Source organism: Pseudomonas sp. CBZ-4 (assembly GCF_000346755.1).
Lineage (GTDB): Bacteria > Pseudomonadota > Gammaproteobacteria > Pseudomonadales > Pseudomonadaceae > Aquipseudomonas.
In genome coordinates, this window is sequence record NZ_ANNV01000126.1 from 1 (window position 1) to 57,671 (window position 57,671).

Sequence of the window (57,671 nt, forward strand, 5' to 3'; positions counted from 1 at the left end):
TGCGCTCTTCAAAAGTGAGCCGCCGTAAGGGCGGAACCATAAGCCGCCGTTACCGCAGCAACGGATATGTACTCACTCCCACCAAAAGCCAAACCAGCGGAACTTTGCCAACAAATAACCGCCTGAATCCGGTACGCTCCCCCTTTTTACCCCAAGGAGATCCTCCCCATGGCCAAAGCCACCGCCCGTCACATCCTCGTTTCCACTGAAGACAAGTGCAACGAACTCAAAGCCCAAATCGAAGGCGGCGCTGATTTCGCAGAAATCGCCAAAGCCAACTCCAGCTGCCCATCCAGCCGCGACGGCGGCAACCTGGGCTCGTTCGGCCCAGGCCAGATGGTCAAGGAATTCGACACCGTCGTCTTCAGCGCCCCGGTCAACACCGTGCAAGGCCCGGTAAAAACCCAGTTCGGCTACCACCTGCTGGAAGTCACCAGCCGCCAGGACTGATCCAGTCTGCGCTGATGCTATAAACAACGGCCCGCCTCTTGGTGGGCCGTTGTGCATGTGACGACTGGCGACACGGATGCCGTTAGCGTACAAATCCCTATTCCTGTTCACCCGGCGCTCAAGGCTGATAATGCGATTGGCTTTTCTAAGACTGCTTGCTGCTTCCCTGCTATTGACCGGCACCGCCGTGCTCGCGGCGCCGCAACCGTACCTCACCGTGTACGGCGAACCGGCCAAGTACCCCGCCGGCTTCCACCACTTCGACTACGTCAACCCCAACGCCCCCAAGGGCGGCAGCCTGAAGCGCTCGGCCATCGAGATCGGGCGTTTTGACCATGTGCTGCCGTATATCGACAAAGGCATCGGCGTGTCCCAGGTCGACGGCTGGCTCTATTCGCCCCTGGCCCAGCGCTCCCTGGATGAGCCTTATACGGTCTACGGCCTGGTCGCCGAGAAGATGGAACGCGCCGAGGATGGCCTGTCGCTGCGCTTCTTCCTCAACCCCAAGGCGCGTTTCGCCGATGGCACGCCGATCACCGCCGAAGACGTGCGCTACAGCTACAACCTGCTGATGACCCAGGGCCGCCTGGGCTTTCGCACGCTGTTCGCCGACGTCAAGCACGTCGAAGTCGAGGGTGAGCGCCAAGTGCGCTTCGATTTCTCCAGCAATGAAACCCGTACCCTGCCCCTCGACCTCGCGACCCTGCCGGTGCTCCCCGAACACTGGTGGAAAACCCGCGACTTCGCCAATGGCGGCGGCTACGAGATACCGCTGGGCAGCGGCCCGTACAAGATCAGCAAGATCGACTCCGGCAGCACCATCACCTTTACCCGCGACCCCGCCTGGTGGGGCAAGGACCTGCCCGTCAGCCGTGGCCTGTACAACTTCGATCACCTGAGCCTGGAATACTTCGGCGATACCGAAGTGGCGCGCCAGGTCCTGCGCGGCGGCGCCTATGACTTCAACCGCGAGTTTTCCGCCACCGGCTATTCTATCGGCTACAACGGCCCGGCCCTCGACGATGGTCGCCTGCAACGTGCGCACCTGGCCAAAGAGGCGCCGCAACCGGCCCAGGGCTACGTGTTCAACGTGCAAAAACCAATGTTCAAGGACCGCCGCGTGCGCCAGGCGTTGGCGATGCTATGGGACTTCGAATGGGCCAATCGGCAGATGATGCGCAACATGTACATCCGCCAGCAGAGCTTCTTCTCCAACAGCCCGCTGGCCGCCAGCCAACCACCGACGCCAGAAGAACTGGCAATCCTCGAACCCTTGCGCGGGCAGGTTCCCGACGAGGTCTTCACGCAAGTATTCAAGGCCCCGGTCACCGACGGCAGCGGCATGATCCGCGACAAGCAGCTGCAAGCCCTGGCCCTGCTGGAAGCCGCCGGCTGGAAACCGGACGGCGACAGGCTGGTCAACGCCGAGGGCGAGCCACTGGAGTTCACCTTCCTCAACACCCAGAACGGCCTGGAACGCCTGTTGCTGCCGTACAAGCGCAACCTGGCGCAGATCGGCATCACCTTGAATATCCGCCGCATCGACCCCTCGCAATACGTCAACCGCATGATGGCGCGCGACTACGACATGATCGTGGTCGGCTTCCCGGTCACCACCTCGCCGGGGATGGAGCTGTACAACTACTTCGGCTCGGACGCTGCGTTCGACCCCGGCGCCAACAACTACATGGTGCTCAAGGACCCGGCCGTCGACACCTTGATCAAGGGCCTGGTCAAGGCCAACACCCAGGCGCAGATGCTCACCTACGCCCACGCCCTGGACCGGGTGCTGCAATGGAATTACCTGTGGATTCCCAACTACTACCCGCCCGGCACGTCCGCCGCGTGGTGGAACCGCTTCGGCCGCCCGGCCGTCGAGGCGAAGAACGATGAAGCCCTGGAAAGCTGGTGGGAAATCAGCCCCACGCCGCTGACAGACGAACAGATGAAACAACGCGGAGGCAGCCACTGATGTTTGCCTATATCGTGCGGCGCCTGCTGCTGATCATTCCCACGCTGGTGATCATCCTGCTGGTCAACTTCGTTATCGTCCAGGCCGCGCCCGGCGGGCCGGTGGAACAAGCCATCGCCCACCTGCAAGGCATCGGCGGCGGCGCGGTGGGCGGTTCGGGCGGCGACGGCATCAGCGGCGGCTCCCGCGCCAGCCGTGGCCTGGACCCCAAGCTGATCAAGGACATCGAAAAACAATACGGCTTCGACAAGCCCGCGCCGGAGCGCCTGTGGCTGATGCTCACCAGCTACGCCCAATTGGATTTCGGCAACAGCTTCTTTCGCGGCAAGACAGTGATCGACCTGATCCTGGAAAAGATGCCCGTCACCATCTCCCTCGGTTTGTGGGCCACGCTGATCACCTACCTGGTGTCGATCCCCCTGGGGATTCGCAAGGCGGTGCGCCACGGCAGCAGCTTTGACGTGTGGAGCAGCACCGCGATCGTCATCGGTTACGCGATGCCCGCGTTCCTGTTTGCGATGTTCCTGATCGTGGTCTTCGCCGGCGGCACCTCGCTGAACTGGTTCCCGGTGCGCGGGCTGGTTTCGGAAAATTTCGAAGAACTGAGCACCGTGGGCAAGATCGCCGACTACTTCTGGCACCTGGTGCTGCCGGTGACGTCGCTGGTGATCGGCGGGTTCGCCACCCTGACTATCCTCACGAAAAACTCGTTCCTCAATGAAATCACCCGTCAGTACGTGGTCACCGCCCGCGCCAAGGGCCTCAGCGAACGGCGCGTGTTGTACGGCCATGTGTTCCGCAACGCCATGCTGCTGGTGATCTCGGGGATTCCCCAGGCGTTTATCAGTGTGTTCTTTGCCGGCTCCCTGCTGATCGAGGTGATTTTCTCCCTCGATGGCCTGGGCCGCATGAGCTACGAAGCGGCGGTCTCGCGGGACTATCCGGTGGTGTTCGGTTCGCTGTTTATCTTCACCCTGTTCGGCCTCTTGATAAAACTCATCGGTGACCTCTGCTACACCCTGGTGGACCCGCGTATCGACTTCGCCGCGAGGAACGCCTGATGCTTAATTTGTCTCCCGTGGCCCGTCGGCGTTTCGAGCGGTTCAAGAAGAACCGGCGCGGCTGGTGGTCGCTTTGGCTGTTTATCGGCCTGTTTATCCTCACCCTCGGCGGCGAGTTGATCGCCAATGACAAGCCGCTGGTGCTGAGCTTCAAGAACGAGCTGTATTTCCCGGTGTTCAAGCGCTACACCGAGCAGCAGTTCGGCGGCCAGTTGCCGTTTCAGGCCGACTACCGCAGTGACTATGTGCAAAAGCTGATCAAACATGACGGCGGCTGGATGCTGTTCCCGCCGATCCCGTTCAGCGACGACACGCCCAACTACGAACTGACCCGCCCTGCCCCCAGCCCGCCCTCGGCGGTGAACTGGCTGGGCACCGACGATCAGTCGCGGGACGTGTTGGCGCGGGTGATCTTTGGCGCGCGGGTGTCGATCCTGTTCGCCCTGGCGCTCACCGCGATCAGCGCGGCCATCGGCATCGCCGCCGGGGCGTTGCAGGGCTATTACGGCGGCTGGGTGGATTTGATCGGCCAGCGCGTGCTGGAAGTGTGGTCCGGGCTGCCGGTGCTGTACCTGCTGATCATCCTGTCGGGTTTTGTCGAGCCGAATTTCTGGTGGCTGCTGGGGATCATGGCGCTGTTTTCCTGGCTGGCCCTGGTGGACGTGGTGCGCGCCGAGTTCCTGCGCGGGCGCAACCTGGAATACGTCAAGGCCGCACGGGCCCTGGGCTTGGGCGACGCGAAGATCATCCGCCGGCATATCCTGCCGAACGCGATGACCGCCACCTTGAGCTACCTGCCGTTTATCTTGACCGGGGCGATTTCCACCTTGAGCGCCCTGGATTTTCTCGGCTTCGGCATGCCCGCCGGCAGCGCGTCGCTGGGCGAGTTGATCGCCCAGGGCAAGCAGAACCTGCAAGCGCCGTGGCTGGGCCTGACGGCGTTTTTCACCCTGGCGCTGATCCTGTCGCTGCTGGTCTTTATTGGCGAGGCGCTGCGTGACGCCTTCGACCCCCGCTCATGAGTGATTGCATATGAACCTGATCGAGATCCGCGACCTCAGCATCGCCTTCAACGGCCAGACCGTGGTGAACACGCTGTGCCTGGACGTGCGCCCCGGCGAGTGCCTGGCGCTGGTGGGCGAGTCGGGCTCGGGCAAGTCGGTGACGGCCCATTCGGTCCTGCAATTGCTGCCCGAGGCCGGCACGCAGACCACGGGCTCCATCAAGTACCGCGGCCAGGAGCTGATCGGCGCGTCGGCCGCAACCTTGCAAAAGCTGCGCGGCAACCGCATCGCGATGATCTTCCAGGAGCCGATGACCTCCCTCAACCCGTTGCACAGCATCGAAAAGCAGATCGGCGAAACCCTGCTGCTGCACAAGGGCCTGGGCGGCAAGGCGGCGCAGGCGCGCATCCTTGAACTGCTCGACCTGGTGGGCATCCAGAAACCCCAGGAACGCCTCAAGGCCTACCCCCATCAACTCTCCGGCGGCCAACGGCAACGGGTGATGATCGCCATGGCCCTGGCCTGCGAGCCCGAGTTGCTGATCGCCGACGAACCCACCACCGCGCTGGACGTCACGGTGCAGCGCAAGATCCTGCTGCTGCTCAAGTCCCTGCAACAGCGCCTGGGCATGTCGCTGCTGCTGATCAGCCACGACCTCAACCTGGTGCGCAGCATTGCCCAGCGCGTGTGTGTGATGCATGCCGGTGAGATCGTCGAACAGGCCGCCTGCCAGACCTTGTTCACCGCGCCGCAGCATCCTTACAGCCGCCTGCTGCTGGACGCCGAGCCCTCGGGCGACGTGCTGTGCAGCGATGCCCGTGAAACGGTGTTGCAGGTGGACGACCTGAGCGTGAAGTTCCCCCTCGGCGGCGGGTTGTTCCGGCGCAAAACCTATTTGCACGCGGTGGACGGCATCAGCCTCAGCGTGCAACGCGGCAAGACCCTGGGGATTGTCGGCGAGTCCGGCTCGGGCAAGTCCACCCTGGGCCAGGCGATCCTGCGCCTGCTGGACTCCACCGGCAGCATCCGCTTCCAGGGCACCGCCCTCGACCCGCTCAACCACCAGCAGATGCGCCCGTGGCGCAAGCAAATGCAGGTGGTGTTCCAGGACCCTTATGGCAGCCTCAGCCCGCGCATGTCGGTGCAGCAGATCATCAGCGAAGGCCTGGAAGTGCACGCGCCATGCAGCCTGGAGGACCGTGATGCACAAGTGATCCAGGTGCTCAAGGACGTCGGCCTCGACCCCGCCAGCCGCCACCGCTACCCCCACGAATTCTCCGGCGGCCAGCGCCAACGCATCGCCATCGCCCGCGCCCTGGTGCTCAAGCCGGCGCTGATGCTGCTGGACGAACCGACCTCGGCCCTCGACCGCACGGTGCAGAAGCAGGTGGTGGCGCTGTTGCGTGAGCTGCAGGAGAAGTACGGCCTGACCTATCTGTTTATCAGCCATGACCTCGCGGTGGTGCGGGCCATGGCCCATGACATGATCGTGATCAAGGATGGCAAGGTGGTGGAGGCCGGGGCGAGTCATCAGGTATTCGAAGCGCCGCAGCACGCCTACACCCAAGAGCTGCTGGCCGCCGCCAATATCCCCCTGTAAACACGGTCCCCTGTGGGAGCCGGCTTGGCTGCGATAGCGATGTATCAGTCAATATATTCGGTACTGACAGACCGCCATCGCAGGCAAGCCAGCTCCCACAGGACCGCACTCCCACTCCTATTTTGTGTTGGCGGCAAAAGCATGAACACCAGCGAAAGCCTCAAGGACTACCAACAGGTGCGCGGCCTGGCCATCCAGTCGCTGTTCGAGATCATCGAGCAGTCCAGCGAAGGCACGGTGATTGTCGATCGCGACGCCAATATCGTCTGGATGAACGAGCGCTACGCCAAGCGCTTCGGCCTGAAAAGCGCCGATGAAGCCATCGGCCAACCGTGCGAAAAGGTGATTTCCAACAGCCTGTTGCGCCAGGTGGTGCGCACCGACCTGCCGATCCTGCTGGACATCCAGGACACGCCCAAAGGCCCGTTGGTGGTGATGCGCCTGCCGATCCACAACGATGCCGGCGCGGTGATCGGCGCGATTGGTTTTGCGCTGTTTGATGAGCTGCGCAACCTGTCGCCGCTGATCGAGCGCTACCTGAGCATGCAGCAGGAACTGGCCTCGACCCGATCGTTGCTGCGTTCGCGGCAGAGCAAATACACCTTCGCGCATTTTATCGGCACCAGCGCCGCCAGCCTCGAAGTCAAACGCCGCGCACGGCGCAGTGCCAGCGCCGAGTCGCCGGTGCTGCTGCTGGGGGAAACCGGCACCGGCAAGGAATTGCTGGCCCAGGCGATCCACGGTGCATCACCACGGGCGCACAAGGCATTCGTCAGCGTCAACAGCGCGGCGATTCCCGCCGACCTGCTGGAAGCCGAATTCTTCGGCACCGCGCCGGGCGCGTTTACCGGCGCCGACCGCAAGGGCCGTCCCGGCAAATTCCAGATCGCCCAGGGCGGCACGCTGTTCCTCGATGAAATCGGCGATATGCCCCTGCCGCTGCAAAGCAAACTGCTGCGGGTATTGCAGGAAAAGGAATTCGAACCGGTGGGTTCCAACGAAATGCTGCACAGCGATGTGCGGGTGATCGCGGCGACGTCCATGGACCTGGAAGCGGCGATCAAGCGCGGGGAGTTTCGTGCAGACCTGTATTACCGCCTGAACGTGCTGCCGATCCAGGTGCCGCCGCTGCGCGAGCGCCTGGAAGACATCCCCGCGCTGAGCGAGGCGATCCTTGAGGAATTGCGCAGCCAGCACGAACTCGACCGTGAAGCCCTGGCGCTGCTGGCGCAACACGCATGGCCGGGGAATATCCGCGAGCTGCGCAATGTGCTGGAACGGGCGGCGTTGTTGAGTGATGACCTGGTGTTGAATGCCGGGGAGATTCGTGCGGCTATCGGCACCTTTACTCCGGTCGCGCGCAGTGCGGTGGCGGCGGTAGAGGGAGAGAGTTTCAGTGCGGCGCGGGAGCGGTTTGATCGGCAGATCATTGCGGCGGCGTTGGCGGCTTGCGAGGGGAATGTGGTGGAGGCGGCCAAGCGGTTGGGGCTGGGGCGGTCGACGTTGTACAAGAAGATGGTGGCGTTGGGCATCGCCTAGTCTCCATATCGAGACACACATCTCAAATCAAAGACAATCAACTGTGGGAGGTGGCTTGCCTGCGATAGCGGTACATCAGTGACAGATGTGCAAGCTGATAGACCGCTATCGCAGGCAAGCCAGCTCCCACAGGGGCTCTTCATTTGTCTCTAAATCGAGACAGAATTCACGGCGCTCACTCAGAACTAGATATTTATCCTTATATTTCAATTACTTATATTTTTGGCACGCATCTCGCTATAGCCCCTTCCTACAGCAACACCCCACAAAAATAACAATTCGATCTGGAGACACTCCATGAGTGTAATCATCGCCCTGGCAGCCCTCGCGCTGCTGATGCTGGCTGCCTACCGTGGCTATAGCGTTATCCTGTTTGCCCCCATCGCCGCCCTCGGCGCTGTCCTGCTCACCGATCCGTCCGCCGTTGCGCCTGCCTTTACCGGGGTGTTCATGGAGAAGATGGTCGGGTTTATCAAACTGTATTTCCCCGTGTTCCTGCTCGGTGCGGTATTCGGCAAGCTGATCGAGCTGTCGGGCTTTTCCCGTTCGATTGTGGCCGCGGCGATCCGTTTGCTCGGCACCCGCCAGGCGATGCTGGTGATCGTGCTGGTCTGCGCCCTGCTCACCTACGGCGGCGTGTCGCTGTTTGTGGTGGTGTTTGCGGTGTACCCGTTTGCGGCGGAGATGTTTCGCCAGAGCAATATCCCCAAGCGCCTGATCCCGGCGACCATCGCCCTCGGTGCGTTTTCGTTCACCATGGACGCCCTGCCCGGCACGCCGCAGATCCAGAACATCATCCCCAGCACGTTTTTCAACACCACCGCCTGGGCCGCGCCGTGGCTGGGCGTGATCGGCACGATCTTTGTGTTCTGCGCCGGCATGCTCTACCTGGCGCGCCAGCGCAACAAGGCCCAACGCGCCGGCGAAGGCTATGGCACCGAGCTGCGTAACGAGCCGGAAACCGCCGAAAACCTCAGCTTGCCCAACCCATGGATCGCCCTGTCGCCGCTGATCCTGGTGGGCGTGATGAACCTGCTGTTTACCCACTGGATTCCGCAGTGGTACGGCAAGACCCACAGCCTCGCCCTGCCGGGCATGAGCGCGCCGGTGACCACTGAAATCGCCAAGCTCACCGCGATCTGGGCGGTGCAGGCGGCGCTGCTGGTGGGCATCTTGATGGTGCTGGTGTTCGGCTGGTCGGCGATCAAAAGCAAGCTCGCCGAAGGCAGCAAAAGTGCGGTCAGCGGCGCGTTGCTGGCGGCGATGAACACCGCGTCGGAATACGGCTTTGGTGCGGTGATCGCCTCGCTGCCGGGCTTTCTGGTGCTGGCGGACTGGCTCAAGGGCATCCCCAACCCGCTGGTCAACGAAGCGATTACCGTGACCTTGCTGGCCGGTATCACCGGTTCCGCCTCGGGCGGCATGAGCATTGCGCTGGCGGCCATGTCCGAGAGCTTTATTTCGGCGGCCCATGCGGCCAATATCCCCCTTGAAGTGCTGCACCGCGTGGCGGCCATGGCCAGCGGCGGCATGGACACCCTGCCCCACAACGGCGCGGTGATCACGCTGCTGGCGGTCACCGGGCTGACCCACCGCGAAGCCTACAAGGACATTTTCGGCATCACCATCATCAAGACCCTTGCGGTGTTCGTGGTGATCGGGACTTTCTACGCCACCGGCATTGTGTGAGGTTTTCATGACGACTTTAAACGGCAAGACCGCCCTGGTTACCGGTTCCACCAGCGGCATCGGCCTGGGGATAGCGCTGAGCCTGGCCAAGGCCGGCGCCGACCTGATCCTCAACGGCTTCGGCGACGCCAGCGCGGTGATCGCCCAGGTGCAGGCGTTTGGCGGCAAGGTCGGCCATCACCCGGCCGACGTCAGCGACCCGGCGCAGATCGCCGACATGCTCGCCTACGCCGAGCGTGAATTCGGCGGCGTCGACATCCTGGTGAACAACGCCGGCATCCAGCACGTGGCGGCGGTGGAAGACTTCCCCGCCGAGCGCTGGGATTCGATCATCGCCATCAACCTGTCGTCGGTGTTCCACAGCACGCGCTTGAGCCTGCCGGGGATGAAGGCCAAGGGCTGGGGGCGCATCGTCAACATCGCCTCGGTGCACGGCCAGGTCGGTTCGGTGGGCAAGGCGGCGTATGTGGCGGCCAAGCACGGGGTGATCGGCTTGACCAAGGTGGTGGGCCTGGAGACGGCCACCAGCAATGTGACCTGCAACGCCATCTGCCCGGGCTGGGTGCTGACGCCGCTGGTGCAGAAGCAGATCGATGATCGCATCGCCACCGGCGTGGACCCGCAGCAGGCGCAGCATGATCTGCTGGCGGAGAAGCAGCCGTCGCTGGAATTTGTCACGCCGCCGCAACTGGGCGAGCTGGTGCTGTTCCTGTGCAGCGAAGCCGGTAGCCAAGTGCGTGGCGCCGCGTGGAACATCGATGGCGGCTGGCTGGCCCAATAGACCAGACGCCGCGATTAAAAATGTGGGAGCTGGCTTGCCTGCGATAGCGGTGTATCAGTCGATACCGCTATCGCAGGCAAGCCAGCTCCCACACAAGCCAGCTCCCACAGTTTGATCTGCGTTTGTTCAAGAATAAGAGGCAGCTTTATGTCCGACATCCTCTGGCAACCCTCCCCGGAACACATCGCCGCCACGCGCATGGACCAGTTCCGCCGCTACATCAACGACCGCTACACCCTGCAACTCGCCGACTACCCCGCCCTGCACCAATGGAGCATCGACCAGCGCCCCGACTTCTGGCAGGCCATCGTCACGTTCTTCGACGTGCAATTTCGCAGTCCACCCAGCACGGTGCTGATCGAAGGCACTGAAATGCCCAGCGCCCAGTGGTTCCCCGGCGCGACCCTGAACTTTGCCGAACACCTGCTGCGCCGCCGTGACAATCACCCCGCCGTAGTCGCCATCAGCGAAGACGGCCAGCGCGAACACCTGACCTACGCCGAACTGGCCGCCCACGTCGCCGGCCTGCAACAGAGCCTGCGGGCCATCGGCGTGACCCAGGGCGACCGCGTGGGCGCGTGCATGCCCAACACCTGGCAAACCCTGGTGGGCATGCTTGCCACCACCAGCCTCGGGGCGATCTGGTCGTGCTCCTCGCCCGACTTCGGCACCCAGGGCGTGATCGACCGTTTCGGCCAGATCGAACCCAAGGTGCTGATCACCTGCGCCGGTTATCGCTACGCCGGCAAAACCATCGACCAGAGCGCCAAGCTCAATGAAATCCTCGAACGCCTGCCGTCCCTGGAACAACTGATCGTCGTGCCGTACGCACGGCCCCAGGCGCAGGTCGAGGACTATCAAACGGCGGCCAGCGTGAGCCTGTGGGGCGATTTCTACCAACCCGGCGGCGAGCCTGAATTCGTCGCCGTGCCCTTCGATCACCCGCTGTACATCCTCTATTCCAGCGGCACCACCGGCGTGCCCAAGTGCATCATCCACGGCACCGGCGGCGTGTTGCTCACGCACCTGAAGGAACACGGCCTGCATGCCGACCTGAACCGCGAGGACTGCCTGTTCTACTACACCACCTGCGGCTGGATGATGTGGAACTGGCTGGTCTCGGTGCTGGCCATCGGCGCCACGGCGGTGCTGTATGACGGCTCGCCGTTTCATCCGGGGCCCGAGCGTTTGATTGACTTGATCGATGCCGAACGGATCAGCGTGTTCGGCACCAGCCCCAAGTTCCTCGCCACCCTGGAAAAGGCCGGCCTGCAACCGCGCCTGAGCCACGATCTAAGCAGCCTCAAAGGCGTGATCTCCACCGGCTCGCCGCTGTCGCCGCAGAGCTACGACTACGTGTACCGCGAGATCAAGGCTGAGCTGTGCCTGTCATCCATGTCCGGTGGCACCGATATCGTGTCGTGCTTTGTGATCGGCAACCCGGTGCTGCCGGTGCGCCAGGGCGAGATGCAGTGCAAGAGCCTGGCGATGGCGATCGAGGTCTGGGATGACCAGGGCCGCGCGCTGATCGGCGAAAAAGGCGAGCTGGTCTGCACCCGCCACTTCCCGGCGATGCCCATCGGTTTGTGGAACGATCCCGAACAAAAGAAGCTGCGCGCCTCGTATTTCAGCCAGTTCCCCGGCGTATGGGCCCAGGGCGACTACGCCGAGCAACGCCCCAACGGCAGCCTGTTGATCCACGGTCGCTCCGACGCGGTGCTCAACCCCGGCGGCGTGCGCATCGGCACGGCGGAGATTTATCGGCAGGTGGAAAAAGTCCCGCAGGTGCTGGAAAGCCTGGCCATTGGTCAGCGCTGGCAGGACGATGTGCGGGTGGTGCTGTTTGTGCGCCTCAACGATGGTGTCGTGCTGGATGACGCCCTGGAGCAGCAGATCCGCCAGGTGATCCGCGCCAACACCACGCCACGTCATGTGCCGGCAAAAATCCTCGCTGTCACGGATATCCCCCGCACCATCAGCGGCAAGATCGTCGAATTGGCGGTGCGCAACGTGGTGCATGGCGAACCGGTGAAAAATACCGACGCCCTCGCCAACCCACAGGCCCTCGAGGAGTTTCGCGACCGCCCCGAACTGGCGTGAAAGATGAAAGGTTTCAGCCCTGACACACTCATTTGAAGACAAAACCCCAATGCATGCTATTTTTCGAGGGGTAGTCAGCCGTTCCCGACTCACGGGATAATCGGCGTTTGTCATATTTCAAAGCGTTACGCTCAGGGCTTTTTCATGAATGGAACACCCACCGTCAGCGCAGCCGCCGCCTTGATCGCGCAGCTGGACTGGGCGCAAAGCCCCCTCGGTGAGATCAACCAGTGGCCACAAAGCCTGCGCACTGCCGTGGATATTGTCGTCCACTCGCCGATGCCGATGCTCCTGCTGTGGGGCAGCCAACTGACCCAGCTCTACAACGACGGCTTCGCCCTGCTGGCCGGCAACAAGCACCCCGACGCCCTCGGCCAGCCGGCACACCAGGCCTGGCCAGAGCTGCAAAGCTTCACCACGCCGATCTACAACGCCGTGCTCGAAGGCCAGGTGCGCACCTTCACCGAGCAGCGCTTTATCCTGCAACGCAATCACCGTGATACCGAGATCTGGCTGGACCTGACCTACAGCCCGGTGCGCGATGAAAGCGGCAGCGTCGCCGGGATCCTGGTCACCGCCATCGAGACCAACGAACGCCGCAAGGCCCAGCACAACACCGAGCAACGCCTGCAACTGGCGCTGGCCGCCACCGACGCGGTGGGCACCTGGGATTGGGATATCGGCGAAGACCGCTTTATCGCCGACGCCCACTTCGCCTACCTGCACGGCGTGGCCCCCGACCACGCCAGCCTGCTGCCCATCAGCGCCTACCTGCAAGGCGTGCACCCTGAAGACCGCGGCATGGTGGCGCGCAGCATCAAGCATTGCATCACCTTTGGCACCGAATACGCCGAGGAATACCGCCTGCAACAAGCCGACGGCACGGTGCGCTGGGTGTTTGCCCGGGGGCGTTGCTACAAGGACCATCAGGGCCGCCCCGCGCGTTTTCTCGGCGCGGCGCTGGACCTCACCGAGCGCAAGCACACCGAACAAGCCTTGCGCCAAAGCCAGACCGAGTTGCAGCTGATCATCAACGCCATGCCGGTGCTGATCGGTTATGTGGATCACGAACAACGCTTTCGCCTGAACAACAGCGCGTACCTGGAGTGGTACGGCATGACGCCCCAGGAGCTGTACGGCAAGAGCATCCGCGAAGTGCTCGGCGACGAGGTGTATGCCGGCCGCGAGGACCAGATCAACGCGGCGCTCAAGGGCAAGGCGTGCAGCTTCCAGACCATCACCCCGCACCGCGATGGGCGCCCGCGTCACGCGCTGATGAAGTACCTGCCGCGTTTCAGCAATGACGGTTCGGTGAATGGTTTCTACATCTTTGTCATCGATGAAACCGAACGCAAACTCACCGAAGAAGCCCTGCGCAACCTCAACGAGAACCTCGAAGAACGCGTGGCCCAGCGCACTCAGGCGCTGGCTGAAGCCAACCAGCGCCTGCAAAACGAGATGTTTGAGCGCGAACGCGCCGAAGACGCCCTGCGTCATGCGCAGAAGATGGAAGCCGTGGGCCAGCTGACCGGTGGCATCGCCCACGACTTCAACAATATGCTCACCGGGATCATCGGCAGCCTGGACCTGATGCAACGCTACATCGCCGCCGGGCGCAGCGACGAAATCGGCCGGTTTACCGACGCCGCCGTGTCCTCCGCCCACCGTGCCGCCGCCCTCACCCATCGCCTGCTGGCGTTTTCCCGGCGCCAGTCCCTGGACCGCCGCCCGCTGGATCCGAACCAGCTTGTGGCGTCCCTGGAAGACCTGTTCCGCCGCACCAAGGGCGCGCATATCGCGCTCAAGGTGCAACTGGGCCACGACATCTGGCCGGTGAACACCGACGCCAGCCAACTGGAAAACGCCCTGCTCAACCTGGTGATCAACGCGCGCGACGCCATGCCCGACGGCGGTGAACTGCTGATCGAAACGGCCAACAGCTACCTGGATGGCAGCGACATCACCACTTTGGAACCGGTGAAAGCCGGCGACTACGTGATGCTCGGCGTGTGCGACAACGGCGCGGGCATGGCGCCGAAGATCCTCGCCAAGGCGTTCGACCCGTTCTTTACCACCAAGCCCATCGGCCAAGGCACGGGCCTCGGGCTGTCGATGATCTACGGCTTTGCCCAGCAGTCCGGCGGGCACGTGACCATCCACAGCGCACCGGGCCAGGGCACCTGCGTGCGCCTGTACCTGCCGCGGCTGCACGGCACCGCGCTGGAAAGCAGCCTGCCGGCCAGCCTGACTGAAGCGCCGGTGGCCCTGGCCGGTGAAGCCGTGGTGGTGGTCGAAGACGACCCGGCCGTGCGCATGCTGGTGGTCAACGTGCTCGACGAGTTGGGCTACACCGCCCACCAGGCGGCGGATGCCCGCACCGCGCTGCCGCTGCTGGAATCGGATTTGCGCGTGGACCTGCTGGTCACCGACGTCGGCCTGCCGGGCATGAACGGCCGGCAACTGGCAGAGATCGCCCGCCAGCATCGGCCGGGCCTGCGCGTGTTGTTCATGACCGGTTACGCAGAGAAGGCCGCCGAGCGCCAGGGTTTCCTGGAGGACGGCATGGACATGGTGGCCAAGCCGTTTTCCATCGACCTGCTGGCCACGAAAATCCGCAGCATGATCAGCGTGGTCGAATGAGTTCAGGCATAATCGCCCGCCGTTGCAGGTACCTGGTAGAGATCAATGAAAGCCCAAGCCCGTCATATCCTGGTGAAAACCAGCGAAGAAGCCGAACAACTCAAGCAGCGCATTGCCAAGGGCGAAGCCTTTGACGTGCTGGCGAAGAAGTACTCCACCTGCCCGTCAGGCAAGCGCGGCGGTGATCTGGGGGAGATTCGGCCGGGGCAGATGGTGGGGGTGATTGATGCGGTGATTTTCAAGAAGCCGCTGCGGGTGGTGCATGGGCCGATCAAGAGCAAGTTTGGGTATCACCTGGTGCAGGTGTTTTACCGCGACTGAGGGGTTGGCTTGAAGCCGCTATCGCAGGCAAGCCAGCTCCCACAGTTGACCGAGTTCCTTCAAACAAAACTCGATCAACTGTGGGAGCCGGGCTTGCCCGCGATCCGCCGCAGGCGGCCATTCATCGGGGTATCAGCGCCCCCGGCAACTGAATCACCCGACTCGCCAACCGATGCCCCGCCACCGCCGCCTCTTGCGGCGAGCCACCCTTCAACCGGCTGGCCAGATACGCCGCACTGAACGAATCCCCCGCCGCCGTCGTATCCACCACCTTCTCGACTTTCACCGCCGGCACGCCAAAGCGCTCGCCCTTGAAACGGATCAGGCATTCCTCCGCCCCACGCTTGAGTACCACTTCCGCAATCGCCGGATACGCCGCAAACACCTGCTCACTGCTGGCATACCCAAACAACGCGCGCTCGTCATCCTCGGTCAGCAAGGCCATGTCAACCTCGGCCAAGACCTTGCGATACGCCTCACGTGCCGCCTCGACACTGGCCCACAAACGCGGGCGGTAGTTGTTGTCGAACACCACCTTGCCGCCGCGCCGGCGGGTTTCGACCAAGGTGTGCAGCAAGCGCTCACGGCCGATTTCACCCAGCACTGCCAGGGTGATGCCGCTGAAATACACCACGTCGTAATCCGGCAGCGCCGCCAGGATCGGTTCGGCGGCAGGCGTGGTGAAGCAGTCGCGCACCGCGGCTTCGTTGCGCCAGTAGAGGAATTTGCGTTCGCCATTGGCGTCGGTCTGGATGCAGTACAAACCCGGCAAGCGCCCGGGCAGGCGCTGGACCATGCCGAGGCCAAGACCTTCGTCAGCCCATTGCTGGCACATGGCGTCGCTGAACCTGTCATCGCCTAGCGCCGTCACATAGTCGACATGGCCGCTATCGCCCAGCTCGCGGCGCAGGTAAACCGCCGTGTTCAGGGTGTCGCCGCCGAAGCTTTGGTGCAGGCTGCCGTCGGCGCGGTGTTGCAGTTCGATCATGCATTCGCCGATGAGGGCGATGTGGGGGTGGGTGGTCATGGCGGTTTTCTCGGGTGTTTTTCAGGGCCCCATCGCAGGCAAGCCAGCTCCCACATTTGAAAGTGTTCACAAATCAAAATGTGGGAGCTGGCTTGCCTGCGATGGCCGCGACTCGGTCTAGAAGCAGGTATGCAGACTCTCAACCACCTGCAACTGCTCATCCACCAGGCACCCCACCTGCCACTTGTCAAAGGTCAGGCACGGGTGCGAAGTACCAAAGGAAATGATGTCGCCAATGCGCAGTTCAACCCCAGCCGCAACAGTCATGAACGCATGCTGGTCCATCACGGCCGTGACCTTGCACGCGCTCACATCATCCCCTTCGGCGCCCACAACACCCGCCTTGTAACGCTTGAGCGGCACTGGCAAACCGGCGTCGTAGGCCACGTCGCGCTTGCCCAGGGCGATCACCGCAAAACCCGGCTCGGGCATCGATTGCACATGAGCCCAGACTTCCAGGGCCGGGCGCAGACCTTCGCTGAGGTCGCTGCGACGGTCGAGCACGCAGCATTGCGCTTCTTTGTAGATGCCATGGTCATGGGCCACGTAGCTGCCGGGGCGCAACACGCTGAGGAAACGGCCGGCAGCGTTTTGCGCCTCGAAAGACTCGGCGATCAAGTCGTACCAGGCCGAACCCGAAGCGGTGACGATGGGCTTGGGCAGGTCGAATGAACCGTTGTTCTGCAGATCCACCGCCAGGCGCACCAGGCTCGCGGCGAAGTCGCGGATACCGCTGATGGCGTGCTCGCCGTGGATCACGCCTTCGTAGCCTTCGATCCCGGTGAGGGCCAGGGCCGGCTGGGCCTTGATCGCCTTGGCCAGGTCGCGCACTTCCTGCTCGCTGCGGCAACCGCAACGGCCGCCGACCACGCCGTATTCGATCATCACGTTGAGGCGCAGGCCACGGGCGGCGAAAAACAGGCCGAGGTCGGCGACGTTGTCCGGGTGATCGACCATGCAGTGGAAATCAAAATCCTTGTCCGCCAGCAGATCGGCGATCAACGCCATGTTGGGCGCGCCCACCAGTTGGTTGGCCATCAGCACGCGGCGCACGCCACCGGCATAGGCGGCGCGGGTCTGCACTGCGCTGGCCAGGGTGATGCCCCAGGCGCCCGCGGCAATCTGCCGCTGGAACAGCGCCGGCATCATGCTGGTCTTGCCGTGGGGCGCCAGCTCGGCGCCGCTGTTGCTGACGAAGGCTTGCATCCAGCGGATGTTGTGTTCCAGGGCCTCGCGGTGCAGCACCAGGGCGGGCAGGCTGACGTCACGGACCAGGTGGGCACCGACGGCGGCGGCGCCCTTTGCAACGGCATTGATGGCAGACATGAAATGCTCCTATTCGTTGATGCGACGGGCCAGGTTGTTGGCGCTGTCGATCAACACCCGGCGATAGTCGTTGTAGTTTTTCAGTGCATCGGCCCGTGGGGCGACGATGCACAGGGTCGCAATGCTGATGCCTTGCGCGTCCCGTACCGGGGCGGCAAAGCAATGGGTAAAGGTGTCGGCCACACTGTCGAAGGAAAAGAACCCATCGAGGGTGGCCTGACGGATTTGTGCGAGGAAGGTGTCCAGCGGCAGGCGCTGGCCATCCGGCAGGATAAAGTCGTCTTGGTCGATCAGGTCGATGATCTGCTTGTCGCTCAAATGCCCGAGCAACAGGCGCCCGGACGCGGTCCAGGGGATCGGCGCGTTTTCGCCGATATCCGAGGAAATGCGAAAATGCCGCTCGCCCTCGCGCATCAGCGCCACCGTGTATTTGCGCCCGTTGAGCAGGCACATCTGCGCGGTTTCGTGGGTCTGGCTGACGATCTCCTGCAAGGCGTGGTCGGCCTCGCGGGTCAGGTCGAAGTGCCGCAAATGCGCCTGGCCGAGGAAGTACAGCTGGCGGCCGAGGTAGACGTGACCGTCCTTGCCCACGGTTTCGAGGATGCGCCGCTCCAGCAGCGAAGCGACCAATTCATAGACCGTGGACTTGGGGCTGCCGATGCCGCTGGCAATATCATTCGGGCGCAGGGGCTGGCCGATCTCCTTGAGAAAATCGAGGATATCGAACGCCCGGTCCAGGCCTTTGGCGCGGCGTTTGATGGTGTCTTCGGTCATGGCAGTTTTGGTCCGGTCATAGTAGTAATACTGCACAGTGAACCCCTGTGGGAGCGGGCTTGCCCGCGATGTCGGTGGCTCAGTCAGGCATGGGTTGCCTGACACTCCGTCATCGCAGGCAAGCCAGCTCCCACATTGGCGCAGCGGTGGGCTTCAGATCGCTGCATTTAGCCCTTTTTCTTGTAGGCCACGCAATCGATCTCCACCTTGCAATCCACCATCATGTTGGCCTGTACACAGGCCCGCGCCGGGGCGTGTTCAGGGGTGAAGTATTCGCCGAAGACCTTGTTGAAACTCCAGAAGTCGCGCGGGTCTTCCAGCCACACGCCAACCCGCACCACGTCTTTCAACTCGTAGCCGGCTTCTTCCAGAATCGCCACCACATTGCGCAGGGTCTGCCGGGTTTGCTCGACGATGCCGCCGCTGATGATTTCACCGTCCACCGCTGGCACTTGGCCCGAGACGTAGAGCCAGCCGTCCGCTTCCACCGCGCGGGCGAAAGGACGGGGCTGGCCGCCGCCGGCGGTGCTGCCGGTGCCGTAACGAGTAATGCTCATAAAAATAGCCTCCTGATTAAAAACGAATGTTCTTGAGAAATTCCGCCAGGCGCGGCGATTGCGGGCGCTCGAAGATGTCCTTCGACGAGCCCTGCTCTTCAATGCGGCCCTGGTTCATGAAAACGATCTTGTCAGACACTTCGTAGGCAAAGCGCATCTCGTGGGTGACCAGCAACATGGTCATGCCCTCTTCCGCCAGGCCCTTGATCACGCTGAGCACTTCGCCCACCAACTCGGGGTCGAGGGCCGAGGTGACTTCGTCGAACAGCATCAGGCTCGGGTTCATCGCAATGGCGCGGGCAATCGCCACGCGCTGTTGCTGGCCGCCGGAGAGCTGGCCGGGGAAGTGGTTGCGCCGTTCCAGAAGCCCTACACGGTCGAGCCATTTTTCCGCGAGTGCCACGGCCTCGTCCTTACCCATCTTCTTGACCTTGAGCAGGCCGAGGGTGACGTTCTGCAACGCCGTCAAATGCGGGAACAGGTTGAACTGCTGGAACGCCATGCCGGTCATGGCGCGGTGCTGGGAAATCACCCGCTCGGGGTGGCGCACGCGCTTGCCGCCGATGTCGCTGTAGCCGATGGACTCACCGTCGAGGGTGATCTGCCCGCCCTGGAACTCTTCCAGCAGGTTGACGCAGCGCAACAGCGTGGTCTTGCCCGAGCCGCTGGAGCCGATCAACGTGACCACGTTACCGCGCTGCAGGGTCAGGTCGACGCCCTTGAGCACTTCCACCTCGCCGTACTGTTTGCGCAGGCCGCGGATATTGAGCAACGGTTGCTCGATGTGAGGTTGGTTCATGGCAAGGCCACCCGCTTTTCAATGTAGCGCCCGAATAATTCGATGGCGTAGTTGATGACAAAGAACAGAAACCCGGCGAACAGGTAGAACTCCAGGGTCATGAACGTGCGCGCAATCACTTGCTGGGTACTCAGCAGCAATTCCGCCACGCCGATCACCGACAGCAGCGTCGAGGCCTTGACGATTTCCGTGGAGGAATTGACCCAGGTCGGCAGGATCTGCCGCAGCGCCTGGGGCAACAGCACGTAGGCCAGGGACTGCTGGAACGTCAGGCCAATCGCCTTGCCCGCTTCCAGTTGCCCACGGGGAATGGCTTGCAGTGCACCACGCACGATCTCCGACACGTGGGAGCCGCAAAACAGTGTCAAGCCGACCGCACCGGCCTGGAACGCGCTGATCTGCCAACCGAGGGCCGGCAACATGTAGAAACACGCGAGCACCAGCACAAACACCGGCGTGCCACGGATCAGGTCGACATACAGACGAAACGGCGCACGCATCCAGAACTTGCCGTAGGTCAGGATCAACCCGGCGACAATGCCGATCAGGGTGCCGAAGATAATCGCCAGCGCCGACACATACACACTGGCTTGAAAGCCCGCCCACAGGGTATCCCGGGCGATCCACAACTCATGCAGCCAGCTGGGGGACTCGTACATGGGAACCCTCCTTAACGACGGATCGCCAGACGCTGTTCCAGGTAACGGAGCAGCATGGCGATGAGGTAACAGGCAGCCACGTAGAGCGCGGTCGTGACCAGCCAGGTTTCAATCACCCGGTAGCTTTCGACGTTGATCTTGCGGGCGTAGTAGGTCAGCTCCGGCACGGCAATCGCGGCGGCCAGCGAGGTGTCCTTGAACAGCGAGATAAAGTTGTTCGACAGTGCCGGCAGCACGTTGCGCAGCATCACCGGCACGGTGATGTAGGCCCGGATGCGCCATTCGCCCAGGCCGATGGCCAGGCCGGCTTCACGCAGGCCCTTGGGAATATTCAACAGCCCGGCGCGGAAGACTTCGGTCAGGTAGGCACCGGCGTACAACGACAGGGTGATGATGAACGAGGGGATCTTGTCGAGGCGAATCCCCAGGGACGGCAGGGCAAAGTAGATCAACAGGATCAGCACCAGAATCGGCGTATTGCGCACCACCGTCACATACACCGAGGCGAAGATGCGCAACGCACGGTGCCTGGACAGCATGGCAAAGGCCATCAGCAGGCCGATCACGCAGCCGATGGCGATCGACAGCAATGCCAGTTGCAGGCCCAGACCGAGCCCCGCCAGCAAGGTGTCGAAATCGCGCCACACGGCGGCAAAGTTCAACTGATAGTTCATGGTCAGCAATACCTAATAGGGGCGCCGTCGGCGGCGCCCCGGTTGTCACGAATCACTTGAACTCGACAGGAAAACCAATCGCCGGCTCGGGCAGGTCGACGCCAAACCACTGCTTGAACGAAGCCTTGTAGGTGGGGAATTCCACACCGGTCATGGCTTCGTGCAGGGCGGTGTTGACGAAGTTCAGCCAGTCCTGGTCGCCACGCTTGACCGCGCACGCGTAGGTTTGCGGGCTCCAGGCGTAAACCGGGCTGCGGTAGCGGCCGGGGTTCTGCACCATGAGGTATTTGACCGAAGACTGGTCGGTGGCGGCGGCATCGGCGCGGCCGGAGTTTACGGCCTGGTACATCAGGTCGACGCTGTCGTACTGGTCGACCTTGGCCTTGGGCAGCGCCTGGTGCACCAGCTCTTCGGCGTACACGTTTTGCAGCACGGCCACGGTCACGCCATCGCCGGCGGCTTGCAGGTCTTCGATTTCCTTGTATTTGCTGTTGTTCGGCAGCAGCAGACCCACGCCTTCGCGGTAGTACGGCAGGGTAAACGCGACCTGCTGCGCACGGCTGGCGGTGACGGTAATGAACTGGCAACTCATGTCGACCTTGTCGGTCAGCAGGTTGGGAATGCGTGCGTCGGACGACTGCACCACAAACTCGACTTTGCTCGGGTCGTTGAACAATCCCTTGGCCACGATGCGGCCGATGTCGATATCAAACCCTTGCAACTTGCCATCCGCTCCCTGGAAGTGCCACGGCGCATTGGTACTGCCTGTACCCACGATCAGATGCCCACGTTTGAGCACGTTGTCGAGCTTGCTGTCCGCCGCCTGCACGATGCTTGCGAGGGAAGCCGATGCGGCGAAGAGAAAAACACACGCTTTGAACACGGAAGGTCGGTGATGCATGACAAGCACTCCAGGGATTGTGTATTCCGCTATACCGGAACTTGGTATGTAACAACGGAATAGACAGCAGAAAGTGTGCCACACGCCGTAACAGAAAAACACGCTGGGAATTAATTCATTAAAAATCAGCAACATAAGCCTTTGCGTACGATGCGGCGTTACGCCGGCAGCTGAGGCCAACCTGCTACCCCAGGCCCCACGTTGCGGTGACAGGCCCCAATGCTGTGCGCCATTACGGCGTTACCGCGCACCGTTGCAGTGCGCATACCCCATGGAAAAATCCCCACGCTGGACTAGCCTTTGCACATCCCCGCCGACAAGGATCGCGCCCCGATGAAGCTCAGCCTCACCCTGGTTTTATGCTCCTTTCTGGTCGCCACCAGCGCCTGGGCCAGCAACGACCGTCGCGACTGCAAGATCGAACTGCGCAAGCTCAACGAAGCCTTGAGCACCAACTACACCAGCCAGAACCACCACGGCTACCGCCAGGCCAAGGCCTCGCGGGACAACCTGGAATACAAGAAATGCGCGAACCAGGCCCGCAAGGCGCGGGAACGCCTGGAGCGTGATGCGAACCTGTGAAGGTTGACAGTAGACGGTCGTGAATCCTCGATTTAGCGTTGGCACTCAATTGACGCCATGCAGGAGCGCCACCGTCATGGGACTTGCCACCGCAACGATTGCCAATACCGAGGATTACCAACGAGTGCTGAGTACGTCACGCCCGGTGTTTCTGCTGTTTGTTTCAACCCACTGTCCTGCGTGTGCCGAAGCCGTGCCGCTGTTTGAAAAGGTTGCCGCCAAGTACCCCAGCGTCGTGAGCATGGTGCTTGACTGCGCACAAACCCCAAGACACCCCGAGGTCACGGGCACCCCGACCGGGCTGATCTATCTCGACGGGCAACTGCAAGAGAAACTCCAAGGCTTCGGCCCCTTGGAAGATCAGGCGCAAGTCGTGGAGGACACCTTCGCCCGTTACGCCAGTTAACCCTTGCACGGCCCTGACAGACGTCTACGCTGCTCGAAGCAGTCTCCGCCGAGCCAGGGTCAGCAATGTTCAAGACCATTGAAGCCGAAGTCCTCAAGAAACTCCCCTCACCTGCCCTGCAACTTGAGTTCGCCCAGCATGATTTCGAGCGGCTCAAGCCCTTCTGCCTGTTGATCTACCTCGCCAGCATCAGCATCTGGCTGGTGTTCAACCTGATCGTCAGCTTTCGCGGCGGCCAAGGCTTTACGTTCTACTCGGTGATATTTCTCAGCGCACTGTTGATCACCACGCTGGTCCTGGCCTTCAACACCCGGGTGCGCCACTTCCAGTGGATCAACCTGATCTTCGTCAGCATCATCGCCATCGGCATCCGCCTGGTGATCGAAGGCCTGCCCATGGACCTGCATCCCGGCTGGCTGATCCTTGGCGCGTCGACCATCCTCTACAGCGCATCCGTGCTGCCGCTCAGCCGCTGGGCATTCGCCGCCACGCTGGTCATCACTTGGGTGGTGCTCAACCCGTTCTACCTCACGGAAACCTCGGTGCTGGAAGTCAAAGGCACCACGGTGTTCTTTTATTCCAGCTTTCTCAGCCTGCTGACCCTCTACAGCTTCCTGAAACTGCGCCAGGTCAAGCTGAGCAACTACATCATGGCCAAGCTGCTGCTGGACCAGGCCTACGTGGACACCCTGACCGACATCCCCAACCGCCGCGCGTTCATGGCCAGCGCCGGGCAGAAGCTCGCCCACCAACCACGCACGCACGACCATTACCTGGCGATGATCGACATCGACAACTTCAAGAAAGTGAATGACCGGTTTGGCCACGATGTTGGCGACGATGTACTCAAGCGTGTCGCCCATGACATCCGCGCCGTGATGAACGACTACGACTACGCCCGCCTTGGCGGCGAAGAATTTGCCATCTACCTGGCAGGGGTACGCCGCGAAGACGCGGCGCAGTTGGCAGACCAGTTGTGCGCCCAGGTGCGCGCTGACGCCAGCCAGCACCCGGTGACCATCAGCATCGGCCTGGCCCGGGTGGAGGATGGCGAAACCCTGAACCAGGTGCTGATCAAGGCGGACCAGGCGTTGTATGTGTCAAAACATGCGGGCAAGGACCGCTTTACGTTTCACGCCCCATAGCCACCTGGGTCACCCGCCGCTCCTCGACGGCCGCCACGGTCAGGCGCCAGCCCTCGTACACCAGGCTGTCGCCCACCACCGGCAGACGGTCCAGCAGGCTCATCACCAGGCCGGCGAGGGTCTGGTAGTCCTCGGTCGCCGTGGCGTTGAAGCCGGTGCGCTGGCGAATCTGGTTGAGGTTGAGCGCACCATTCACGCGAAAACCTGCCCCATCCTCGACAATGTCCGGCCCCTCGATTTCACTGGCGTCGGGCAGTTCACCGGCGATGGATTCAAGAATGTCGGTCATGCTCAGCACGCCCATGAAGTCACCGAATTCGTTGATCACAAAGGCGATGTGCGTGGATTCCTGGCGCATCTGCTCCAGGGCGTTGAGCACCGAGAAACTCTCCAGCAGGTTGATCGCCCGGCGTGCCAGGTGCTCCAGGTTGGGCTCGTTGCCGGCCAGGTACTCCTTGAGCAACTCCTTCTTGTGCACAAAACCCAGGGGCTCATCCACCGCGCCATTACGGATCAACGGCAGGCGCGAGTAGGACGAATGCATCAGTTTCAGGCGAATCGTCTCGGCATCGTCCGCCAAGTCGATGCAGTCAACCTTGGCCCGTGGCGTCATCAACGTCCGGATCGGCCGCTCGGCCAATTGCAGCACGCCGCTGATCATCACGCGCTCGCGGCGGTCAAACAGCGGGCCTTGCGCGGTATCCGGCTCGCCCAGCAGGTCGGCCACCTCTTCACCCACCTCTTCCACCGCGAGGCTACGGCCGCCGAGCAAGCGCATCACCGCATGGGCGGTGCGCTCACGTACCGGCAACACGCCTTGCGCCGACTTCTTGCGCCGGGCACGGGCAATCTGGTTGAACACTTCGATCAGGATCGAGAAACCGATGGCCGCATACAGGTAGCCCTTCGGAATATGGAAGCCCAGGCCTTCGGCGGTCAGGGCGAAACCGATCATCATCAAGAAGCCCAGGCAGAGCATGATCACCGTCGGGTGCGCGTTGACGAAGCGGGTCAACGGCTTGCTCGCGACGATCATCACGCCGATGGACACGATCACCGCGATCATCATCACCGCCAGTTCATCCACCATGCCCACGGCAGTAATCACCGCATCGAGGGAGAACACCGCGTCGAGCACCACGATCTGCGCCACGATCGGCCAGAACATCGCATAGGCCGCATTGCCGCTGCGTTGGGCGACGTGGCCTTCGAGGCGTTCGTGCAATTCCATGGTGGCCTTGAACAACAGGAACACACCACCAAACAGCATGATCAGGTCGCGGCCGGAGAAGCTCTTGTCGAACACCTCGAACAGCGGCTGGGTGAGGGTCACCAACCACGAAATACTCGCCAGCAGGCCCAGGCGCATCAGCAACGCCAGGGACAAGCCGATCAAGCGCGCACGGTCACGCTGCTCGGGCGGCAGTTTGTCCGCGAGGATCGCGATAAACACCAGGTTGTCGATACCCAGCACCAGTTCCAGCACAATCAAGGTCAACAGGCCGAGCCAGGCCGTTGGATCCGCTAACCATTCCATTTATAGAGTCTCTTTAATTCGAAGTTCAGAATGCCGGGCACAGCAATGCGCGGTCAGTGGACCGGGACAAGGTTAGCAGTCGAAATACGGGATGCTTCAGCGGGAACGGCAGCAGCGGATGTCTTGGGGAAAGACGACTGGGGGGCTCCGAGAGGGTGTTCATGCAAATCCTGCGATAAAAAAGGACTTGAATCGTACAGCCGAAAGGTAAATTTCCTACAACGCAAAACTATTACAAGATCTGTAATCGTGTTCAGCGAGGCGTTTTTACCTGCTGGATAAACCGCGCGACCGCCGGTGCTTTTTCAAACCGGCGGTGAATCAGCGACAGCCACGACGATGCGTCACTGCCTTGAATGGGCCGGTACAGCACATTCGGCAGCGTCACATGCCCCACCACCGACGCCGGCACCACCGCGACGCCCTGCCCCAGCGAGACCAGCGCCAGCACCGCGACCAAGCCACCCGGCTGCGGCCCCAGGCGCGGCGCATAACCGCCCTGGGCGGCCACATGCAGCGTGCCGCTGATCTGCTCCGGCAGGATAAAGGTCTCGTTTTGCAGGTGTTCGCAGCCGATGGCTTTCAATCCCAGCAGCCAGGAACCTTGCGCCACGGCCAGGACAAACCCTTCGCTGTCCAGGCGTACCGCTTCCACGCCATCGGGCAGGGTCATGGGCGAGCGGACGTAACCAATGTCATTCCGCCCATCCGCCACCGCGCCGGGCAATGCGGCCATCGCGCATTCGCGCACATTCACGCTCACATCGGGAAACGCCTGGCTGAACGCCTGCATCTGCCGCTGCAACACGCCGCCATATACCGCTGATGCCACATAACCCAGTTCGATATGCCCGATGTCGCCGCGCCCGGCCCGTTGGGCATGGCGCTGGGCGCATTCGAATTGGCGCACGGTGGCCTCGGCTTCCTGCACCAGGGCCGCGCCCGCTTCGGTCAGGCTGACTTCGCGCTGCTGGCGGATAAACAAGCGCGTGCCCAGGGTGGTTTCCATGTCCTGGATCTGCCGGCTCAAGGTCGGCGGCGCGATGCCCAGTTGCTCGGCGGCGCGGGTGAAGTTGCGTTGCCAGGCCACGGCCAGGAAGTAGCGGAAGTGACGAATTTCCATCGCAGGATTAGCTCAAAGGTAATGAAGTTCTTATTGCCACCTAACAAAGGCAACGTTGGACGACGATAAGCTGGGCCTATCCTAACAGCCAGAGAGCCTTTGCGATGCCTTGCGATTTCACACCCACCATTGCCTGCCGGGTAATCTGCCCATGAAGCCCGTCAGCCCACGCTTGACGTTGCTCACCGCCTCCGGCGTCTGCTCGCTGATTGTGCTCGACACCAATATCGTCGCGGTCACCCTGCCAAGCATCGCCCGCGACCTGGGGGCCAATTTCGCCGATATCGAGTGGGTCGTCAGCGCCTATATGCTGGCCTTCGCCGCGCTGCTGTTGCCCGCCGGCAGCCTTGCCGACCGCTTCGGGCGCAAGAAAACCCTGGTCTGGGGCTTGAGTATTTTCATCCTCGCGTCCCTGGGTTGCGGCGCTGCGCCCAGCGCGTTGTGGCTGGACATCGCCCGCGCCGTCAAAGGCGTCGGTGCAGCGCTGTTGCTGACCTCGGCCCTGGCGTCCATCGGCCACACCTTCCACGATGAGGTGGAGCGCGCCAAAGCCTGGGCCTTCTGGGGCGCGTGCATGGGCGTGGCGATGACCGCCGCGCCGACCCTCGGCGGTCTGATTACCGAGTACCTGGGCTGGCGCTGGATTTTCTACCTCAACCTGCCCGTGGGCCTGGCACTGATGGCGCTGGTACTGCGGGCCATCCCGGAATCCCGCGATACCCAGTCCGCCCGCCTTGATCCCTGGGGCAGCCTGGCGTTCAGCGCCAGCCTGCTGTGCCTGATCTGGGGGCTGATCGAGGCCAACCGCATCGGCTGGGACAACCCGCTGACCTATGCGCGCCTGCTAGGTGGCGCGGCGCTGTTGGCCGTATTTGTGCTGGTCGAACGCGTGCAGCAACGGCCTATGGTGGACCTGCAACTGTTTCGCCACCCGCGTTTTATCGGCGCCTTGCTCGGGATGTTTGCCTACGCCGGGTGCGCGCAAGTGATGATGACGCTGCTGCCCTTCTACCTGCAGAACGGCCTGAGGTTCTCCGCCATCGCGTCGGGCCTGGGCATGTTGCCGTTCGCCCTGACCATGCTGGTATGCCCCCGCATCGGCGCACGCCTGGCGGGGCGTTTTACCCCGGCGACGATGATGGCCGCCGGCTTGACCCTGGTGGGCTGCGGCAACTTGCTCAGCGCGTGGGCGGTGAATGCGGGCGGTTACCTGCCCTTCGCCTTGGCGATTGCGATCACGGGGGCCGGCGCGGGCTTGCTCAATGGCGATACGCAGAAAAACATCATGGCCTGCGTGCCGCGCGACCGTGTCGGGATGGCCTCGGGGATGAGTACCACCATGCGTTTCAGCGCAATCATGCTGGCCATTGGCGTGTATGGGGCGTTGTTAAGCAGCCACAGCGAGCAATTGTTGGCGGCGAGTATCGATGCGCAGTGGCAGGGCCAGGTGGCCGGGATCGCGTCGCGGGTGGTGGCCGGTGACATGCCAGCGGCGATGGGGTTGTTGCCGGCGTCGGCAAGGGCCGGTGTGCAACCGCTGGCACAGCAGGCGTTTGTCGGTGGTTTCGGTGGGGTGTTGTGGGTGGCGGGATGGTTGGGGTTGCTGGGGGCGTTGGTGGTGGGGCTGCTGATGCGCTACCCGATCAATGTGGGAGCGGGCTTGCCCGCGATTACAGGGCGTCAGTCGATACATGAGTGACTGATCCACCGCATTCGCGGGCAAGCCCGCTCCCACAAGGGACTGCTAACATCCGAGAGGTCGGATTACCAAAAGCGCTGCTGGGTCAACCGGCTCCACCAGGTCAGCAGCACGCGGTCCACTGAACCGCTGGCCGCCAGGCCCACACGTTCCTGCAAGCTTTTGCGCTCGGCATAGTGCAGGTGGAACACCTCGGCGGTCTTGGCCTTGGTCGCCAGGTATTCGTCGCTGGTTTGCAGTTCGTCCACCAGTTGTTTGTCGAGCGCGGCAACACCCAGCCACACTTCCCCAGTCGCCACCTCATCGATCGCCAACTGCGGGCGATAGCGCGAGACGAAGTTCTTGAACAACTGATGGGTGATATCCAGGTCTTCCTGGAACTTCTCCCGGCCCTTCTCGGTATTTTCGCCAAACACCGTGAGGGTGCGTTTGTACTCACCGGCGGTCAGCACTTCAAAGTCGATGTCGTGCTTTTTCAGCAAGCGGTTGACGTTGGGCAGCTGCGCGACCACGCCAATCGAACCGAGGATGGCGAACGGGGCGCTGATAATTTTCTCGCCGATGCACGCCATCATGTAGCCGCCGCTGGCCGCGACCTTGTCGATGCACACGGTCAGCGGCACGCCCGCCTGGCGGATACGCGCCAGTTGCGACGACGCCAGGCCGTAGCTATGGACCATGCCGCCACCGCTTTCCAGGCGCAGCACCACTTCGTCCTTGGGTGTGGCAAGGCTGAGCAGCGCAGTGATTTCATGGCGCAGGCTTTCGGTGGCCGAGGCCTTGATGTCGCCATTGAAATCCAGCACAAACACCCGTGGCTTGGCCTCGGGCTTTTTCTTGCTGTTCTTCTTTTCGGCTTTGCTTTCGGACTTGCGCAAGGCCTTGAGCTGGTCCTTGTCGAGCAGGGTGGATTCCAGGCGCTCGCGCAGGCCCTTGTAGAAATCATTGAGTTTGCTGACCTGCAATTGGCCAGCGGATTTGCGACGACCTTTGCTGCGCAAGGCGGCGAAGCTGATCAGTACCACCAGAATAGCGACCACCAGGGTGACGGTCTTCGCTAAGAAGCTCGCGTATTCGGCCAGAAAATCCATGTTGCTCCTTACAAGTGCAGTGCGCCAGGCGCGGATTGCCCCAGCATACCGGCGGCACCGCGTTCGGGCCAGTGATCAAACCGCCAGCAAGCGGGCCTCCAACGGGCTTTTAAAACAAGCGTATGTTTTTCCATTGACAGCTCGCAGGCATCCCCATAACCTCGCCAGACTTTCAACGTACCGGGAAAACGGACGTGGGCAGCATCTATCTGATTCGACATGGCCAAGCCTCCTTCGGTGCAGACGACTATGACGTCCTGTCGCCCGTCGGCGTGGAACAAGCGCAAGTGCTCGGGCGCCACCTGGCCGATCTGGGCGTGACGTTCGACCGCTGCCTCGCCGGCGACCTGCGCCGCCAGCAGCACACCGCCAGCGCCGCCTTCGAGCAGTACAGCGCCCGCGGCCTGCCGGTACCGGCAGTCGAGGTGGACAGCGCCTTCAACGAGTTCGACGCCGATGCAATCATCCGCGCCCTGCTCCCCGACCTGCTCACCAGCGAACCCGAAGCCCTGGAGATCCTGCGCAATGCCGCGCAGAACCGCAGCGAGTTCCAGCGCATCTTCGCCCTGATTATCGAACGCTGGCTGGCCGGCACCTATGACCCACCGGGGCTGGAGAGCTGGCTGGGGTTTGTCGAACGGGTCCAGGGTGGCCTGCAACGCATTCTCGAAGCGGCGGACAACGCGCAGAAAATCGCCGTGTTTACTTCCGGCGGCACCATCACTGCCCTGCTCCACCTGATTACCCGGATGCCTGCCGCCCAGGCCTTCGAACTGAACTGGCAAATTGTTAACACCTCGCTCAACCAGCTGAAATTCCGCGGTCGCGAGGTGGCCCTGGCTTCCTTCAACAGCCACACCCACTTGCAACTGTTGAAGGCGCCGCAGCTCATCACCTTCCGATGAGCTGCGGCCAACCGTGACCCCAAGGTCACTGGACTCACCATAAAAGGATCGAAACCATGACTGACGTAGCCAAAGCTGTAGAAGCAATGAAAGCCAAATTCAACCCAGGCGCCGCTGACGGCCTGGACCTGGTATTCGGTTTCCGCATCGACGACACCAAGAACTTCTCCCTGATCGTCAAGGACAAGACCTGCGAATTGCAGGAAGGCGAAAACCCAGACGCCCAAGTGACGCTGGTCATGGACAGCGAAACCCTGGAAGGCATCGTTGACGGTTCCACCGACGGCATGCAGGCCTTCATGGGCGGCAAACTGCGCACCGAAGGCGACATGATGCTGGCGATGAAGCTGAGCGAGCTGTTCCCTTCCTGATTCAAGGTCCAGCCTGAATCCCTGTGGGAGCGGGCTTGTGTGGGAGCGGGCTTGCCCGCGATTGCGGCGTATCAGTCAATACATTCAGTGACTGACGCACCGCATTCGCGGGCAAGCCCGCTCCCACATTTTGATCTGCTGTGATGCTCAGTTTTTTGGCTGCAGCAACAACGCTACCAACGCACTCCACCCGGTCTGATGCGACGCCCCCAACCCGCGCCCGGTTTCGCCATGGAAATACTCATGGAACAGCACCAGGTCACGGCTCGCCGGGTCCGCTTCCAACTGCGCATACCCCGCCATCGATGGCCGCAGCCCATCCTCGTCCCTTAGAAACAACCCCGTCAGCCGCGCGCTGAGGCTGTCAGCCACTTCCTCCAGCGATGCCAGATAACCACTGCCCGTCGGGTACTCCACCGAAAAGTTGTCGGCGTAGTAGCGGTGAAATTCCCGCAGCGATTCGATCAGCATATAGTTCACCGGCATCCACAACGGCCCGCGCCAATTGGAGTTGCCACCATACAAACGCGAGTCGGATTCGCCGGGCTGGTAGCTTGCACATAACGTATTGCCGTTCATCTTCAACGCCAGCGGCTGCTCGGCAAACGCCTTGGACAATGAGCGCACACCAAACGCCGACAAGAACTCGGCGTCATCGAGCATGCGCCGCAGCAGGTCCTTGGTGCGCTCACCGCGCAGCAGCGCCAGCAACAGGCGATTGCCCTGGCCCGGTTCGTTCCAGCGCGACACCAGCTTGGCCAAGTCGGGCCTGTGCTTCATGAACCCCAGCAAACGCTCGCGCAACCCTTCCAGGCCTTCATGCTCGTGCTGTTCCAGCACCAGCACGGCAAACAGGGGCATCAGCCCGACCATGGAGCGCAGGCGTACCGGTTCGTTACTGCCGTCGGGGCGGTGCAGGACGTCGTAGAAAAACTGGTCCTGTTCATCCCACAAGCCTTCGGCGCTGTCATCCACGCGGTTGATAGCCCCGGCGATGTACAAGAAGTGCTCGAAAAACTTCACGCCGATGTCCACGTACACGGCATTGCGCTTGGCCAACTCCAGGGCGATGCGCATCAAGTCCAGCGCATACGCGGCGACCCACGCCGTACCGTCGGCCTGATCCAGCTGATAACCCGGCGGCAGCGCGGCCGAGCGGTCGAACAAGGCAATATTGTCCAGCCCCAGGAACCCGCCCTGGAACAGATTGCGCCCCTCGGCATCCTTGCGGTTGACCCACCAGGAAAAATTCAGCAGCAGCTTGTGGAATATCCTTTCCAGGAAGTCCATATCGCCTACGCCGGTCAGCGCCTTGTCCTGCTGATACACGCGCCAACTGGCCCAGGCGTGCACCGGCGGGGTGGCGTCGTCGAAGCGCCATTCATACGCCGGCAACTGGCCGTTGGGGTGCATGAAACGATCCTTGACCAGCAGCAACAGCTGTTGCTTGGCGTACGCCGGATCGATCAGCGCCATGGCCACGGCCTGGAAGCCCTGGTCCCAGGAGGCGTACCACGGGTATTCCCAGGTATCGGGCATGGAGAGGATGTCGACGTTGGACAGGTGCCGCCAATGGGTATTGCGGATATGCAAGCGTTCAGGCGGTGGCGCGGGCTGGGCCGGGTCGCCATCGAGCCATTGGTTCACATCGAAATAGTACAGCTGCTTGGACCACAGCAAACCGGCCAGCGCCTGACGCTGTACGTTGCGGGCGTCCTCAGACGCCATGCCCTGCTGCAAGGCCGCGTAGAAATCGTCGGCTTCCTGGCGGCGCTGTTCAAACAGCTTGCGTGCGTTGACCTGGGGAGCGTCCACGGGGGCAAACCGCAGGTAGATCATTTTGCGTTCCAGGCCCGCCAGCTCGAGGATAAACCGCGCCGCGACTTTGGTGCCGCGGTCATGGCGAATCGCCGACTGGACGCCGCTGACCACGTAGTCGTTGACGCCATCCTTGAACGGCCCCGGCGCCGGTTGCCCATTCAGCCGTGGATAGTTGCTTTCGTTTTCACAGAACAACCACTCGGCCCCCTCTTGCCCCCACGCACTAAGGTGGCGGTCAGGCAATTCATGATGGCGTGCCAGTACATGGTCGCCGTCCTGGGTCAGCTGTGGTTTGGGCGCGCCCTCGGTCCAGCTCCAATCATTGCGCGCCCACAACTGCGGCAACACCTGTAACCGCGTCGGCTGATCCGAACGGTTATGCACGGTGATGCGCATGAAAATATCATCGGGTTGATGCTTGGCGTATTCAACACTGACGTCGCAGTAGCGGTTGTCTTCGAATACTCCGGTATCGAGGATTTCGTACTCGGCGTCAGCCAGCCCACGGCGGGCGTTCTCGGCGATCAGGTCTGCGTACGGAAAGGCAGCATGGGGGTATTTGTAGAGCATGCGCATGTAGGCATGGCTCGGTACGCCATCGACGAAAAAGTACAGTTCCTTGACGTCTTCACCGTGGTTGCCCTCGGCGTTGTTCAGGCCGAACAGGCGCTCCTTGATGATTCCATCGCGCTCGTTCCACAGGGCCAGGCCCAGGCACCAGCGTTGCGCCTTGTCACTGAAGCCCGCCAGGCCGTCCTCGCCCCAACGGTAGGAGCGGCTGCGTGCATGGTCATGGGGGAAGTAGGCCCAGGCGTCGCCATCGGCGCTGTAGTCTTCGCGCACCGTGCCCCATTGGCGTTCGCTCAGGTAGGGGCCCCACTCGCGCCAGCGCTCGGCGTCGCTGGTTGCCAGGCGTTGGCCTTCGATCGTGTCAGAAATCCGCGTTACGGGCGTGGCCGTCATGGGTCCTCCTGCGCCTACAAGGTGAGGTGCAGTGTAGGACCCATCCACGCCCGTGTGCACATGAAGGTTTAGAAGATCGCGTAGGTGTAGTTGAAGATCAGGCGGGTTTGATCCTGATCGGCAGTGCCGGTGTTCTTGCCGTGGTAGGTACCGGTACGGAAGGTGGTACCGAAGCCTTTCAGAGGACCGGCCTGCACTACGTAGTCCAGGCGGAAGTCGGCCTCGTTTTCTTTCTGGTCAGGCCCACCGGCCACCTTCGCCTTGATATCCCGGCCATCCAGGTACGCCACGGACGCCTTCAAGCCAGGTACGTAGGCCTTGAAGTCATACGAATACTGACCAAAGTTGACCTGCTCGCCCGCACGGGAGAACTGGCCGACCACGGCGTCGGTGAACAGGTAGAAGTCGCTGCCACCGGCACCTTGTGCGTGCGGATCAGCCAGGCTGCCCTGGTTCACCCAGACAAAGCCGCCGTCGTCACCCACGCCAATATGGCCAAGCATCAGGCTGCTGCCGCCCAGTTGGTAGGTGAAGGCCGCACTGTAGGTTTTGTTGTCGACTTCGTTGGCGTGCCGGGCATAGCCGCCGTTGTTGTTGAACTGGTAGCCGCTCTGGCCGTTCTTGCCGTCGCTGCTGCTGTCGAAGTAGCGCAGGTCAGTCTTGAACGATTGGTCATTGCCCAGCGGCAGTACGTGGACCAGGCCGAAGTAGTTCTGTTTGTAGAAGTCTTGCAGTTGGGCGTAGTAGTACTGCAACGTCAGGTTTTTCGCGATGACGTTGTCGGAAGAACCAAACGGCTTGTAGTCCACCCCCCCGAACTTGAAGCTGTCGCTGTCGCGCTGACCACCCGCCACACTCAAACCGGTGGAGTTGCTGGAGGCACGGCCTTCGGCGCGGTTCAGTTCACCGCCGGTGAAGGTCACGTTGGGAATATCGCTCGACGTCAGGATGCCGCCATCAAAGGTTTGCGGGGCCACGCGGCTGTCGTTGGACACCAGGATCGGCAACACCGGCGCCAAGCCACCACCGACGTGCAACTCGGTCTGGGAAATACGGAACTTCACGTTGCCCGCGGCACGACCAAAAGAGTCGGCCGGTTCAGTGCCGTTGTTCTTCGTCGGGAAGAAGCTGTTGCCGTTACCCGCCAGACCCGCGCCTGCGGTGTGGCCATCGCCGCCATCCAGGCGCAGGGCGCCGAACGCCATCAGGTCAAAACCGACGCCCACGGTGCCTTGGGTGAAGCCGGACTTGTAGTCAAACCGCAGCGCGGTGGCGGTTTCGCGCAGGTCGTTGTTGGTGCCCGAGCGGTTGTCAGCGCTGTAGTACATGGTCCGCGAGCTCACGGAGGCATGGCTGTCTTCCAGGAAACCGCTGTGACCGGTGCCCGTGCCCAGGGAGCCGAGCCCGAAATCATCAGCTAACGCGTGTTGTGCAAGAACGGCGGCGGTGATCGACAACGCCAGTGTAGAAATTTTCATTAACGACGGCCCCTAAACATTTTTTTATGTGTGTGATGTGTAAAACGGCGTTTTCATCCTTGCGAACGTGACGATTCTTTCATGCCGGGTGGGGGCGACTGCGTGAAGAATTAGTTAGGAAAAACAGCGGAAAATGAAATTTTCAGCCGGACGATTTTTGTCATATTCACGTCATCTCATTCATCCAAGGAATGAAGTCCAGAGGATTCTTCGTTTGCAAGTGTCGCGGGCGCTCAACAAAATCCAGAAAAAGGCCACGTTCATCGCCACCGTCATCAGGAATTTTTCTATGCCTACCACTGCACATGTCAGCCCCGACGAGATCCGCAAGGGCTTTTCCAAGGCGATGTCCGACATGTACCGAGATGAAGTCCCACTGTATGGCGCGCTGATGGCGCTGGTGGCCGAGACCAACACCCGTGTGCTCGACGCCCAGCCAGCGCTGGCGCAACAGCTGCAACGTACCGGCGAGATCCAGCGCCTGGACATGGAACGCCACGGCGCCATCCGCCTGGGCACCGCCTTCGAACTGGCCACCATCGGCCGCCTGTTTGCGGTGATGGGCATGCAACCGGTGGGCTACTACGACCTGACCCCGGCCGGCGTACCGGTGCATTCCACCGCGTTTCGTGCGGTGCATGAGCAGGCGCTGCAAACCAGCCCGTTTCGCGTGTTCACCTCGCTGCTGCGCCTGGAGCTGATCGAAAACCCCGAACTGCGCGCCTTTGCCGAAACCGTCCTGGCCAAACGCAACATCTTCACCGACCGCGCCCTGGCGCTGATCGAACAGGCGGAAAAGGCTGACGGTCTCAACGCGGTGGACGCCGAGGAATTTATCCGCGAGGCCCTGGAAACTTTCCGCTGGCACCACACCGCCACCGTGACCCGCGCCCACTACCAGCAACTCAGCGACCAGCACCGCCTGATCGCCGACGTGGTGGCCTTCAAGGGCCCGCACATCAACCACCTGACGCCGCGCACCCTGGACATCGACCAGGTCCAGGCCGCCATGCCCGGCAAAGGCATCACCCCCAAGGCCGTGATCGAAGGTCCGCCACGCCGCCAGTGCCCGATCCTGCTGCGCCAGACCAGCTTCAAGGCCCTCGACGAAGCCATCGCCTTCACCGACGCCCAGGGCAGCCACAGTGCCCGTTTCGGCGAGATCGAGCAGCGCGGCGTGGCACTCACCCCCAAAGGCCGCACCCTGTATGACCAATTGTTGAATGCCGCACGCGACGAGCTGGGCGCGTTCCCCACTGAGGGCAACGCCGCGCGTTATGTGCAATTGATCGAACAGCACTTCCAGGCCTTCCCCGACAACCACGCGCAGATGCGCGAGCAGGGCCTGGCGTACTTCCGCTACTTCGCCACCGCACCAGGCCTGGCGGCACGCGGCCAAGCCGATCAACCGCGCACACTGGACGCGCTGATCGCAGCAGGTCATGTGGCGGTGGAACCGTTGGTGTACGAAGATTTCCTGCCGGTGAGTGCGGCGGGGATTTTTCAGTCAAACCTGGGGGATGCGGCGCAAAGTCACTACGCGGCCAATTCGAACCGGGCCGAGTTTGAGCAGGCGCTGGGGCGGCGGACGATTGATGAGTTGAAGCTGTATGAGCAGACGCAGCAGCGCTCGATAGAGGCCTGCACTCAAGCGCTGCATGGGTGAAACAAGATACCCACCCGGCTCATCGGCGTAATCCTTACACCGTAAAAGCCCCCAAGAGCCGGATGGGCGGTGGGCATCATAGGGACTGCGCCGGGCACTGTCCTCCAGACAATTCTGAACAAATATGACCTAATGCTGTAGGAACATCAGTTAACCCAACTGCTCCACAATCTTGTCCTTGATCAACAGCCGCTTCTTCTTCAGCTTCTCCACATCCTCATCGCTGGCACTGGCCGATTCGGCCTTCAGCACCTCCTTGTCGGCGTCGTCGTATTGAGTGAGCAGCGAATCCAGACGCTTGTCGCCCGCCCTGCGTTCGTGAATGACGTCCTTGCTCAACCCCAAGTCCTGATACAGGTCGTGTTTCACTGGCATGGCGTACCTCCGCAAGTTGATCAATGGCTTACGCCCTTGAAGCTAGACCATTGCGCGGGGTCTTGTCATGTTTGAGGTCAAGACACTGCTCTAAATGTGGACGAGGGCCCCTGTGGGAGCGGGCTTGCCCGCGATTACGGTAGTCCATCCAAACTATCGGTGACTGACACTCCGCCATCGCGGGCAAGCCCGCTCCCACAGGGGCCCGTTCCCACAGGTTGATCGGTGGTGCCTGTCAGGGTAGCTCTCGGGCCAAAAATGGCGCAGTGCGGCTGGTTTTGTTTTTGGCCACGGTGTGTGGCGCTCCCTGAGCAACCACCTTCCCGCCCAAGTCCCCCGCCCCCGGCCCGATGTCGATCACCCAGTCACTCTGCGCCACCACACGCATCTCATGCTCCACCACAACCACGGTGTGCCCGGCGTCCACCAGGTGGTTGAGCTGGCTGAGCAAGCGGTCCACATCCCGGGGATGCAGGCCGGTGGTCGGTTCATCGAGGACGTACAACGTGGCGCCCCGCGCATTGCGTTGCAGCTCCGTCGCCAGTTTGATTCGCTGCGCCTCGCCGCCGGACAGCTCGGTGGCCGGCTGGCCCAGGCGCAGGTAGCCCAGGCCGATGTCGCGCAGCACCTGCAACGAGCGCAGCACGCTGGGTTGTTCGGCAAACACTTCGACGGCCTGCGCCACCGTCAGCCCCAGCACCTGGGCGATGCTCAAGCCTTGCCATTGGATGGCCAATGTCTCGGGGTTGTAGCGCGCGCCATGGCAGGTCGGGCACGGTGCGTAGACGCTGGGCATAAACAGCAATTCCACGCTGACAAAGCCTTCACCCTCGCAGTTCGGGCAGCGGCCCTTGGCGACGTTGAAGGAAAATTGCCCGGCATCGTAACCGCGCTTTTTCGCCGCCGGCGTCGCGGCAAACAGTTTGCGCACGTGGTCGAACAGCCCGGTATAGGTCGCGAGGTTGGAACGTGGTGTGCGGCCAATGGGTTTCTGGTCCACCTGCACCAGCCGCCGGATCTGCTCCAGGCCGGCGCTGATACGCCCACCGCTGGTTTGCGGGGCGTCGTCTTCCAGGCTCGGCTCTTCATCGTTTTCGACCACGCGACCCAGGCCGCTGCCCACCAGTTCCAGCAGCGCCTGACTGACCAGGCTGGACTTGCCCGAGCCGGAAATCCCGGTGACCGCCGTAAAGCAGCCCAAGGGGAAGTCCACGTGCATGTCCTTGAGATTGTTACGCGTCACGCCTTCGAGCTTCAGCCAACCGCGAGGCTCGCGACACGTCCGAGGCAAGCTGCTTTTTTCGGCAAACAAATACTCACGGGTCTGTGACGCGTCAATCTGCGCCAGTCCCGCCGGTGGCCCGCTGTACAAGACTTGCCCGCCCTGCTCGCCCGCCGCTGGCCCCACGTCGATCAGCCAGTCGGCGCGGCGCATGGTTTCCAGGTCATGCTCCACCACAAACAACGAATTGCCCGCTGCTTTCAAGCGTTCCAACGCGGTGAACAACGCCTCGCCATCGGCCGGATGCAGCCCCGCCGACGGTTCATCCAGCACATAGATCACGCCAAACAGCTGGGAACCCAATTGCGTCGCCAGGCGCAAGCGTTGCAGTTCGCCGGACGACAACGTCGGCGTGCTGCGCTCCAGGGACAAATAACCCAGGCCCAGCTCGGTCAAGGTGCTGACCCGCTCCAGCAGATCCTGGGCGATGCGTTGCGCGGCCAGGCGCTTTTCCACCGACAGGTGCATCTTGTCCTCCCCCGCCGCCACCGGTCGCAACAGTTCGGCCAGTTGGGTCAACGACAACTGCGACAACTCGCCAATGTCCACCCCGGCAAACTTCACCGACAGCGCCGCCTTGTTCAACCGCTTGCCCTCGCACAACGGGCAGGCGCTGCCCTGCATGAACTGTGACACGCGCTTTTTCATCAGCGCGCTTTGGCTATGGGTGAAGGTATGCAGGACGTAGCGCCGCGCACCGCTGAAAGTGCCCTGGTAGCTCGGCTCCAGCTTGCGCTTGAGCGCGTCGCGGGTTTGCTGCGGGGTAAAGCCGGCGTACACCGGCACGGTCGGGGTTTCTTCAGTGAACAGAATCCAGTCGCGCTGCTTTTTCGGCAGGTCACGCCAGGGAATGTCCACGTCATAACCCAGGGTCACGAGGATGTCCCGCTGGTTCTGGCCCTGCCACGCCAACGGCCAGGAAGCGACGGCGCGCTGGCGAATCGTCAGCGAAGGGTCCGGCACCATCAGCGCTTCGGTCACTTCATACACCCGGCCCAGGCCGTGGCATTGCGGGCACGCGCCTTGGGGCAGGTTGGGCGAAAAATCCTCGGCATACAGCATCGCCTGCCCCGGCGGGTAGCTGCCGGCGCGGGAATAGAGCATGCGGATCAGGCTCGACAAGGTGGTGACGCTGCCTACCGATGAGCGCGCACTCGGCGTGCCGCGTTGTTGTTGCAGGGCCACGGCGGGTGGCAGGCCTTCGATGCTGTCCACATCCGGCACGCCGACCTGGTCGATCAGCCGCCGCGCATACGGCGCCACCGATTCGAAATACCGCCGCTGTGCCTCGGCATACACCGTGGAAAACGCCAGGGACGACTTGCCCGAACCCGACACCCCGGTAAACACCACCAGGGCATCCCGTGGAATATCCACATCGACGTTACGCAGGTTGTGCTCACGGGCGCCGCGCACCCGCACGAAACCGTGGAATTGAGGGATGTTGCGCTGTGAAGTCATGGTCAACCTTATCGCGCGGTGAGCACGCTGCGGACCCGTTGCGTCAGGGCTTCGGGGCTGTAGGGTTTGCTCAGCAGATGAATGTCGGGGCTCAGCAGATGATTGCTGGAAAGAATGTCGCGGGTGTGGCCCGAGGTGAACAGTACCCCCACGGGCGGGCTCTGTGCACGGGCCCAGTCGGCCAGGTCGGTGCTTTTGACGCGGCCTGGCATGACCACGTCGGTAAAAATCAGGTCCGGCAGCAAGCCGCCTTGCAACGCCTGCATGGCGCGGTCGCCGTCTTCGGCGGTGAGCACGGTGTAGCCCGATTGTTGCAGCAGTTCGACCACGGTCAGGCGCACGCCTTCATTGTCTTCCACCACCAGGATGGTTTCCTGGCCGCCGGCAGGCAGCACCTGGTCGATGTGCACATCGAGGCTTTCCGGTTCCAGGCTGTGGGGGAAATACATCTGCACCACCGTGCCCTTGCCCTCCTCGCTCCACATCTCCACATGCCCGCCGCTTTGGCGCACAAAGCCAAACACCATGCTCAGGCCGAGGCCGGTGCCGTGGCCCTCGCGCTTGGTGGTGAAGAACGGCTCGAACGCACGCTTGAGGGTGACCGGCGACATGCCAACCCCCGTATCGGTGACCGCCAGGCGTACGTACTCGCCAGGCTTGATGCTTTTACCTGCACAATCGGCGGGGTTGAGGATGATGTTTTCCCCGGTGATGCGGATCACGCCCTCGCCTTTCATCGCGTCGCGGGCGTTGATTGCCAGGTTGAGCAGCGCATTTTCCAGTTGGTTGCGATCGACATTGATAAACCAGGCATCCTGGGGCATCTGCACGTCGATATGGATGGTTTCCCCCAGCGCCCGCTGCAGCAACTCCCCCAAGCCCGCATAGATGCGCTGCGGGTTGTACACCGCGGGCGACAACGGTTGGCGCCGGGCAAACGCGAGCAGTTGCGCCGACAGCTTGGCCCCGCGCTCCACCGCCGCAATCGCCGCCGCCACGCGACGCTGCACCTGTACGTTGTCCGGCTCGTGGCGCGCCAGCAGGTGCAGGTTGCCGGCGATCACTTGCAGCAGGTTATTGAAGTCGTGGGCCACGCCGCCGGTGAGACCGCCGATGGCTTCCAGTTTCTGCGACTGGCGCAACTGCTCCTCGGCGGCGGAGCGCGCCTGCACTTCGTCGGCCACGCGCTGTTCAAGATTATGGGTGAGTTCCTGGCGCAGGCGCTCGGAATGCACGTGTTCGGTGGTTTCGACCACAATCGCCAACACCCCGGCCGGCTGCTGTTGATCGCCGGCGACCGGGCTGTAGTAGAGGTCCAGCCACACGGTTTCCGGCTGGCCGTTGCGCAGCAATACCAGGTCCTTGTTGTTGAACGACAAGGTGCCGCCCGCCAGGCAGGTGTCCACCACATGCCGGTTGAAGTCGGCGACTTCCGGCCAGCCCAGCTCCACCGGCGTGCCCAGCAGGTACGGGTGGCGGCCGCCGGCAAAGCGCGAATAACTGTCGTTGTAGATCATGTAGCCCAGCCGCCCCCACAGCATCACCATGGGCACGGGGGACGCCAGCAACATCTGCACGTTGCAGGCCAGGCTGGTGGACCAGCGGTCAATCGGCCCCAGGTCGGTGGCCGACCAGTCGAACGCGCGAATGCGCTCGGCCATTTCACCGGCCCAGCCTTCGCAGCCGTGGGGGTTGGATAAAAACTGCATCGGTTGGCTCTGTGCGCAAAGAAGACATCGTCAAGTTTTTGGAGCGCTGCAAACGCAGATGGTTTCACCGCATCTACGTTAGGCGCTAAACCGCACAGGCACCACCGCCCTCAGTGAAAATCCCGGCTGCGCACAGGAATCCCGTCCAGCAGCGGCGTAAGGTCGGTCAAGCGCCCGGCGATCAGGTGCCGCACCTCGCCCACCGCTTCCCAGCGCCCGTCCACTTTCAGCAGGCGCGAGCCCACCAGCGCCTGGCGTTGGCGCTCGGCGAGGTCGCGCCAGACCACCACATTGAGGTTGCCGAACTCGTCCTCCAGGGTGACAAAGGTCACCCCGCTCGCCGTGCCGGGGCGCTGACGACCGGTGACCAACCCCGCCACGCTGACAGTGCGCCCATGCTCCACCGCCATCAGCTCCTCGGAACTGCGACAGCGCCGCTTGCGCAGTTCGGCGCGCAGCAATGCCAGCGGATGCGGGCCCAGGGTGGTGCCGACCGTCGCGTAGTCGGCCTGCACGTCCTCGCCCACCGTCGGCACTGGCAGTTCCACCACTGCCTCGTCGGGACTTGGCAAACCCGCAAACAGCCCGAGCTGCTTGTGCACCCCGGCCACCTCCCAACGCGCCGCATGCCGGTTGCCCGCCAAGGCACGCAAGGCGCCGGCATCGGCCAGCAAGGCCTGGGCCCGGGCATCCAACCCGGCACGTTCGTCGAGATCGGCAATGTCACTGAACAGGCGACGTTGGCGCACCGCCTCGATGCGCCGCCCATCCTCCTCGCGAAACCCCGCGATCATGCGCAAGCCCATGCGAATCGCCGGTTGCGCGCCGTCGATGGGTTCCAGGCTGCAATCCCAGTCACTGGCCAGCACATCCACCGGGCGGATCTGCAAGTGATGGCGCCGCGCGTCTTGCAGGATCTGGTCCGGGCTGTAGAAGCCCATGGGCCAGCTGTTGATCAGCGCACAGGCGAAGGCCGCCGGTTCGTGGCACTTGAGCCAGCAACTGGCGTAGGTCAGCAAGGCGAAACTGGCCGCGTGGGATTCGGGAAAGCCATAACTGCCAAAGCCCTTGATCTGCTCGAAGATCTGCGCGGCGAAGGCTTCGCTGTAGCCGTTTTTCAGCATGCCCGTGCGCAGGCGCGCCTGATGCGGTTCCAGGCCGCCGTGACGTTTCCACGCGGCCATGGAACGGCGCAACTGGTCCGCCTCGCCGGGGCCGTAATCGGCGGCAACCATGGCGATCTGCATGACCTGCTCCTGGAACAGTGGAATGCCCAGGGTGCGTTCCAGCACCGCTTTCAACTCCGGTGAGGGATAGGTGGTTTCTTCCTCTTTATTCCGCCGCCGCAGGTACGGGTGCACCATGCCGCCCTGGATCGGCCCCGGGCGCACAATTGCCACTTCAATCACCAGGTCGTAGAACGTCTGCGGTTTCAGGCGCGGCAACATCGACATCTGCGCCCGCGACTCGATCTGGAATACGCCGATGGTGTCGGCCTTGCTGATCATCGCGTAGGTGGCCGGGCATTCCTTGGGAATGCTCGCCAACGCCAGGTCCAGATGACGATGGCGGCGCAACAGGTCGAAGCAGCGGCGGATCGCACTGAGCATGCCGAGGGCAAGGATATCCACCTTGAGCAGGCCGACGGCGTCGAGGTCGTCCTTGTCCCACTGGATGATGGTGCGCTCGGCCATGGCCGCGTTTTCCACCGGCACCAACGTGTCCAGCGGGTATTCGGAAATCACGAAGCCGCCGGGGTGCTGGGACAGGTGCCGGGGGAAACCGATCAATTGCTGGGTCAGCGTCAGCACGCGGCGCAGGATCGGGCTGTCCGGGTCAAAGCCGCCCTCGCGCAGACGCTCCAGGGGCGGCGCTTCGTCGCTCCAGCGCCCGCAGCACTCGGCCAGGGCGTTGACCTGATCCGGCGGCAAGCCCAGGGCCTTGGCCACGTCGCGCACCGCGCCGGCGCCGTGGTAACTGCTGACCACCGCCGTCAGCGCCGCGCGCGTGCGGCCGTAGCGCTGGAACACGTATTGCAGCACTTCTTCGCGGCGCTCGTGTTCGAAGTCCACGTCAATGTCCGGCGGCTCGTTGCGTTCGCGCGACAGGAAGCGCTCGAACAGCATGCTCGTCAGGCTCGGGTTGATCTCGGTGATCCCCAGGGCAAAACACACCGCCGAGTTGGCCGCCGAGCCCCGGCCCTGGCACAGGATCGAACGGCTGCGGGCGAAGCGCACGATGTCGTGAACGGTGAGGAAGTAGCTTTCGTAGCCCAGCTCGCTGATCAGTTGCAGCTCGTTGTTGATCTGCTGCAAGGTCTTTGCATCGATACCCTCGGGCCAGCGCTGGGCGATGCCCTCTTCGGTCACGGCGCGCAGCCAGGATTTGGCGTCATGGCCGGCGGGCACCAGTTCGCGTGGGTAGTGGTAGCGCAACTGGCTGAGGTCGAAGGTGCATCGACGGGCGATGGCGCAGGTTTCATCGAGCAAGGCTTGCGGGTACAACGCGGCCAGGGCGTCGAGGCTGCGCAGGTGCCGCTCGCCGTTGGGATGCAGGCGCGTGCCGGCTTCGGCCACCGGCACGTGATGGCGGATGGCGGTCATGGTGTCTTGCAGGGCGCGGCGGCCACGGGCATGCATGTGTACATCGCCGCAAGCCACGGCCGGGAGGTGCAGGCTGGCGGCCAGTTGCAGGCGTTGTTGCAAGTGGCGCGCATCGTCCTGGCCACAATGCAGCTGCACCGCAACCCATAGGCGGTCGGCGAAGGTGTGGCGCAGCCATTGGATATCGGCCTGGGTGTCGGTGTCTGTGGCGACCCACAGCGCCAACAGGCCGGGCAACGGCTGCTCGAAGTCCTCTCGCAGCAGGCGATAACTGCCCTTTTCGGCGCGACGCCGGGCCAGGGTGATCAAGCGGCACAGTTGCTGGTAGCCGCTGAGATTTTCCACCAGCAGCACCACTTTCGGGCCGTTGTCGATGCGCATCTCGCTGCCGATAATCAGTGGCAGCTCTACCGCCTTCGCCGCCTGCCAGGCGCGAACGATGCCCGCCAGGGTGCACTCATCGGTGATCGCCAGGGCGCTGTAGCCCTGTTGCTTGGCCCGTTCGAACAGCTCCAGCGCCGTGGATGCACCGCGCTGGAAGCTGAAATTCGACAGGCAATGCAGCTCGGCGTAACTCATGCAAACCAGCCTTGCAGCCACAGTCCATCATTCTGGCCCACGGTGCGATAGGCCCAGCCTTGCTGGCCGGCGCGGGTCTGGATCAGGTAATAGTCGCGGCGAATATCGGCGCCGTCCCACCAACCGGATTCGATACGCTCCGGCCCCATGAGGACCTGGAGGCCCTGCTCGGCGAGCAAGGTCGGCTCGCTCAGCAACCAGCCGGGGCGCTGCACTTTATCCAGGGTTGGGCTGGGGCGACAGTCGGCCGCCGCTTGCCAGGCGCATTCGGGGCGATGGTCGGCGTGAAAACGCAGGCCCTGCACCGCGTCATCCCCCAGCCGTGCACGCAGGCGTTCGCGCAATTGCTCCCACGGCAGGGTTTGTTGCGGGCGGTCGTCGAACAGATCCTGGCGTTGCGGCACAAATACCGGCAGGTCCTCGGCCACCAGGCGAAAACCGCGCACGGGCGAGGTGACTTGCACTTGCTCCAGGCGGCCACGGGCCAGTTCGAACAGCATCGCCGGTTCGCGCTCGGCGCTGAGCAGGCCGACCTTGATCACGCTGTCCGGCGCCTGGGCGTGTTCCAGGTGCAGGTCGAAACGCTGCACGCCACTGTCGCGCCCACAGAGGAAGGCGGACAGATCGCCGGTCAAGCGGCGCAAGGGAAACAGCAGCGCCTGATGGGATTGCACGTCGAAATTCAACTCGATGCGCACATCGAACTGATCCGGCGGCTGATAAAACGCCAGGGCCAACGGGCGCTGCCCGCTCAGGGCGTCCAGGTGCTTGAGCAGGCTGGCGTCAAAGCGTCGCGCCAGCGTATGCCGGGGCAACGCCTGCACCTGGGCCAGGGTGCGCAGGCCCATGCGCGACAAGGCCGTGGCTGCCTGCGGGTCGAGGCCGGCGCGGTCGATGGGCAGCGGCGCCAGGGCTTGCTGCAACTGCTCATCATCAGCCACGGCCAGGCCGTCGTAGAGATTGGCCAGCACCCGCGCTGCGGCCGGGTTGGGCGCGGCGACGATGCGGTGACGAAAGCCCAGTTCCGTCAGTTCCGCGCGCAAACGCGCTTCGAACTGCGGCCACGGGCCGAACAGGCCCAGGCTCGATTCGATCTCGAACAACAAGGCACGCGGGTAATACAGGCTGACCTGGGAGCTGAAACGGTAGGCCCAGGCCGCGAGGAATTGCTGCCAGCGCTCGATCTCGGCGGGGTCGTATTCGGCGCTGGCAAACGTCTTGGCCAGGGCATGGGCCGCCGTCAGCGACTGGCCGGGGCGCAGGCCCAGGGCGCGGGCGGCGTCATTGACAGTTTGCAGCACGCGGCGCTGCGGCGTGCCGGCCAGCAGGGCCAGTGGCTGGTCCGGCTCGGGGTGCACACGCTGCACCCCGTCCAGCGCCAATTGCGGGAAGACAATACACACCCAGCGCATGCCAACCTCAGTGCCCGGCCAGGGCAATCGGCGCCGGATGGGCCAGGCCGCCACGGCACTTGAGCACCCGCACTTGCGCGGGCCTGGTCTCGACCGCCAGGCGCAAGGCAGCGGGCGATGAATTGATCGCCTCGCTCAAAGAACGCCAGGCAAACGCCAGGGTCTGCCCGGTTTCCGCCGCCACCTGCAAGCGGCGCAACGCGCGATCATCGGCCTTGCGCGGCCAGCACAATACCGCGCCGCAACTGCCGGAACGCAGGCATTGCTCCACCGCCCACAGCGCATCACGTTCCTCGGCCTGGATCACCGAGAGCAGGCGCAGATCCACCCCGGCGTTCTGCCAGGCGTGGGGATACGGCGTGTAGGGCGGCGCCACCAACACAATGCGCTCGCCGGCCTTGGACAAGCGCGCCAGGGTCGGCAGGACCAGTTGCAACTCGCCGACGCCTTCCTTGGCCATGAGAATTTCACTCAAGGCCGCCTCCGGCCAACCGCCGCTGGGCAACACCGCGTCCAGCCCCGCCAGCCCGGTGGGATGCACACTGGCTGGCGGCGCGGCGGGCCGGCCTTTCCACACGCGGCCGCCATTGAACAGCGTGTCCAACGCAACGACGGCGCCCATCAGCCCTGCCTCACCAGGCCGCAGAACACCCCTTCGATCGCCAGGTCCTGGTCAGGCTTGACCACGATGGGTTGATACGCCGGGTTGCGCGGCAGCAAGCGCACGCTGTCGCCATGGCGCTCGAAACGCTTGATGGTCACTTCACCGTCCAGGCGCGCCACCACAATCTGCCCGTTCAAGGCTTCGGCACTGCGGCGTACGCCCACCAGGTCGCCATCGAGGATGCCGTCTTCGATCATCGAATCGCCCTGCACCCGCAGCAGGTAGTCCGGGGTTTTCGCAAAGGTGGCGGGGTCCAGCTGCAGGCGGCTGTGCACGTCGGCATCGGCGCCAATCGGCAAGCCCGCCGCGACGCGGCCGAGCACCGGCACATCCAGCCACTCGGGCCGCGCCGGCTGGTTGAGCAGGCGAATGCCGCGCGCCTGGTTGGGGTTGACCTCGATAAAGCCGGCTTCGGTCAACGCCAGCACATGCTTGCGCGCCACGCTGCGCGAGGCAAAACCGAACGCCTCGGCGATCTCGGCGAGGCTGGGGGGCTGGCCTTGTTGCGCGATACGGTCGCGGATAAAGGTCAGGATGGCGGTACGGCGGGGAGTGAGAGTCGTCATGGAGTACATTTGTACTCCTGTGGGAAATTTCTGACAATAGCCGCCAGTCGTATGGGGGCACACAAGGGCTGTTGAAACGTCCCACGCTACTGCCGGATTAGCTCTACTGCCCTGCCCTGGGAACCTCTGCAAAGTCTTTCGCCTGATTTCACCGTGCGAGGGAGTGCAGATGAGTGTTGTTGTGAGTGATGTGTCGTGATTTCCGCGACCAGCCAGGCGATTGGCTACCTGGTGCTGGCGGCCATGGATTCAACGACGCGGGACGTTGAATCCGTCATCAGCGACTTCAATCGCTGCCTCAATACCTACGACGTGTGGGCCGAGAGCTTTTTCAGCTTTTCGGCGCTGGATGTCGAGCAGGTGTTCAAGGTCGGCAATGAGGTGGCGCTCGTCGCGCCGGTCAACCGCTCCATCCTGCCCAGCAGCACCACCGCAACGTGCCCGGCCAACGGCACGTTGACCTTGGTGCATATGTTCCAGAGCGCGCGGTTCGTGCCCATTGGCAACACGCCGGTGATGCTGCAGCGCGTCGATCCGAACGGTGGTCCGCTGGGCGAACCTCTCCATAAGACCATCGGGCCCAGCGGCATTCTTGACGTCACCGAGTGTGATCGCAACCAGCCGTATCGGGTCAGTTTCTACCCCAACGTTTCCAAGGATCATGTCAAGGCGCTGTATGCGTCCTACCAATCGGTGATCACTCCGCTGGAAGGCTGGTTGCGCCGTGAATGGGCAACCACCTTCGAGCCGCTGTGGAAGGGTTACGCCGAAGCGCACTTCCTCAAGCGCTACCTCTCGTTGCACCACGCCTATGCACGCGGGTTTGGCGAGGCGCTGTATTCACTGTGGGACACCATCAGGCAAGTGTTCCTGTGGCTCTCGGACCCACTGGGCAATGCTGAAAAGCTCCTGCATTACCTGTCCCCGCAAGCCTTCGAAGCACTGCTGAACCTGAGCACCGAAACCCTTGCCAAGGGTTTGCTGATGCTCAGCGATGAGCCGTTGTTGTTTGTGTATCTGTCGGCAATGGTCAGCTGGATGCGCCTGTTGCCGCCGCCGTATATGAACGAGTTGCTGGGGGAAATCAGCGCCGAAGTCTTGATCAATCTGTTGCTGTGCCTTGCCACTGCCGGGATGGGGGTGGTGGTGCGCATGAGTGCCAAGGTGCTCGGCGGGATCAAGTCGAAGCGGGCGCGCAGGTGGTTGCAACACATGGCTGGCCAGTTCGGCAAGGCTCGCCTGGATGCGCATGTCGAGGCGTCGAAGCCTTTATTGCTGGGGAGTCCGGCCACTGCGATCAATGCTGTGCCAAGTGCGCAGTTGAAAGCAGGGACGGATTTGGTTTCCAACCCGGTTACAGCTGTGCGGGGCAAGTCCAGGCAGCAGACGGTGTTGGTGAAGCACGAGCCCGTCGACGATGTGCCCGCTTCGGGGAAAAATCCGAATGGTGATGCCGCGGCTTCTGCGGACAAGACCGCCACCAACGGCTGCCCGGTGTCGATGGTCACCGGCGAGGAATTGCTCACCCTCACTGACGGTACGTTGGACGGGATTCTGCCGTTTGAGTGGACGCGGTTGTACCGCACCAGTGCGGTGGACGTGGAGTGCGGGTTGGGGTTTGGCTGGAGCCATTCGCTGGCCCACAGGCTTTGTGTTTCGGGCGATTCGGTGGTGTGGACGGATCATGAAAACCGCTCGACGGTTTTGCCCTTGCCTACGATTTCTCGGCCGGCCATCACCAATAGCCTAGCCAAAGCGGCCATTTATCTAGGTACTTTGCCTGACGAGTTGGTACTGGCGCAGGCGTCGCGGTTCTACCACTTTCGTGAGGGTTTGCTGACAGCCGTCAGCGATGCGTATGACAACCGGCTGCGGATTTCCCGGGATGTGTTGGGGCGTATTGAGCGGTTGGACAACGGTGTCGGGCGTTCGCTGTGTTTGCGGTATTCGGCCGACCGTATCGTGGCGGTGGATTACCAGATTCAACGGGCCGAGGGTTCTGATCCCTACGTCTGGGTGACCGAGTACAGCGTTGTTTCCTACGCCTATGACGAGCTTGGCCGGTTGGTGTCGGCGACCAATGCCGTAGGCGAAAGCGAGGTTTATCGCTACGACGATCAGCATGTGATCCTTGAGCGTGGGTTGGCCGGTGGGGCGAGTTTCTTTTGGGAGTGGGAACGTTCTGGCAAGGCTGCGCGATGTGTTCGCCATTGGGCGAGCATTACGCAGATGGACACGCGCTATGCCTGGGAGGACGACGGGCGGGTCACGGTGTTTAACGCCGATGGTAGCCAGGAGGTTTACGTCCACGACCAGCGCGCGCGGTTGGTGCAGCGGGTTGATCCAGATGGCGCAACGCATTTCAAATCCTACGACGACAAGGGCCGGCTGACGGTCGAGCAAGACCCGCTGGGGGCAGTGACGGCGTATCAGTACGACGACGCCGGACGCTTGGTGGCGCTGTTTCCCGGGGATGATGAGCCGACCTCCTACGAGCATGACAACGGCTTCGTACGGGTTGTGCGGCGTGGTGAAGCGGTTTGGAAGCACGAGCGTAATGATCAGGGCGATGTCACGCGCAGGACTGATCCCGATGGCAGCGTTACGGACTACAGCTACAACAAATACGGGCAGCTGACCGGAGTTTGGTATCCCGATCACAGTTGCCATCGGCTGATGTGGAATGAACGTGGCCAGCGGGTTGAGGAACAGTTGCCAGATGGCTGTATCAAGCGCTATCGCTATGACGATGTTGGCCGGCAGGTTGCGCACGAGGATGAACACGGAGCGCTGACCCAGTACCAGTGGGACGGCGTGGGTCGGTTGATTCGTGTGGTCCTGCCGGGCGGAGCAACGCGGGAATACAGCTACAACGCCTACGGAAAAATCACCTCCGAGCGGGATGAACTGGGTCACGTCACCCGCTACGAATACGCCGATGGCCTACACCTCATCAGTCGGCGGATTAACGCTGACGGCACCCAGGTCAAATACCGCTACAACAACGCCCGGCTACTGCTGACCGAGATCGAAAACGAAGTCGGCGAGACCTACCAGCTTGATTACCACCCCAACGGCCTGATCCAGCAGGAAACCGGCTTCGACGGCCAACGCACGTCCTACCTCTACGACCTCAACGGCAACCTGCAGGAAAAAACCGAACACGGCGATGACGGCAGTCAGCTCGTCACCCGTTACGAACGCGACTTCGCCGGCCGCCTCGTACGAAAAACCCTGCCCGACGGCAACACCGTCGATTACACCTACGACCGCCAAGGCAACCTCCTCGGCGTCGAAGACGGCCACTGGTCATTGGCCTACGAATACGACCAACAAAACCGCCTCACCGCCGAACACCAAGGCTGGGGCACCTTGCGTTACGGCTACGACGCTTGCGGCCAACTGCAACACCTGCGCCTGCCCGACAACAACCGCGTCACCTTCAACCACGCCAAAGGCGGCCATCTCTCGACCGTAGAGTTGAATGGAGAAACGCTCACTTCACACTTCTTCGACACAGGCCGCGAACATCAGCGACGCCAAGGAAAACTACTCAGCAGTTACCAATACAACGAGCAAGGACACCTCTTCAATCACGGGGTATGCAATGTCGAAAATGCCCTTTACCAGCGCCAATACGACTACGACAAAGCCGGCAACCTGACCCGTATTTACGATACCCGCAAAGGCGAACAGCACTACCACTACGACCCACTTAACCGCCTTACCAGCGTCAACCAAGAGCAATTCGCCCACGACCCAGCGGGCAACCTGCTGATGCAAAACCGCCCCGGCCCTGACATCGTCGCGGGCAACCGGTTGATGATCCAGGGGGATCGGCACTACGACTATGACGCGTTTGGCAACCTGATCCGGGAGAGACGCGGCAAAGGCCAGCAACTCGTCACCGAATACCGCTATGACTGCCAGCATCGGCTGATCGGCGTTACTCAACCGAACGGACAAACCGCCAGCTACCGCTACGACCCGTTTGGTCGACGCATCAGCAAAACCGTTGACGGCCTGACAACAGAATTCTTCTGGCAAGGCGACAAACTGATCGCCGAACACCATGCGAACTGCCATCGCAGCTACCTCTACGAACCCGACAGCTTCCGCCCACTGGCCCTGCTGGAAGGCTTCGGCCCCAAAGCCACCCAGCCCTACCACTACCAACTGGACCACCTCGGCACACCCCAGGAACTGACAAGCCCCGACGGCGACATCGTCTGGTCCGCCCACTACCGCGCCTACGGCGAAATCACCCGCCTCGACGTCGGAACAATCGACAACCCGTTGCGTTTCCAGGGCCAGTACTTCGACCAGGAAAGCGGGCTGCACTACAACCGGCATCGCTACTACAATCCCGATATTGGTCGCTACCTGACGCCGGACCCGGTGAAGTTGGCGGGAGGGATCAATGGGTATCGGTATGTGCCTAATCCTACGGGGTGGATGGATCCGCTAGGACTAACCCATTGTCCGGGAGGGAACGGATGTAGGCCGGATGATGAAACTGGGGAGCCTACAGAAAAATCCAAGGTTGACCCAGACGAACCGCACACGCCAATAACCTCGAAGCGAGCAACTGAGTTTGCATCTGAAGAAAAACTCATCGCTCATTACGAGAAGCACGGTGCAGAATTCAAGTCCGGGACCAGCCACGAGTACCTACTCACTGCACGGCACGTAGTGGATAGCGGGATTCCAGTCCACTACGCTTACAAAGGCCGCCCCACAACAGGGTATGTTTTACTTTTAGGTTCAAATAGGTCAGGCGAAGCGAAATTTGCTTTTGCCGGAACCAACCAGAACGGTCAAATTACGACCCTTCACACCAAAAGCGGAAGAGATTTCTGGAGAACAATAAATGGCGATTCCAATGATAAAACCATTAGACCCCATACTAAGCACGATCAAGCAAGCAACGGTGGTAGCAATCGATGAACTCATCGACGAAGAGGTCACGCTACTCATTGACGGAGCGTTAGTCACGTGCTTCGCCAGCTACTGCCCATACGAAATCGAAGTAGGGATGACTTATGCCGTTGAACTGACCTTATATTTATCTGAGCATTACGAGGCCCAAAAAATCAGTTCAACCAACGTTTTGATCGAGCGAATAGATAACAGTTTTGCTTATGCTCTCTACGGAACATTAAACAACAACACCTTCAACACTTTTACGTTATTGACGGTTGATGGGATCCACCATGACCACCCAGACCTTAACGACTCACTTATAAAATTAACGGTAGAACGAATTGATGTGGCCTTTCTATAAGCGCTACAACCGACACAACACCGCCCCACAGCTTGAGCTCACCAAAAAGCACAATCCGTGGGGCAAACAATCACCGATTCAAAACCAGCACAATCCTCCCCTCACCACCCCTCCTTCAACACCCTTAACTCCAAACACTGCAACAACATAATCGTCTTCCCATCCACAATCTCCCCGCTCTGCACCATCCCCAGTGCCTGCTCAAACCCCAACTCCAGCACCTCGATATCCTCCCCCTCCTCTTCCAACCCACCGCCCGAGCCCACTCGATCCCCCGGCTGATACTCGCCCAAAAAGAAGTGAATCCGTTCCGTCACCGACCCCGGGCTCATGAACGCCGCATACACCTTCTCCACATGCCCCACGCGATAGCCCGTCTCTTCCTCGGCTTCCAGGCGGATGCGTTCTTCGGGGCTGGCGTTGTCGAGCAGCCCGGCGGCGGTTTCGATCAGGTAGCCGGGGTAGTCGTTGACGAAGGTGGGCATACGGAACTGGCGGATCAGCAACACCGTGCGTTGGGCGCGGTTGTACAGCAGGATCGTCGCGCCATTGCCACGGTCGTACACCTCGCGGGTCTGGGCTTGCCAGCTGCCGTCGCGGCGGCGCAGGTCGAAGCTGTATTTCTTCAGCAGGTACCAGTTGTCCGAGAGGGTTTCCTCGGCGGTGATGCGAACGGGGCTGTTGTCCATGGTCAGGCCTTTGCTCAAAGGAGCCCGAGCATGTCGCGATGGCAAGGCCAGCGTCAAGCGCGCCGCTTGCGGCTACAATCGCGCGCCATAAAGGACTCTCTCCAGGTTTAAGGAAATGATGCTGCACATTCCGACGCTACTGATGGTGGCCGTGTTCGTGTTTTGCCTGATGGGTTTGCTCACGGTGCACGCGTGGAGCCGTGGCCGTGAGCCGACCCTGGGTTATCTGGGCAGCATGTTGTTGCTGGCGGCGCTGGGCACCGGGTTGCTGGTGGTGCGCGGCGTGGGCATGGACTATGTGGCCTTGGTGATCGGCAACGTGGTGCTGTTGCTCAGTGCCGCGATGAACTGGACCGCCATGCGCGCCTTTGTGCACCGCAAGCCCAACCTGCCGGGGATGTTCGCCGGGTGTGGCGTGTGGTTGCTGATGTGCCTGGTGCCGCAGTTCTATGGCTCGTTGTCGGCACGAGTGACCTTGTATTCGCTGCTGGCCGCCACTTATGGCGTGTTGTCGGCGCTGGAGCTGTGGCGCAAGCGCGACACCCTGGACGTCGCCTACACCCCCGCGCTGGTGCTGACCCTGTGGCACACCGGCTTCTACGTCATACGCGCTTTTACCGACCCCGGCCTGCCGATCAAAAACGCCCAGCTCTCGGGCGGCGAAGGCGTGCCGATTTTCTCGTTCATGTTGTTCGAGTCCATGCTGTACGCCATTGGCATCGCCTACGTCACCCTGGCGATGGTCAAGGAGCGCGCCGAGTTGCGCTTCAAGGCGGCGGCGTTCAGTGACGCGTTGACCGGTATCGGCAACCGCCGCGCCTTTATGCTCAAGGGTGAAAAACTGCTGGCGGACAGCACCCGCCGCCAGCAGAACGTGGCGCTGTTGCTGTGCGACCTGGATCACTTCAAGCGCTTGAACGACAGCTTCGGCCACCCCATGGGCGACCAGGCGTTGATCGCGTTCGCCCAGGTGACCCAGTCGATACTGTGCAAGGGCGATGTGTTCGCGCGTATTGGCGGCGAAGAGTTCGCCTGCCTGTTGGCCGAGAGTGATGACGCCGTCGCGTTCGACGTCGCCGAGCGCATCCGCCGGGCCTTTGCGCAGTTGGACCTGCTGGCGCCGGGGTTCCTCAGCGTGAGCATTGGCATTGTTACCACCAGCCAGGGCGGCCATGACTTGTCACACCTGTTGTCCCTGGCCGACCAGGCGCTGTACCTGGCCAAGGCGCAGGGGCGCAACCGGGTTCAGGTGGTGGAGACCGCCTAAACCTGTTTGATACGCGACCAGGCAGCGGCCACTTCTTCGGCGCTGCCCGCCTTGATCCGGGCCAGGTTGCGCGGGTACTCCACGCCGGGGTTTTCGGTGAAGCGCGTGGCGGTGAATTGGCCGTTGCTGGCGCGCAGGACGTAACCGGTGTCCTCGCACTGCGCCGATGCCAGGAACACCACCCCCGGCGTCACCCACTCCGGCTTGAGCTCGTCCGGTTCCTCGGTCACGCCCCACATGCGTGTCTTGGCCACCGGTGAGATCGCGTTGACCCGAATCCCCGCTTGCGCGCCTTCATGGCCCAGCGCATTCATGATCCCCAGTTGTGCCATCTTGCCGGCACTGTAGGCCACCAGGCCGGTCTGCTCGTACTGCGCGTACAGGGCGCGGTCGGAGGTGGTGAGGATGATGCGTGGCGCGCAGGATTGCAGCAGGTGTGGCCAGGCGTGCTTGCATAGCCACAGCGGGGCATAGAGGTTGATGTCCATGGCGCGTTGCAGGAACGCGGCGTCGAGGTCTTCGATGTTCTGGTAACCCACCCAGCCGGCGTTGTGAATCAGGATGTCGAGTTGGCCAAAGGCTTCGAGCGTCCCGTGGATCAGTTGCCGGCAACCGTCATCGGTGGACAGGTCGCCGCTGTGGCCGATCACGTTCAGGCCTTCTTCCTGCAGTGCGGCTGCAGCGGCCTGGGCTACTGTCGCATCGTTGCCGGAACCCACCGTGTCGGCGCCGATATCACTGATGACCACCCGTGCCCCGCACTGGGCCAGGGCCCGTGCATAGCTGAGCCCCAATCCGCGTGCACCGCCGGTGACGATGGCTGTCTTGCCGGTGAAATCCATATGCTTGCCCTCCTGTTTGGCCGACCACCCTAACAATCCCTGCACGCATTGTTCAATGCTGTAACACTTTGCAAGCAATCCCCGTTTACGACTGTCGAATTAATTCCTGCCTGCACGGGCCATCTGTTAAAACCCCTGCTTCACCTTTGCCCTGGAACCTTCATGTCTTCACGTTTTCTGTCGCGCCTGCGCCTGCGCTGGTTGCCCTTGTTGTGCATGGCGCTGTTGATCGTCGGCCTGCCGGTGGGTTGCAGCGTGCTGCAACAAAAAGAACGCGAGCTGGTGTTTCGGATCGAGCCGGGCACCGCCGGCTGGTACACCGGCCTGCCCAAGGCCGTGCAGGAGTTCGAACTCAAGCCCGCCAGCTTCAAATCGGGGCAGAACATCCATGCCTGGTGGTACCCGGCGGCCGAGAAGGACGCGCCTGCGATCCTCTACCTCCACGGCGTGCGCTGGAACCTTACCGGGCAACTGTTTCGCATCGAGCAATTGCACGCCCTGGGCTACTCGGTACTGGCCATCGACTATCGCGGTTTCGGCCAGAGCCACGGCGAGCTGCCGTCGGAAACCACGGTGTACGAAGATGCGCGCATCGCCTGGGAGCGCTTCCAGACCCTGCAACCCGACCCGAGCAAACGCCTGATCTACGGGCATTCCCTCGGCGGTGCAGTGGCCATCGACCTCGCAGCCGAACTGGGCAAGCAGGTGCCGCTGCCGGTGCGCGGGCTGGTGATCGAATCCACCTTTACCTCGTTGGCGGATGTCGCCACCGCCGTGGCGAATACCTCGTTGCCGGTGCGCTGGTTGCTGTCGCAGAAGTTCGATTCCATCGACAAGATCGCCGACATCCATATGCCGCTGCTGGTGGTGCATGGCCTCGATGATCGCTATGTGCCGCCGCGCTTCAGCGAGCAATTGTTCAACGCCGCCCAGGAACCCAAGCGCTTGTTGCTGGTGCCCGGCGCCAGCCATAACAACAGCATGAGCCTGGCCGGACGCAGCTATGGCCAGGCGTTGGACAAATTGATGCAGGCAGAGATGCCCCCTCAGGTGGTGACGCACTCCACAGGCCGCATCGGCGACTCGTAAAAGCGCTTTTCGGCACTGGGTTCGCGCTTGCGTGTCAAGCGCAAACCCTGGCCATACTGGCCCGCGCCGAAAGTTGATCAAATATTAACCTTTGGTTAAATCGCCATACCTGCCGGGGTCTTGCAAAGTTATCCACAGAGATACCCACGGTTTTCGTGGACAACTCTTTTTACTTTTTTACGATTTTTTTGCTCAGTAAATGCTTTCGGGAAATGTACCCGGCAGCAAAATCTCGCGATTCACATCGCGTATATCCTTATAGCCACACAGGGCCATCGACACGTCCAGTTCGCGGGCGATGATGTCGAGGGCCTTGGTCACGCCCGCCTCGCCCATTGCGCCCAAACCATACAAGTGCGGGCGCCCGATCATGGTGCCTTTGGCGCCCAGTGCTATCGCCTTGAGCACGTCCTGGCCGGAACGGATACCGCCATCGAGCCACACCTCAATGCGTTCCCCCACCGCTTCGACAATCGCCGGCAATTGGCTGATGCTCGACGGTGCGCCGTCCAGTTGACGGCCACCGTGATTGCTCACCACCAGCGCGTCCGCGCCGGCATTGGCCGCCAGCCGGGCGTCTTCCACATCGAGGATGCCCTTGATGATCAGCTTGCCGCCCCAGCACTTCTTGATCCACTCCACATCGTCCCAGCTCAGGCGCGGGTCGAATTGCTGGGCGGTCCACGACGACAGCGAACTCATGTCCGCCACGCCTTTGACATGCCCGACGATATTGCCGAAGCCCCGGCGCTTGGTGCCGAGCATACCCATCACCCAGCGCGGCTTGGTGGCCATGTTGAGGATATTCGGCAAGGTCAGCTTGGGCGGCGCCGACAGGCCGTTGATCAGGTCCTTGTGGCGTTGCCCGAGGATCTGCAGGTCGAGGGTCAATACCAATGCGTCCACGCCAGCGGCCTTGGCCCGCTCGATCAGTTGCTCGATAAAGCTGCGGTCGCGCATCACATACAACTGGAACCAGAACGGCTGGCCGACGTGTTCGGCGATGTCTTCCAGCGAGCAGATGCTCATGGTCGACAAGGTATAGCGCAGGCCAAACGCGGCGGCGGCGCGGGCGGTGAGAATCTCGCCATCGGCATGCTGCATGCCGGCCAGACCGGTGGGCGCGAGGGCCACGGGCATCGCCATGTCCTGGCCGATCATGGTGGCGCGGATCGAACGCTCGTCGAT

The 57,671-nt window shown here is 62.3% G+C and carries 45 protein-coding genes (1 of these 45 running past the window's edge); 22 read left to right on the forward strand and 23 right to left on the reverse strand.

Annotation, left to right across the window (positions count from 1 at the left end; all coding sequences use genetic code 11):
• Nucleotides 1-168 precede the first annotated feature (168 nt).
• From B348_RS0116775 to B348_RS0116825, 11 genes are all read left to right on the forward strand, one after another.
• Nucleotides 169-450, forward strand: a complete 282-nt coding sequence (locus tag B348_RS0116775) for a peptidylprolyl isomerase (RefSeq protein ID WP_010210937.1) — start codon at nt 169-171, stop codon at nt 448-450.
• A 130-nt stretch (nt 451-580) separates the two neighbouring features.
• Entirely contained in the window at nt 581-2,422 is a 1,842-nt protein-coding gene (locus tag B348_RS0116780) for an extracellular solute-binding protein (protein WP_026136835.1), read from the forward strand.
• Entirely contained in the window at nt 2,422-3,483 is a 1,062-nt protein-coding gene (locus B348_RS0116785) for a microcin C ABC transporter permease YejB (protein ID WP_017737227.1), read from the forward strand. The genes B348_RS0116780 and B348_RS0116785 overlap by 1 nt, the downstream gene beginning before the upstream one ends.
• Nucleotides 3,483-4,505 (forward strand): ABC transporter permease, encoded by a 1,023-nt coding sequence (locus tag B348_RS0116790; RefSeq protein ID WP_017737228.1) that lies wholly within the window; start codon nt 3,483-3,485, stop codon nt 4,503-4,505. Before B348_RS0116785 ends, B348_RS0116790 begins: the two co-directional genes overlap by 1 nt.
• Nucleotides 4,506-4,515: 10 nt before the next feature.
• Nucleotides 4,516-6,087 (forward strand): ABC transporter ATP-binding protein, encoded by a 1,572-nt coding sequence (locus B348_RS0116795; RefSeq protein ID WP_017737229.1) that lies wholly within the window; start codon nt 4,516-4,518, stop codon nt 6,085-6,087.
• Between the two features lie 141 nt (nt 6,088-6,228).
• Entirely contained in the window at nt 6,229-7,626 is a 1,398-nt protein-coding gene (locus B348_RS0116800; protein WP_017737230.1) for a sigma-54-dependent Fis family transcriptional regulator, read from the forward strand.
• A gap of 297 nt (nt 7,627-7,923) precedes the next feature.
• Nucleotides 7,924-9,315, forward strand: a complete 1,392-nt coding sequence (locus B348_RS0116805) for a GntP family permease (RefSeq protein WP_017737231.1) — start codon at nt 7,924-7,926, stop codon at nt 9,313-9,315.
• Nucleotides 9,316-9,322: 7 nt separating this feature from the next.
• Nucleotides 9,323-10,096 (forward strand): 3-hydroxybutyrate dehydrogenase, encoded by a 774-nt coding sequence (locus B348_RS0116810; protein ID WP_017737232.1) that lies wholly within the window; start codon nt 9,323-9,325, stop codon nt 10,094-10,096.
• Nucleotides 10,097-10,243: 147 nt separating this feature from the next.
• Nucleotides 10,244-12,196, forward strand: coding sequence for an acetoacetate--CoA ligase (locus B348_RS0116815; protein WP_017737233.1), 1,953 nt, complete (start codon nt 10,244-10,246; stop codon nt 12,194-12,196).
• Nucleotides 12,197-12,340: 144 nt separating this feature from the next.
• Nucleotides 12,341-14,836: a PAS domain-containing protein gene (locus B348_RS0116820; RefSeq protein ID WP_026136836.1), complete on the forward strand. Its 2,496-nt coding sequence runs from the start codon at nt 12,341-12,343 to the stop codon at nt 14,834-14,836.
• A 45-nt stretch (nt 14,837-14,881) separates the two neighbouring features.
• On the forward strand, nt 14,882-15,157 hold the full coding sequence (locus B348_RS0116825) for a peptidylprolyl isomerase (RefSeq protein WP_017737235.1): 276 nt from the start codon (nt 14,882-14,884) through the stop codon (nt 15,155-15,157).
• Between the two features lie 121 nt (nt 15,158-15,278).
• On the opposite strand, the gene B348_RS0116830 is transcribed toward B348_RS0116825, so the two are convergent.
• The 8 genes from B348_RS0116830 to B348_RS0116865 all read right to left on the reverse strand — a co-directional run bounded on the left by B348_RS0116830 (nt 15,279) and on the right by B348_RS0116865 (nt 21,874).
• On the reverse strand, nt 15,279-16,184 hold the full coding sequence (locus B348_RS0116830; protein WP_017737236.1) for a sugar kinase: 906 nt from the start codon (nt 16,182-16,184) through the stop codon (nt 15,279-15,281).
• A gap of 117 nt (nt 16,185-16,301) precedes the next feature.
• Nucleotides 16,302-17,510, reverse strand: coding sequence for an amino acid deaminase (locus B348_RS0116835; RefSeq protein ID WP_017737237.1), 1,209 nt, complete (start codon nt 17,508-17,510; stop codon nt 16,302-16,304).
• Nucleotides 17,511-17,519: 9 nt separating this feature from the next.
• Nucleotides 17,520-18,284: an IclR family transcriptional regulator gene (locus B348_RS0116840; protein ID WP_026136837.1), complete on the reverse strand. Its 765-nt coding sequence runs from the start codon at nt 18,282-18,284 to the stop codon at nt 17,520-17,522.
• Between the two features lie 167 nt (nt 18,285-18,451).
• On the reverse strand, nt 18,452-18,841 hold the full coding sequence (locus B348_RS0116845; protein ID WP_017737239.1) for a RidA family protein: 390 nt from the start codon (nt 18,839-18,841) through the stop codon (nt 18,452-18,454).
• Between the two features lie 16 nt (nt 18,842-18,857).
• On the reverse strand, nt 18,858-19,640 hold the full coding sequence (locus B348_RS0116850; RefSeq protein WP_017737240.1) for an amino acid ABC transporter ATP-binding protein: 783 nt from the start codon (nt 19,638-19,640) through the stop codon (nt 18,858-18,860).
• Nucleotides 19,637-20,299 carry an amino acid ABC transporter permease gene (locus B348_RS0116855; protein WP_017737241.1) on the reverse strand — a complete coding sequence of 221 codons (663 nt, stop codon included), beginning with the start codon at nt 20,297-20,299 and terminating at the stop codon, nt 19,637-19,639. Before B348_RS0116855 ends, B348_RS0116850 begins: the two co-directional genes overlap by 4 nt.
• A gap of 11 nt (nt 20,300-20,310) precedes the next feature.
• A complete protein-coding gene (locus B348_RS0116860) occupies nt 20,311-20,973 on the reverse strand; it encodes an amino acid ABC transporter permease (RefSeq protein ID WP_017737242.1) in 663 nt (220 codons plus the stop codon).
• A 52-nt stretch (nt 20,974-21,025) separates the two neighbouring features.
• Nucleotides 21,026-21,874 carry a transporter substrate-binding domain-containing protein gene (locus tag B348_RS0116865; RefSeq protein WP_017737243.1) on the reverse strand — a complete coding sequence of 283 codons (849 nt, stop codon included), beginning with the start codon at nt 21,872-21,874 and terminating at the stop codon, nt 21,026-21,028.
• A 333-nt stretch (nt 21,875-22,207) separates the two neighbouring features.
• On the opposite strand from B348_RS0116865, the gene B348_RS0116870 reads away from it, so the two are divergent.
• From B348_RS0116870 to B348_RS0116880, 3 genes are all read left to right on the forward strand, one after another.
• Nucleotides 22,208-22,456, forward strand: coding sequence for a hypothetical protein (locus B348_RS0116870; RefSeq protein ID WP_017737244.1), 249 nt, complete (start codon nt 22,208-22,210; stop codon nt 22,454-22,456).
• 76 nt (nt 22,457-22,532) lie between these two features.
• Nucleotides 22,533-22,862, forward strand: a complete 330-nt coding sequence (locus B348_RS0116875; RefSeq protein ID WP_017737245.1) for a thioredoxin family protein — start codon at nt 22,533-22,535, stop codon at nt 22,860-22,862.
• A gap of 65 nt (nt 22,863-22,927) precedes the next feature.
• Nucleotides 22,928-24,007: a GGDEF domain-containing protein gene (locus B348_RS0116880; protein WP_017737246.1), complete on the forward strand. Its 1,080-nt coding sequence runs from the start codon at nt 22,928-22,930 to the stop codon at nt 24,005-24,007.
• Here the strand turns inward: B348_RS0116880 and B348_RS0116885 are convergent.
• Nucleotides 23,988-25,544: a TerC family protein gene (locus tag B348_RS0116885; RefSeq protein WP_017737247.1), complete on the reverse strand. Its 1,557-nt coding sequence runs from the start codon at nt 25,542-25,544 to the stop codon at nt 23,988-23,990. The two genes, B348_RS0116880 and B348_RS0116885, sit on opposite strands and share 20 nt — an antisense overlap.
• Before the next feature lie 253 nt (nt 25,545-25,797).
• Nucleotides 25,798-26,667: a LysR family transcriptional regulator gene (locus B348_RS0116890; protein ID WP_017737248.1), complete on the reverse strand. Its 870-nt coding sequence runs from the start codon at nt 26,665-26,667 to the stop codon at nt 25,798-25,800.
• A gap of 151 nt (nt 26,668-26,818) precedes the next feature.
• Here B348_RS0116890 and B348_RS01000000130090 point away from each other — a divergent pair, with 151 nt between their 5' ends.
• A complete protein-coding gene (locus B348_RS01000000130090) occupies nt 26,819-28,366 on the forward strand; it encodes an MFS transporter (protein ID WP_017737249.1) in 1,548 nt (515 codons plus the stop codon).
• Nucleotides 28,367-28,431: 65 nt separating this feature from the next.
• Here the strand turns inward: B348_RS01000000130090 and sohB are convergent, their stop codons facing one another.
• Nucleotides 28,432-29,457 (reverse strand): protease SohB, encoded by a 1,026-nt coding sequence (sohB, locus tag B348_RS0116900; protein WP_017737250.1) that lies wholly within the window; start codon nt 29,455-29,457, stop codon nt 28,432-28,434.
• Nucleotides 29,458-29,651: 194 nt separating this feature from the next.
• Between sohB and B348_RS0116905 the strand changes: the two genes are divergently transcribed.
• A complete protein-coding gene (locus B348_RS0116905; RefSeq protein ID WP_017737251.1) occupies nt 29,652-30,362 on the forward strand; it encodes a histidine phosphatase family protein in 711 nt (236 codons plus the stop codon).
• Nucleotides 30,363-30,418: 56 nt separating this feature from the next.
• Entirely contained in the window at nt 30,419-30,733 is a 315-nt protein-coding gene (locus tag B348_RS0116910; protein WP_026136838.1) for an SCP2 sterol-binding domain-containing protein, read from the forward strand.
• A gap of 147 nt (nt 30,734-30,880) precedes the next feature.
• On the opposite strand, the gene B348_RS0116915 is transcribed toward B348_RS0116910, so the two are convergent.
• Nucleotides 30,881-33,517 carry a glucosidase gene (locus tag B348_RS0116915; RefSeq protein ID WP_017737253.1) on the reverse strand — a complete coding sequence of 879 codons (2,637 nt, stop codon included), beginning with the start codon at nt 33,515-33,517 and terminating at the stop codon, nt 30,881-30,883.
• A gap of 68 nt (nt 33,518-33,585) precedes the next feature.
• Nucleotides 33,586-34,995, reverse strand: coding sequence for an OprD family outer membrane porin (locus B348_RS0116920; protein WP_026136839.1), 1,410 nt, complete (start codon nt 34,993-34,995; stop codon nt 33,586-33,588).
• A 289-nt stretch (nt 34,996-35,284) separates the two neighbouring features.
• Here B348_RS0116920 and B348_RS0116925 point away from each other — a divergent pair, with 289 nt between their 5' ends.
• On the forward strand, nt 35,285-36,661 hold the full coding sequence (locus B348_RS0116925) for a VOC family protein (protein WP_026136840.1): 1,377 nt from the start codon (nt 35,285-35,287) through the stop codon (nt 36,659-36,661).
• A 150-nt stretch (nt 36,662-36,811) separates the two neighbouring features.
• Here the strand turns inward: B348_RS0116925 and B348_RS0116930 are convergent, their stop codons facing one another.
• The 7 genes from B348_RS0116930 to lexA all read right to left on the reverse strand — a co-directional run bounded on the left by B348_RS0116930 (nt 36,812) and on the right by lexA (nt 47,321).
• On the reverse strand, nt 36,812-37,036 hold the full coding sequence (locus tag B348_RS0116930) for a DUF465 domain-containing protein (protein ID WP_017737256.1): 225 nt from the start codon (nt 37,034-37,036) through the stop codon (nt 36,812-36,814).
• A 235-nt stretch (nt 37,037-37,271) separates the two neighbouring features.
• On the reverse strand, nt 37,272-39,779 hold the full coding sequence (uvrA, locus tag B348_RS0116935) for an excinuclease ABC subunit UvrA (RefSeq protein ID WP_017737257.1): 2,508 nt from the start codon (nt 39,777-39,779) through the stop codon (nt 37,272-37,274).
• Nucleotides 39,780-39,787: 8 nt separating this feature from the next.
• Complete coding sequence (locus B348_RS0116940; protein ID WP_017737258.1) at nt 39,788-41,488, reverse strand: ATP-binding protein; 1,701 nt, start codon at nt 41,486-41,488, stop codon at nt 39,788-39,790.
• A 110-nt stretch (nt 41,489-41,598) separates the two neighbouring features.
• Entirely contained in the window at nt 41,599-44,670 is a 3,072-nt protein-coding gene (locus B348_RS0116945; protein ID WP_017737259.1) for an error-prone DNA polymerase, read from the reverse strand.
• A complete protein-coding gene (locus B348_RS0116950) occupies nt 44,667-46,082 on the reverse strand; it encodes a DNA polymerase Y family protein (protein ID WP_017737260.1) in 1,416 nt (471 codons plus the stop codon). Before B348_RS0116950 ends, B348_RS0116945 begins: the two co-directional genes overlap by 4 nt.
• A gap of 7 nt (nt 46,083-46,089) precedes the next feature.
• Nucleotides 46,090-46,704: a translesion DNA synthesis-associated protein ImuA gene (gene imuA, locus B348_RS0116955; protein WP_017737261.1), complete on the reverse strand. Its 615-nt coding sequence runs from the start codon at nt 46,702-46,704 to the stop codon at nt 46,090-46,092.
• On the reverse strand, nt 46,704-47,321 hold the full coding sequence (gene lexA / locus B348_RS0116960; RefSeq protein WP_017737262.1) for a transcriptional repressor LexA: 618 nt from the start codon (nt 47,319-47,321) through the stop codon (nt 46,704-46,706). The genes imuA and lexA overlap by 1 nt, the downstream gene beginning before the upstream one ends.
• Before the next feature lie 234 nt (nt 47,322-47,555).
• Between lexA and B348_RS0116965 the strand changes: the two genes are divergently transcribed.
• Both B348_RS0116965 and B348_RS0116970 read left to right on the forward strand, forming a co-directional pair.
• Nucleotides 47,556-52,259, forward strand: coding sequence for an RHS repeat-associated core domain-containing protein (locus B348_RS0116965; RefSeq protein ID WP_050558321.1), 4,704 nt, complete (start codon nt 47,556-47,558; stop codon nt 52,257-52,259).
• On the forward strand, nt 52,183-52,596 hold the full coding sequence (locus B348_RS0116970; protein WP_157356516.1) for a hypothetical protein: 414 nt from the start codon (nt 52,183-52,185) through the stop codon (nt 52,594-52,596). The genes B348_RS0116965 and B348_RS0116970 overlap by 77 nt, the downstream gene beginning before the upstream one ends.
• 101 nt (nt 52,597-52,697) lie before the next feature.
• Here the strand turns inward: B348_RS0116970 and B348_RS0116975 are convergent, their stop codons facing one another.
• Nucleotides 52,698-53,285, reverse strand: a complete 588-nt coding sequence (locus B348_RS0116975) for an NUDIX domain-containing protein (RefSeq protein ID WP_026136841.1) — start codon at nt 53,283-53,285, stop codon at nt 52,698-52,700.
• A gap of 115 nt (nt 53,286-53,400) precedes the next feature.
• On the opposite strand from B348_RS0116975, the gene B348_RS0116980 reads away from it, so the two are divergent.
• Complete coding sequence (locus tag B348_RS0116980) at nt 53,401-54,552, forward strand: GGDEF domain-containing protein (RefSeq protein WP_017737266.1); 1,152 nt, start codon at nt 53,401-53,403, stop codon at nt 54,550-54,552.
• Here B348_RS0116980 and B348_RS0116985 read toward each other — a convergent pair.
• A complete protein-coding gene (locus tag B348_RS0116985; protein ID WP_017737267.1) occupies nt 54,549-55,394 on the reverse strand; it encodes an SDR family NAD(P)-dependent oxidoreductase in 846 nt (281 codons plus the stop codon). The two genes, B348_RS0116980 and B348_RS0116985, sit on opposite strands and share 4 nt — an antisense overlap.
• Before the next feature lie 162 nt (nt 55,395-55,556).
• On the opposite strand from B348_RS0116985, the gene B348_RS0116990 reads away from it, so the two are divergent.
• Nucleotides 55,557-56,483, forward strand: a complete 927-nt coding sequence (locus B348_RS0116990) for an alpha/beta hydrolase (RefSeq protein WP_017737268.1) — start codon at nt 55,557-55,559, stop codon at nt 56,481-56,483.
• Nucleotides 56,484-56,675: 192 nt separating this feature from the next.
• Here the strand turns inward: B348_RS0116990 and B348_RS0116995 are convergent, their stop codons facing one another.
• Nucleotides 56,676-57,671 carry the 3' portion of an alpha-hydroxy acid oxidase gene (locus B348_RS0116995; RefSeq protein ID WP_017737269.1) on the reverse strand. The gene runs 165 nt beyond the window's last position, so the window shows 996 of its 1,161 coding nt (coding positions 166-1,161); its start codon lies beyond the right edge, outside the window — the gene reads right to left on this strand; its stop codon occupies nt 56,676-56,678.

Bases quoted from the DNA above. Each gene is read 5' to 3' on its own strand.
- B348_RS0116775 (WP_010210937.1), top strand. From the start codon at position 169: ATGGCCAAAGCCACCGCCCGTCACATCCTCGTTTCCACTGAAGACAAG.
- B348_RS0116780 (WP_026136835.1), top strand. From the start codon at position 581: ATGCGATTGGCTTTTCTAAGACTGCTTGCTGCTTCCCTGCTATTGACC.
- B348_RS0116785 (WP_017737227.1), top strand. From the start codon at position 2,422: ATGTTTGCCTATATCGTGCGGCGCCTGCTGCTGATCATTCCCACGCTG.
- B348_RS0116790 (WP_017737228.1), top strand. From the start codon at position 3,483: ATGCTTAATTTGTCTCCCGTGGCCCGTCGGCGTTTCGAGCGGTTCAAG.
- B348_RS0116795 (WP_017737229.1), top strand. From the start codon at position 4,516: ATGAACCTGATCGAGATCCGCGACCTCAGCATCGCCTTCAACGGCCAG.
- B348_RS0116800 (WP_017737230.1), top strand. From the start codon at position 6,229: ATGAACACCAGCGAAAGCCTCAAGGACTACCAACAGGTGCGCGGCCTG.
- B348_RS0116805 (WP_017737231.1), top strand. From the start codon at position 7,924: ATGAGTGTAATCATCGCCCTGGCAGCCCTCGCGCTGCTGATGCTGGCT.
- B348_RS0116810 (WP_017737232.1), top strand. From the start codon at position 9,323: ATGACGACTTTAAACGGCAAGACCGCCCTGGTTACCGGTTCCACCAGC.
- B348_RS0116815 (WP_017737233.1), top strand. From the start codon at position 10,244: ATGTCCGACATCCTCTGGCAACCCTCCCCGGAACACATCGCCGCCACG.
- B348_RS0116820 (WP_026136836.1), top strand. From the start codon at position 12,341: ATGAATGGAACACCCACCGTCAGCGCAGCCGCCGCCTTGATCGCGCAG.
- B348_RS0116825 (WP_017737235.1), top strand. From the start codon at position 14,882: ATGAAAGCCCAAGCCCGTCATATCCTGGTGAAAACCAGCGAAGAAGCC.
- B348_RS0116830 (WP_017737236.1), bottom strand. From the start codon at position 16,184: ATGACCACCCACCCCCACATCGCCCTCATCGGCGAATGCATGATCGAA.
- B348_RS0116835 (WP_017737237.1), bottom strand. From the start codon at position 17,510: ATGTCTGCCATCAATGCCGTTGCAAAGGGCGCCGCCGCCGTCGGTGCC.
- B348_RS0116840 (WP_026136837.1), bottom strand. From the start codon at position 18,284: ATGACCGAAGACACCATCAAACGCCGCGCCAAAGGCCTGGACCGGGCG.
- B348_RS0116845 (WP_017737239.1), bottom strand. From the start codon at position 18,841: ATGAGCATTACTCGTTACGGCACCGGCAGCACCGCCGGCGGCGGCCAG.
- B348_RS0116850 (WP_017737240.1), bottom strand. From the start codon at position 19,640: ATGAACCAACCTCACATCGAGCAACCGTTGCTCAATATCCGCGGCCTG.
- B348_RS0116855 (WP_017737241.1), bottom strand. From the start codon at position 20,299: ATGTACGAGTCCCCCAGCTGGCTGCATGAGTTGTGGATCGCCCGGGAT.
- B348_RS0116860 (WP_017737242.1), bottom strand. From the start codon at position 20,973: ATGAACTATCAGTTGAACTTTGCCGCCGTGTGGCGCGATTTCGACACC.
- B348_RS0116865 (WP_017737243.1), bottom strand. From the start codon at position 21,874: ATGCATCACCGACCTTCCGTGTTCAAAGCGTGTGTTTTTCTCTTCGCC.
- B348_RS0116870 (WP_017737244.1), top strand. From the start codon at position 22,208: ATGAAGCTCAGCCTCACCCTGGTTTTATGCTCCTTTCTGGTCGCCACC.
- B348_RS0116875 (WP_017737245.1), top strand. From the start codon at position 22,533: ATGGGACTTGCCACCGCAACGATTGCCAATACCGAGGATTACCAACGA.
- B348_RS0116880 (WP_017737246.1), top strand. From the start codon at position 22,928: ATGTTCAAGACCATTGAAGCCGAAGTCCTCAAGAAACTCCCCTCACCT.
- B348_RS0116885 (WP_017737247.1), bottom strand. From the start codon at position 25,544: ATGGAATGGTTAGCGGATCCAACGGCCTGGCTCGGCCTGTTGACCTTG.
- B348_RS0116890 (WP_017737248.1), bottom strand. From the start codon at position 26,667: ATGGAAATTCGTCACTTCCGCTACTTCCTGGCCGTGGCCTGGCAACGC.
- B348_RS01000000130090 (WP_017737249.1), top strand. From the start codon at position 26,819: ATGAAGCCCGTCAGCCCACGCTTGACGTTGCTCACCGCCTCCGGCGTC.
- sohB (WP_017737250.1), bottom strand. From the start codon at position 29,457: ATGGATTTTCTGGCCGAATACGCGAGCTTCTTAGCGAAGACCGTCACC.
- B348_RS0116910 (WP_026136838.1), top strand. From the start codon at position 30,419: ATGACTGACGTAGCCAAAGCTGTAGAAGCAATGAAAGCCAAATTCAAC.
- B348_RS0116915 (WP_017737253.1), bottom strand. From the start codon at position 33,517: ATGACGGCCACGCCCGTAACGCGGATTTCTGACACGATCGAAGGCCAA.
- B348_RS0116920 (WP_026136839.1), bottom strand. From the start codon at position 34,995: ATGAAAATTTCTACACTGGCGTTGTCGATCACCGCCGCCGTTCTTGCA.
- B348_RS0116925 (WP_026136840.1), top strand. From the start codon at position 35,285: ATGCCTACCACTGCACATGTCAGCCCCGACGAGATCCGCAAGGGCTTT.
- B348_RS0116930 (WP_017737256.1), bottom strand. From the start codon at position 37,036: ATGCCAGTGAAACACGACCTGTATCAGGACTTGGGGTTGAGCAAGGAC.
- uvrA (WP_017737257.1), bottom strand. From the start codon at position 39,779: ATGACTTCACAGCGCAACATCCCTCAATTCCACGGTTTCGTGCGGGTG.
- B348_RS0116940 (WP_017737258.1), bottom strand. From the start codon at position 41,488: ATGCAGTTTTTATCCAACCCCCACGGCTGCGAAGGCTGGGCCGGTGAA.
- B348_RS0116945 (WP_017737259.1), bottom strand. From the start codon at position 44,670: ATGAGTTACGCCGAGCTGCATTGCCTGTCGAATTTCAGCTTCCAGCGC.
- B348_RS0116950 (WP_017737260.1), bottom strand. From the start codon at position 46,082: ATGCGCTGGGTGTGTATTGTCTTCCCGCAATTGGCGCTGGACGGGGTG.
- imuA (WP_017737261.1), bottom strand. From the start codon at position 46,704: ATGGGCGCCGTCGTTGCGTTGGACACGCTGTTCAATGGCGGCCGCGTG.
- lexA (WP_017737262.1), bottom strand. From the start codon at position 47,321: ATGTACTCCATGACGACTCTCACTCCCCGCCGTACCGCCATCCTGACC.
- B348_RS0116965 (WP_050558321.1), top strand. From the start codon at position 47,556: ATGGATTCAACGACGCGGGACGTTGAATCCGTCATCAGCGACTTCAAT.
- B348_RS0116970 (WP_157356516.1), top strand. From the start codon at position 52,183: ATGGCGATTCCAATGATAAAACCATTAGACCCCATACTAAGCACGATC.
- B348_RS0116975 (WP_026136841.1), bottom strand. From the start codon at position 53,285: ATGGACAACAGCCCCGTTCGCATCACCGCCGAGGAAACCCTCTCGGAC.
- B348_RS0116980 (WP_017737266.1), top strand. From the start codon at position 53,401: ATGATGCTGCACATTCCGACGCTACTGATGGTGGCCGTGTTCGTGTTT.
- B348_RS0116985 (WP_017737267.1), bottom strand. From the start codon at position 55,394: ATGGATTTCACCGGCAAGACAGCCATCGTCACCGGCGGTGCACGCGGA.
- B348_RS0116990 (WP_017737268.1), top strand. From the start codon at position 55,557: ATGTCTTCACGTTTTCTGTCGCGCCTGCGCCTGCGCTGGTTGCCCTTG.